The sequence below is a fragment of the Mesonia ostreae genome, assembly GCF_031845265.1.
Taxonomy (GTDB): domain Bacteria; phylum Bacteroidota; class Bacteroidia; order Flavobacteriales; family Flavobacteriaceae; genus Mesonia; species Mesonia ostreae.
Genome location: NZ_JAVRBG010000002.1, coordinates 230,542 through 288,029, shown reverse-complemented (window position 1 = coordinate 288,029; position 57,488 = coordinate 230,542). Strand labels below are relative to the sequence as shown.

General features: G+C 35.7%; 56 protein-coding genes and 3 pseudogenes (1 of these 59 running past the window's edge). 21 read left to right on the top strand and 38 right to left on the bottom strand.

Features of this window, described 5'->3' with window-relative positions; genetic code table 11:
• The first annotated feature begins 69 nt into the window (after positions 1-69).
• Positions 70-2,256 (top strand): S46 family peptidase, encoded by a 2,187-nt coding sequence (locus tag RLT85_RS03335; protein WP_311400671.1) that lies wholly within the window; start codon positions 70-72, stop codon positions 2,254-2,256.
• A gap of 325 nt (positions 2,257-2,581) precedes the next feature.
• Here RLT85_RS03335 and RLT85_RS03330 read toward each other — a convergent pair whose 3' ends face one another.
• Positions 2,582-3,751 carry a dicarboxylate/amino acid:cation symporter gene (locus RLT85_RS03330; RefSeq protein WP_311400626.1) on the bottom strand — a complete coding sequence of 390 codons (1,170 nt, stop codon included), beginning with the start codon at positions 3,749-3,751 and terminating at the stop codon, positions 2,582-2,584.
• Positions 3,752-3,832: 81 nt separating this feature from the next.
• Between RLT85_RS03330 and RLT85_RS03325 the strand changes: the two genes are divergently transcribed.
• The gene (locus tag RLT85_RS03325; RefSeq protein ID WP_311400625.1) at positions 3,833-4,399 is read left to right on the top strand and encodes a GNAT family N-acetyltransferase; all 567 of its coding nucleotides are present in this window, start codon (positions 3,833-3,835) and stop codon (positions 4,397-4,399) included.
• Here the strand turns inward: RLT85_RS03325 and RLT85_RS03320 are convergent.
• The 4 genes and pseudogenes from RLT85_RS03320 to RLT85_RS03305 all read right to left on the bottom strand — a co-directional run bounded on the left by RLT85_RS03320 (position 4,396) and on the right by RLT85_RS03305 (position 7,257).
• Positions 4,396-4,995 carry an acyltransferase gene (locus RLT85_RS03320; protein ID WP_311400624.1) on the bottom strand — a complete coding sequence of 200 codons (600 nt, stop codon included), beginning with the start codon at positions 4,993-4,995 and terminating at the stop codon, positions 4,396-4,398. The two genes, RLT85_RS03325 and RLT85_RS03320, sit on opposite strands and share 4 nt — an antisense overlap.
• 40 nt (positions 4,996-5,035) lie before the next feature.
• Positions 5,036-5,266 (bottom strand): annotated as a pseudogene (locus RLT85_RS03315) (four helix bundle protein); the annotation flags it as partial.
• A 230-nt stretch (positions 5,267-5,496) separates the two neighbouring features.
• Entirely contained in the window at positions 5,497-6,252 is a 756-nt protein-coding gene (locus RLT85_RS03310) for an enoyl-CoA hydratase/isomerase family protein (protein WP_311400623.1), read from the bottom strand.
• Positions 6,253-6,345: 93 nt separating this feature from the next.
• Positions 6,346-7,257: a CPBP family glutamic-type intramembrane protease gene (locus tag RLT85_RS03305; protein ID WP_311400622.1), complete on the bottom strand. Its 912-nt coding sequence runs from the start codon at positions 7,255-7,257 to the stop codon at positions 6,346-6,348.
• Positions 7,258-7,911: 654 nt separating this feature from the next.
• Between RLT85_RS03305 and RLT85_RS03300 the strand changes: the two genes are divergently transcribed.
• A complete protein-coding gene (locus tag RLT85_RS03300; RefSeq protein WP_311400621.1) occupies positions 7,912-10,053 on the top strand; it encodes a S46 family peptidase in 2,142 nt (713 codons plus the stop codon).
• A 113-nt stretch (positions 10,054-10,166) separates the two neighbouring features.
• On the opposite strand, the gene paaZ is transcribed toward RLT85_RS03300, so the two are convergent.
• The 19 genes and pseudogenes from paaZ to RLT85_RS03205 form a co-directional block, all read right to left on the bottom strand.
• Positions 10,167-12,704, bottom strand: a complete 2,538-nt coding sequence (gene paaZ, locus RLT85_RS03295) for a phenylacetic acid degradation bifunctional protein PaaZ (RefSeq protein ID WP_311400620.1) — start codon at positions 12,702-12,704, stop codon at positions 10,167-10,169.
• 46 nt (positions 12,705-12,750) lie between these two features.
• Positions 12,751-13,083, bottom strand: a complete 333-nt coding sequence (locus RLT85_RS03290; protein WP_311400619.1) for a type II toxin-antitoxin system PemK/MazF family toxin — start codon at positions 13,081-13,083, stop codon at positions 12,751-12,753.
• The gene (locus tag RLT85_RS03285; protein ID WP_311400618.1) at positions 13,080-13,325 is read right to left on the bottom strand and encodes a ribbon-helix-helix domain-containing protein; all 246 of its coding nucleotides are present in this window, start codon (positions 13,323-13,325) and stop codon (positions 13,080-13,082) included. Before RLT85_RS03285 ends, RLT85_RS03290 begins: the two co-directional genes overlap by 4 nt.
• Positions 13,326-13,592: 267 nt before the next feature.
• Positions 13,593-14,801 carry a 3-oxoadipyl-CoA thiolase gene (locus tag RLT85_RS03280; RefSeq protein ID WP_311400617.1) on the bottom strand — a complete coding sequence of 403 codons (1,209 nt, stop codon included), beginning with the start codon at positions 14,799-14,801 and terminating at the stop codon, positions 13,593-13,595.
• Between the two features lie 23 nt (positions 14,802-14,824).
• Positions 14,825-15,685 (bottom strand): KPN_02809 family neutral zinc metallopeptidase, encoded by an 861-nt coding sequence (gene ypfJ, locus RLT85_RS03275; protein ID WP_311400616.1) that lies wholly within the window; start codon positions 15,683-15,685, stop codon positions 14,825-14,827.
• A 201-nt stretch (positions 15,686-15,886) separates the two neighbouring features.
• Entirely contained in the window at positions 15,887-16,321 is a 435-nt protein-coding gene (locus RLT85_RS03270) for a PaaI family thioesterase (RefSeq protein ID WP_311400615.1), read from the bottom strand.
• A gap of 31 nt (positions 16,322-16,352) precedes the next feature.
• A complete protein-coding gene (locus RLT85_RS03265) occupies positions 16,353-16,766 on the bottom strand; it encodes a hypothetical protein (RefSeq protein ID WP_311400614.1) in 414 nt (137 codons plus the stop codon).
• A 9-nt stretch (positions 16,767-16,775) separates the two neighbouring features.
• Positions 16,776-17,954, bottom strand: coding sequence for a 3-hydroxyacyl-CoA dehydrogenase NAD-binding domain-containing protein (locus RLT85_RS03260; RefSeq protein WP_311400613.1), 1,179 nt, complete (start codon positions 17,952-17,954; stop codon positions 16,776-16,778).
• 146 nt (positions 17,955-18,100) lie between these two features.
• The gene (locus tag RLT85_RS03255) at positions 18,101-18,415 is read right to left on the bottom strand and encodes a four helix bundle protein (RefSeq protein ID WP_311400612.1); all 315 of its coding nucleotides are present in this window, start codon (positions 18,413-18,415) and stop codon (positions 18,101-18,103) included.
• A 124-nt stretch (positions 18,416-18,539) separates the two neighbouring features.
• Entirely contained in the window at positions 18,540-19,322 is a 783-nt protein-coding gene (locus RLT85_RS03250; RefSeq protein ID WP_311400611.1) for an enoyl-CoA hydratase-related protein, read from the bottom strand.
• Between the two features lie 84 nt (positions 19,323-19,406).
• On the bottom strand, positions 19,407-19,907 hold the full coding sequence (gene paaD / locus RLT85_RS03245) for a 1,2-phenylacetyl-CoA epoxidase subunit PaaD (protein WP_311400610.1): 501 nt from the start codon (positions 19,905-19,907) through the stop codon (positions 19,407-19,409).
• Between the two features lie 100 nt (positions 19,908-20,007).
• Positions 20,008-20,787 carry a 1,2-phenylacetyl-CoA epoxidase subunit PaaC gene (paaC, locus tag RLT85_RS03240; protein ID WP_311400609.1) on the bottom strand — a complete coding sequence of 260 codons (780 nt, stop codon included), beginning with the start codon at positions 20,785-20,787 and terminating at the stop codon, positions 20,008-20,010.
• Positions 20,788-21,037: 250 nt separating this feature from the next.
• Positions 21,038-21,337, bottom strand: a complete 300-nt coding sequence (paaB, locus tag RLT85_RS03235; protein WP_311400608.1) for a 1,2-phenylacetyl-CoA epoxidase subunit PaaB — start codon at positions 21,335-21,337, stop codon at positions 21,038-21,040.
• A 57-nt stretch (positions 21,338-21,394) separates the two neighbouring features.
• Positions 21,395-21,643 (bottom strand): annotated as a pseudogene (locus tag RLT85_RS03230) (four helix bundle protein); the annotation flags it as partial.
• Between the two features lie 149 nt (positions 21,644-21,792).
• The gene (paaA, locus tag RLT85_RS03225) at positions 21,793-22,749 is read right to left on the bottom strand and encodes a 1,2-phenylacetyl-CoA epoxidase subunit PaaA (protein WP_311400607.1); all 957 of its coding nucleotides are present in this window, start codon (positions 22,747-22,749) and stop codon (positions 21,793-21,795) included.
• 72 nt (positions 22,750-22,821) lie between these two features.
• Complete coding sequence (locus tag RLT85_RS03220; RefSeq protein WP_311400606.1) at positions 22,822-23,895, bottom strand: 2Fe-2S iron-sulfur cluster-binding protein; 1,074 nt, start codon at positions 23,893-23,895, stop codon at positions 22,822-22,824.
• A 97-nt stretch (positions 23,896-23,992) separates the two neighbouring features.
• A complete protein-coding gene (locus tag RLT85_RS03215; protein ID WP_311400605.1) occupies positions 23,993-24,946 on the bottom strand; it encodes a Fic family protein in 954 nt (317 codons plus the stop codon).
• A gap of 61 nt (positions 24,947-25,007) precedes the next feature.
• The gene (locus RLT85_RS03210; RefSeq protein ID WP_311400604.1) at positions 25,008-25,577 is read right to left on the bottom strand and encodes a TetR/AcrR family transcriptional regulator; all 570 of its coding nucleotides are present in this window, start codon (positions 25,575-25,577) and stop codon (positions 25,008-25,010) included.
• A 10-nt stretch (positions 25,578-25,587) separates the two neighbouring features.
• Positions 25,588-26,196: a DUF4230 domain-containing protein gene (locus RLT85_RS03205; protein WP_311400603.1), complete on the bottom strand. Its 609-nt coding sequence runs from the start codon at positions 26,194-26,196 to the stop codon at positions 25,588-25,590.
• A gap of 218 nt (positions 26,197-26,414) precedes the next feature.
• Between RLT85_RS03205 and RLT85_RS03200 the strand changes: the two genes are divergently transcribed.
• Positions 26,415-26,552, top strand: coding sequence for a rhodanese-like domain-containing protein (locus RLT85_RS03200; RefSeq protein ID WP_311400670.1), 138 nt, complete (start codon positions 26,415-26,417; stop codon positions 26,550-26,552).
• A gap of 30 nt (positions 26,553-26,582) precedes the next feature.
• Positions 26,583-26,714, top strand: coding sequence for a rhodanese-like domain-containing protein (locus tag RLT85_RS03195; RefSeq protein ID WP_311400602.1), 132 nt, complete (start codon positions 26,583-26,585; stop codon positions 26,712-26,714).
• Between the two features lie 13 nt (positions 26,715-26,727).
• On the opposite strand, the gene RLT85_RS03190 is transcribed toward RLT85_RS03195, so the two are convergent.
• Together RLT85_RS03190 and alaS are read right to left on the bottom strand one after the other, a co-directional pair.
• Positions 26,728-27,678 carry a GSCFA domain-containing protein gene (locus tag RLT85_RS03190; RefSeq protein ID WP_311400601.1) on the bottom strand — a complete coding sequence of 317 codons (951 nt, stop codon included), beginning with the start codon at positions 27,676-27,678 and terminating at the stop codon, positions 26,728-26,730.
• 97 nt (positions 27,679-27,775) lie between these two features.
• Positions 27,776-30,400 carry an alanine--tRNA ligase gene (gene alaS, locus RLT85_RS03185; protein WP_311400600.1) on the bottom strand — a complete coding sequence of 875 codons (2,625 nt, stop codon included), beginning with the start codon at positions 30,398-30,400 and terminating at the stop codon, positions 27,776-27,778.
• 121 nt (positions 30,401-30,521) lie between these two features.
• On the opposite strand from alaS, the gene RLT85_RS03180 reads away from it, so the two are divergent.
• Genes RLT85_RS03180 through RLT85_RS03160 form a run of 5 tightly spaced genes read left to right on the top strand, consistent with a single transcriptional unit; the run spans position 30,522 to position 33,698 of the window.
• Positions 30,522-31,496 (top strand): M23 family metallopeptidase, encoded by a 975-nt coding sequence (locus RLT85_RS03180; RefSeq protein WP_311400599.1) that lies wholly within the window; start codon positions 30,522-30,524, stop codon positions 31,494-31,496.
• Positions 31,496-31,825, top strand: a complete 330-nt coding sequence (locus RLT85_RS03175; RefSeq protein WP_311400598.1) for a MerR family transcriptional regulator — start codon at positions 31,496-31,498, stop codon at positions 31,823-31,825. The genes RLT85_RS03180 and RLT85_RS03175 overlap by 1 nt, the downstream gene beginning before the upstream one ends.
• 12 nt (positions 31,826-31,837) lie before the next feature.
• Complete coding sequence (locus RLT85_RS03170) at positions 31,838-32,428, top strand: LemA family protein (protein ID WP_311400597.1); 591 nt, start codon at positions 31,838-31,840, stop codon at positions 32,426-32,428.
• A gap of 11 nt (positions 32,429-32,439) precedes the next feature.
• On the top strand, positions 32,440-32,871 hold the full coding sequence (locus RLT85_RS03165) for a TPM domain-containing protein (RefSeq protein ID WP_311400596.1): 432 nt from the start codon (positions 32,440-32,442) through the stop codon (positions 32,869-32,871).
• Positions 32,871-33,698, top strand: coding sequence for a TPM domain-containing protein (locus RLT85_RS03160; protein WP_311400595.1), 828 nt, complete (start codon positions 32,871-32,873; stop codon positions 33,696-33,698). The genes RLT85_RS03165 and RLT85_RS03160 overlap by 1 nt, the downstream gene beginning before the upstream one ends.
• A gap of 319 nt (positions 33,699-34,017) precedes the next feature.
• On the opposite strand, the gene RLT85_RS03155 is transcribed toward RLT85_RS03160, so the two are convergent.
• The 4 genes from RLT85_RS03155 to era all read right to left on the bottom strand — a co-directional run bounded on the left by RLT85_RS03155 (position 34,018) and on the right by era (position 39,801).
• Complete coding sequence (locus RLT85_RS03155; protein ID WP_311400594.1) at positions 34,018-36,813, bottom strand: outer membrane beta-barrel protein; 2,796 nt, start codon at positions 36,811-36,813, stop codon at positions 34,018-34,020.
• A 175-nt stretch (positions 36,814-36,988) separates the two neighbouring features.
• Entirely contained in the window at positions 36,989-38,293 is a 1,305-nt protein-coding gene (der, locus tag RLT85_RS03150) for a ribosome biogenesis GTPase Der (protein ID WP_311400593.1), read from the bottom strand.
• A gap of 64 nt (positions 38,294-38,357) precedes the next feature.
• Entirely contained in the window at positions 38,358-38,903 is a 546-nt protein-coding gene (locus tag RLT85_RS03145; RefSeq protein ID WP_311400592.1) for a hypothetical protein, read from the bottom strand.
• Between the two features lie 13 nt (positions 38,904-38,916).
• Positions 38,917-39,801 carry a GTPase Era gene (era, locus tag RLT85_RS03140; RefSeq protein WP_311400591.1) on the bottom strand — a complete coding sequence of 295 codons (885 nt, stop codon included), beginning with the start codon at positions 39,799-39,801 and terminating at the stop codon, positions 38,917-38,919.
• A 121-nt stretch (positions 39,802-39,922) separates the two neighbouring features.
• Between era and RLT85_RS03135 the strand changes: the two genes are divergently transcribed.
• Entirely contained in the window at positions 39,923-40,153 is a 231-nt protein-coding gene (locus RLT85_RS03135; RefSeq protein WP_311400590.1) for a hypothetical protein, read from the top strand.
• A gap of 56 nt (positions 40,154-40,209) precedes the next feature.
• On the opposite strand, the gene RLT85_RS03130 is transcribed toward RLT85_RS03135, so the two are convergent.
• The 4 genes from RLT85_RS03130 to RLT85_RS03115 form a co-directional block, all read right to left on the bottom strand.
• The gene (locus tag RLT85_RS03130) at positions 40,210-42,141 is read right to left on the bottom strand and encodes a M1 family metallopeptidase (RefSeq protein WP_311400589.1); all 1,932 of its coding nucleotides are present in this window, start codon (positions 42,139-42,141) and stop codon (positions 40,210-40,212) included.
• 15 nt (positions 42,142-42,156) lie between these two features.
• On the bottom strand, positions 42,157-42,819 hold the full coding sequence (locus RLT85_RS03125; RefSeq protein ID WP_311400588.1) for an HAD family hydrolase: 663 nt from the start codon (positions 42,817-42,819) through the stop codon (positions 42,157-42,159).
• 58 nt (positions 42,820-42,877) lie between these two features.
• Positions 42,878-43,360: a glutathione peroxidase gene (locus RLT85_RS03120; RefSeq protein WP_311400587.1), complete on the bottom strand. Its 483-nt coding sequence runs from the start codon at positions 43,358-43,360 to the stop codon at positions 42,878-42,880.
• 233 nt (positions 43,361-43,593) lie between these two features.
• Complete coding sequence (locus RLT85_RS03115) at positions 43,594-44,592, bottom strand: NADP-dependent oxidoreductase (protein ID WP_311400586.1); 999 nt, start codon at positions 44,590-44,592, stop codon at positions 43,594-43,596.
• Positions 44,593-44,964: 372 nt separating this feature from the next.
• Between RLT85_RS03115 and RLT85_RS03110 the strand changes: the two genes are divergently transcribed.
• Positions 44,965-45,198: a hypothetical protein gene (locus RLT85_RS03110; protein ID WP_311400585.1), complete on the top strand. Its 234-nt coding sequence runs from the start codon at positions 44,965-44,967 to the stop codon at positions 45,196-45,198.
• 191 nt (positions 45,199-45,389) lie between these two features.
• Complete coding sequence (locus RLT85_RS03105; protein WP_311400584.1) at positions 45,390-45,989, top strand: hypothetical protein; 600 nt, start codon at positions 45,390-45,392, stop codon at positions 45,987-45,989.
• Here the strand turns inward: RLT85_RS03105 and RLT85_RS03100 are convergent.
• Both RLT85_RS03100 and RLT85_RS03095 read right to left on the bottom strand, forming a co-directional pair.
• On the bottom strand, positions 45,983-46,447 hold the full coding sequence (locus RLT85_RS03100; RefSeq protein ID WP_311400583.1) for an RNA methyltransferase: 465 nt from the start codon (positions 46,445-46,447) through the stop codon (positions 45,983-45,985). The genes RLT85_RS03105 and RLT85_RS03100 overlap by 7 nt on opposite strands.
• Before the next feature lie 36 nt (positions 46,448-46,483).
• Positions 46,484-46,978 (bottom strand): GreA/GreB family elongation factor, encoded by a 495-nt coding sequence (locus RLT85_RS03095; protein WP_311400582.1) that lies wholly within the window; start codon positions 46,976-46,978, stop codon positions 46,484-46,486.
• Positions 46,979-47,421: 443 nt separating this feature from the next.
• Between RLT85_RS03095 and RLT85_RS03090 the strand changes: the two genes are divergently transcribed.
• Both RLT85_RS03090 and RLT85_RS03085 read left to right on the top strand, forming a co-directional pair.
• Positions 47,422-47,733, top strand: a complete 312-nt coding sequence (locus tag RLT85_RS03090; RefSeq protein ID WP_311400581.1) for a class I SAM-dependent methyltransferase — start codon at positions 47,422-47,424, stop codon at positions 47,731-47,733.
• A complete protein-coding gene (locus RLT85_RS03085) occupies positions 47,733-48,005 on the top strand; it encodes a class I SAM-dependent methyltransferase (RefSeq protein WP_311400669.1) in 273 nt (90 codons plus the stop codon). The genes RLT85_RS03090 and RLT85_RS03085 overlap by 1 nt, the downstream gene beginning before the upstream one ends.
• Before the next feature lie 42 nt (positions 48,006-48,047).
• On the opposite strand, the pseudogene RLT85_RS03080 reads toward RLT85_RS03085, so the two are convergent.
• Positions 48,048-48,737: pseudogene (locus RLT85_RS03080) on the bottom strand (pirin family protein).
• A gap of 256 nt (positions 48,738-48,993) precedes the next feature.
• Here RLT85_RS03080 and RLT85_RS03075 point away from each other — a divergent pair.
• The 3 genes from RLT85_RS03075 to RLT85_RS03065 all read left to right on the top strand — a co-directional run bounded on the left by RLT85_RS03075 (position 48,994) and on the right by RLT85_RS03065 (position 52,052).
• On the top strand, positions 48,994-49,914 hold the full coding sequence (locus tag RLT85_RS03075) for a DUF481 domain-containing protein (RefSeq protein ID WP_311400580.1): 921 nt from the start codon (positions 48,994-48,996) through the stop codon (positions 49,912-49,914).
• A 120-nt stretch (positions 49,915-50,034) separates the two neighbouring features.
• A complete protein-coding gene (locus RLT85_RS03070; protein ID WP_311400579.1) occupies positions 50,035-50,607 on the top strand; it encodes a pentapeptide repeat-containing protein in 573 nt (190 codons plus the stop codon).
• Positions 50,608-50,777: 170 nt separating this feature from the next.
• Positions 50,778-52,052 (top strand): acetyl-CoA hydrolase/transferase family protein, encoded by a 1,275-nt coding sequence (locus RLT85_RS03065; protein ID WP_311400578.1) that lies wholly within the window; start codon positions 50,778-50,780, stop codon positions 52,050-52,052.
• A 106-nt stretch (positions 52,053-52,158) separates the two neighbouring features.
• On the opposite strand, the gene RLT85_RS03060 is transcribed toward RLT85_RS03065, so the two are convergent.
• Positions 52,159-52,848, bottom strand: coding sequence for a Crp/Fnr family transcriptional regulator (locus RLT85_RS03060; RefSeq protein WP_311400577.1), 690 nt, complete (start codon positions 52,846-52,848; stop codon positions 52,159-52,161).
• A gap of 235 nt (positions 52,849-53,083) precedes the next feature.
• Here RLT85_RS03060 and RLT85_RS03055 point away from each other — a divergent pair, with 235 nt between their 5' ends.
• The 3 genes from RLT85_RS03055 to ccoN form a co-directional block, all read left to right on the top strand.
• Positions 53,084-55,513, top strand: a complete 2,430-nt coding sequence (locus tag RLT85_RS03055) for a heavy metal translocating P-type ATPase (RefSeq protein ID WP_311400576.1) — start codon at positions 53,084-53,086, stop codon at positions 55,511-55,513.
• Between the two features lie 66 nt (positions 55,514-55,579).
• A complete protein-coding gene (gene ccoS / locus RLT85_RS03050; RefSeq protein WP_308864350.1) occupies positions 55,580-55,780 on the top strand; it encodes a cbb3-type cytochrome oxidase assembly protein CcoS in 201 nt (66 codons plus the stop codon).
• A 14-nt stretch (positions 55,781-55,794) separates the two neighbouring features.
• Positions 55,795-57,488: the 5' portion of a cytochrome-c oxidase, cbb3-type subunit I gene (gene ccoN / locus RLT85_RS03045; RefSeq protein ID WP_311400575.1), read on the top strand. It continues 511 nt past the right edge of the window; only the first 1,694 of its 2,205 coding nucleotides appear in the window; it begins with the start codon at positions 55,795-55,797; its stop codon lies beyond the right edge, outside the window.

Sequence of the window (57,488 nt, the reverse complement as noted above, 5' to 3'; positions counted from 1 at the left end):
CTTAAATTTTAGTATTTTGCAGCCTCTAAAGGCATTTGGCCACAATTGAACTTAATATTTAATGTAATGATGAAACTTATTCGATTATTTATCTTCTTACTCGCTTTTCCCATGTTTGCGCAACAAGGCGGAATGTGGATTCCTTCGCTTCTTGAAGGAATGAATGAAACCGAAATGCAAAATTTGGGTATGAAAATGAGCGCTGCAGACATTTATAGCGTTAACCAAAGCAGTTTAAAAGATGCGGTACCTCATTTTAACGGTGGGTGCACTTCTGAAGTGATCTCACCAAAAGGTTTGTTACTTACAAACCACCATTGTGGTTACGGACAAATTCAATCGCATTCTACGGTAGAAAACGATTATTTAGCCGACGGATTTTGGGCCATGAACCTTAACGAAGAATTGGCTAATCCTGGAATGACGGTAACTTTTATCGTAGAAATTACCGATGTGACCGAAAAAGTTTTAGAAGGAACTAAAAATGCTTCTTCTGAGGAAGAGCGTCAGCAAATGATAGATAGAAACAAGCAAAATGTGGTTGAAAAGTCGCCAAAAGAAAAATGGCAAACCAACCGGGTGAGTACTTTTTATGACGGAAACCAATTTATGTTGTTCAAGGTAGAGACCTATAAAGATATTCGTTTAGTAGGTGCTCCGCCTTCTTCTGTGGGGAAATATGGTTCGGATACCGACAATTGGATGTGGCCAAGACATACTGGCGATTTTTCATTATTCAGAATTTATGCCGATAAAAATAACCGTCCAGCGGAATATAGCGAAGAGAACGTGCCTTATACGCCAAAGCATTATTTACCGGTAAGTTTAGACGGAGTTGCCGAAGATGATTTCACCTTAGTTTTTGGTTTCCCAGGCACTACAGATGAATATTTACCAGCCGTTGCCGTAGAGCAATTGGTAGAGACCATTAACCCTGCAAGAATTGGTATACGCGAAGTGGCTTTAAAAGAGCAAGATGTGTTTATGCGTAAAGACCAGCAAATTAAAATTCAGTACGCTTCTAAATATTCTAGAATCGCTAATTACTATAAAAAATGGATTGGGGAAAGCCAAGGTTTAATCAAAACCGATGCGGTAGACATTAAAAAAGCACAAGAAAAAGAATTGATGCAGCGCATTAAAGCCAAAGATTTAGAGAAACAATATGGTAGTATTTTAAGTGATTTTGATACCGCTTACGCCGAATTTAAAGATTATGACCTAGCATACAACCTCTTCTCTGAAGCTTTTATACGTAATGTAGAATTACTAAGAAACGGTTTCCAATTGTATCAACTGGAGCAGGTTTTAGAATCTCGTGGAGAACAATCTTTTACCGATAGAAAAGCAAATTTACTGGAAGATTATAAATCTTCTTACAAGGATTATAGCGCTAAAGTAGATGAAAAGGTTTTTGAAAAAGTAATCGAATTTTATGCCGATAATTTGCCAAAGCAATTCCTAACGGATGGTCTTCAGCAAAAAAATAAAGCACAATTAACTCAGGAAATTTATGGAAAATCTGCTTTAACCGATTATGCTTCTGTTGAAAAACTGATGGATGGAGATGCTGAAGAAGTGATAAAGCGTTTAAACGAGGATCCTGGATACGCATTTGTAAAAAAACAAGCTCAAAAATTCTACAGCGATGCTTTACCTACTTACCGAAGCAAGCGTATGGAAATAGATGCCTTGCAAAAAGAATACATGACAGCTATTGTAGAATTAAGTCCTAAAGACGCACGTATCTTCCCGAATGCTAACGGAACCTTACGTGTTACTTACGGACAAGTAAAAGGTTACAGCCCTAAAGATGCGGTTTATTATGAGCCGGTAACGTACTTAGAGGGAGTGATGGAGAAATATGTAGAAGGTGATTATGAGTTTGATCTTCCACAGAAATTAATCGATTTATACGAACAAAAAGATTATGGTAAGTATGACGAAAACGGTAAAATGCCGGTAAACTTTATAGGAACCAATCACACTACAGGAGGAAACTCGGGTAGCCCCGTAATTGACGCTCACGGAAACTTAATTGGATTAAACTTTGACCGTGTGTGGGAAGGAACGATGAGTGATATTTATTATGACCCTGTTATTTCTAGAAATATTATGGTTGATGCGCGTTACATCTTATTTATTATAGATAAATATGCTGGAGCAAGCCATTTAATTGAGGAGATGAAATTGGTTCACCCGAAGCAAAGTAAAGATGCTATGAAGAAGAAAAGAAGATCTAAGAAGCGTAAGTAAGCTTTGATAAACTTCAACCAAAAAACCGGTGCCACAACAGCATCGGTTTTTTGGTTTTAAACCTTCATATAGGTTTATTGTAAGATCAAACGAATGTCAGTTCGAGCGGAGTCGAGAACCAGAATATTCAAAACATAAGACACTTAGAATCCGTGTCCGTTACATAAAAACGAGGTCTTTGGGCTAACCTTAAATGTGATATTTTCTAAAACCGAAGACTTCTCGATACTCCCGAGACTTCGGGATTTCTTTTCGCTATCGCTATCTGAAAAACACTCGAAGTGACACAGGTTATTCTCTATTAAATATTAAATAACAGTGTACACTAAAAATCACCTTTCTTCACAATCTTATCTACAATTAAGGCTATTGCGCCATCCCCAGTGATATTGGCTGCTGTACCAAAGCTATCCATCGCAATATAAAGAGCAATCATCAAAGCTTGTGCTTCCGCATCAAAACCTAACATCGATTGTAAAATCCCTACAGCCGCCATAATTGCACCTCCAGGAACACCCGGCGCAGCTACCATGGCAATACCTAACATCATGACAAAACCAGCAAACATTCCGAAGTTAAAATCCATTCCTTGCATGAGCATCAACGCGACCGCACAGGCTACAATTTTCATCGTACTTCCTGCCAAATGTATGGTAGCGCCCAACGGAATTACAAAATTAGCCACTTTGGGAGAAACTCCGTTTATCTCTGCTTGCTTCAAAGTAAGAGGAATAGTGGCTGCAGAAGACTGCGTTCCCAAAGCAGTAAAGTAAGCCGGAGCCATATTCAGTAAGGCTTTAATAGGATTCTTCTTGGTAATCGCTCCTGCTATTATATACTGAATGAGCATCAGTAAAATATGCATCACAAAAATAACTCCGATGATTTTTACAAAAACACCCAATACTGATGCGACCTGACCTTTAAACGCTATAGCCGAAAAAATACTTAGAATATATAGCGGTAACAATGGGATAATTACTTTTTCTATGAGCATCATGATAATCTTTTGAAAATCTGAAGTCACATTTTTCAACGTACTTTCTCCTAAGGGCGCCAGTCCCAAGCCAATTAAAAATGCCAACACCAAAGCAGACATCACATCTAAAACCGGAGGAATACTAATAGAAAAATAAGGTGATAATTCGCGCGCACTTTCTTCTACAGTCGTGGCTGCCTGCGGATCTATAAAAGAAGGAAAGATTCCCGAAGCTATAAAATAGGTAGAGAAACCAGAAAATAAAGTAGAGCCATAGGCGATTGCCGCGGTAATGACCAACAATTTCCCCGCACCTTTTCCTAAATCGCCAATGGCCGGCATAATTAATCCGAGGATAATTAAGGGAATCGCAAAGCCTAAGAATTCGCCAAAAAAATGATTGAAGGTATTGAAAACACGGTTTACGGATTCTGGCAAATACAAGCCAAAAACAATTCCGAGAAAGATGGCGACAAATACTTTAAAAAGTAGGTTACTGATAATCTTTTTAAACATAATAAGTGGTTAAGGATATTGGAGATTTCCACAAAGATATTATCTTGCTTCTTCCTACTTCTGGTAAAAGCGCACTAATTTATGCATTTAGAAATTATATCAGCTCAAAAACAGCATGCATTAGCTTTCGCGGAATTGATCCTGCCCGCTATGGAAGATTTAATTTATTTTTACTTGGGGGAAGAGAACAAAACTAAAGCATTAGCATTTTTACAAGATCAGTTTTTGCTAGAAGAGAGTTTGTACAGTTATGCTCACAGCCTAGTTGCTTTTTCAGAGTCTGAATGCGTTGGAGCTCTTATTGCTTATGATTCAGATAAACATGTAAAGCTTCAGCAAAAATTACAAGTCTACTTACAAGAAAATCAAGATTTTAAAGATCAATTAACTCCAGAAACGGAAGCTGGAGAATTTTATTTGGATGCGCTAAGTGTAGATCCACGCTTTCGCGGAAAAAAAATTGGAAGTGAGCTTATAGAGTATGCCGAAAATCTTGCTCGTGAAAGAAAGCATTCTCATCTCGGCTTATTAGTAGATACAGAAAACCCCAAAGCAAAACGTTTGTATGAGCGACTCGATTTTAAAGTCGTTAATAACAAAAATTTAGGTGGACACAAATACGAGCATTTGCAAAAGAAACTTTTTTAATCTTCCTTTTTCATCTCTTGCAAGGTCCGGTAAAAATTTTCTTGTTTGGGTCGGTTTTCAGGAATTTCTCTTAGCGGCGCTACTTCTTCCAGACTTTCATGACAATCGGCCGGTAGGCGTTGGTATAATTTTGTTCCAGCGGTTTTCCAAGCTATCATTTCATCTGAAACTTTTTTTATTACTTTGGCTGGATTGCCTACTACCAGACTGCGTTTTTCTATTTTGGTTTCGGCTTTAACAAAAGCCATTGCACCTACAATGCATTCGTCACCAATCTCGGCATCGTCCATAATGACAGAATTCATCCCAATTAGGCAATTTTCGCCCAAATTGGCGCCGTGAATAATGGCTCCGTGCCCCACGTGCGCTCCTTTTTTTAGCCTGATATTCTTACCCGGAAACATATGCACTGTGCAGTTTTCTTGCACATTTACACCATCTTCCAATACAATTTCGCCCCAGTCGCCACGTATCGCAGCACCCGGACCTATATAACAGTCTTTCCCGATGATCACATTTCCCGTAACCGCCGCTAGCGGATGCACAAAACTGCTTTCATGAATTACGGGAATGTGATTTTTGAATTTGTAAATCATGATAGTTGGTAGTTTTTAGTGAGTAGAGGGTAGTACGTTATTATTTATTTTTTAAATGTTTCATTAAGGCTGCAAGCATTTTATTAATTTCAATCAATAAGCCTCGATTTTTTTCACTTTCTTCATAAGTAATATAATTTCTTAATAAAGCTTTGGTTGTTGCAGCAACACATTCACGTGAACTATCTCTTGCGATTCTTAAATAATTCAAGAAACTTGCATCAGAACTTCCAGAACCTTCAGCAATATTAAATGCTATCGAGTCCGCAGCTCTTGCAAATTGTGCCTACAATCGGTAATCTTCAATTTTTGGAAAAGTGGATATTTGAAAATGAACCATTTCACCAAATTCAATAGCTTTTTGATAAACTTTTAATTCTTCAAATTTAAAATGATAATTACTTTTCATATTGCTACCCTCTACAAACTACCCACTACCCTCTATTATTCAAACCTCTTTAATTTTTTCTCACGTCTCCCCTCTCACCTCTCATCAATATTCTATTCAAACCTCTTTAATTTCTTCTTCGTAAAATCAGAGAGCACTAAGCGGCCGCTTATTTTAGCGCGCTCATTAAGTAGCTGGTCCCAATCTTCGGTGCCTCGCCAAAACATATGTTTCATCTCTTTTACCGCTTCTGGATTGTAACCGCATAAATTTTTTGCTAAATCGGCAACAGCTTCGTCCAATTCTTCTGTAGAATCATAAACGTTGGCGTACAAGCCTTTTTGCTTGGCCCATTCTGGTGAGTAAAAAGAATTGGCATCAATAGCAATTTGCGACATTCCGCTCGCTCCTATTTTTCGTTGAACAGCGGGACCAACAACAAAAGGCCCAATACCTAAATTTAATTCACTCAATTTAATAGACGCAAACTTAGTCGCCATACAATAATCCACTGCAGAAGCGAGTCCTACTCCGCCCCCAACAGTTTTCCCTTGAACCCGACCAATAATAAATTTAGGACACTTTCGCATAGCGTTAATCACGTTAGCAAAACCACTAAAAAATTTCTCGCCCGTTTTTTCATCGGCAATAGAAATCAATTCTTCAAAACTAGCACCCGCACAAAAAGTACGATCACCGCCAGATTTTAATACAATCACTAAGACCTCATCATTTTGTCCCATTTCTGTAATTGTATCGGCTAATTGTGCCAAAATATTTCCTGGTAAAGAATTATGCGCTGGATGAAAAAATTCTACCGTAGCAATATTATCTTCTATATGTTTCTTAACGTATGCTTGTTCGCTCATAGTTTTTTTTTTGTATTCAAAAATAAGAATTTCAAAATTGATTATTTACTATTGCATTAAAAATGGAGAAAAAATTTCATGAATATAATTCATCTACTTTTTAATCAATAATGAATCCTCAATTAAAAAATGGAGAACCTGACCCTTATCGTCTGAATTTCTCCTAAATTGAATATCAAAGTCATATCTTTTATTATTAGTGTAATATAAATTTAAGATTGAATCTGAATTCACGAATCTCATTTTAAGCAAAGTCTCTACTTTTGTTGATTGGAGAGACCAATTACTTTCTTTTGTGAAATTGACATTTTCAGATTGAAAGTTTGGAGATTCATTATATTTTATATGAATATAATTATTTTGATAGTATATCGACTCTATTTCTTTTACTTCACTTAATGGGTTATCAGCAAATAAACCAATCAAGATTAAAGATGTATTCCAAAAAATGTGTAAGAATATAGCATAGATTAATTTATAGTTTACAACTAGCCATAAAGCCAATAGGTGCCCTCCAAATCTAGAAGCTAAAGAAATTGGTGTAAGTGTATTAAAATCAAAAAAATTGATATGAACTGCAGAAAAAAGCATTGCATTTGTCAAAATTATATATGTTTTATATCTATCATCTCCTGATTTTTTATTAAAATATGCAATAACATAAAATAATATTAACAAAAGTAAACTGTAAACACTTCTATTAAAATAAAGTGTAAAACCTAATAAGCCCAGGTAACTAATCCATTTAAAAATCTTATTCTTTAAAAATGCTCCATCAAATATGACCTCTTCATAGATGGGTGCAATCAATGCAGACCAAAAGAGTGATATTATGAACTTTTCTTTTGACCCCAAAAAAGAAAAGTCATTCGTTTCTAAATTAATATATTTTTCAACCGTATCTGAAAAAATAAAGAAAAAAATGATTAATGAAAAAAAAGGAACTAGTTTTAAAACTAGTCCCATATACAATGCCCAATTGTGTTTTTTGTTTTTTAGTCGCATACGGAAAAAAAATGTTAGAATCAATTAAATATTCATAAATATTCATTTTTTTATTTTTTGCAAATAAAAACATTCGCCTAAAGAAACAAGAATTATAAATAGCATCAAAGTATTTTAATTCTGCTGAAAAATGAACGAGTTCGAATGCGACATTATAAGGCTAAAATGGTATTAGTCAATTAGTCTAAATTTAATCTCTTTTTAGACGATTAACACCTCTATACTTAAATTATTTACCTTCTCTTTTCAAAAGAAATTTAGCTTGCTTTACTTTTTATATTCTGAAGAAATATTAACCTGTTTCTTTTTTCTTCGGACTTCTTTCAAATCAAAAAAATCAATATTTCATCTCATTGATTAAACTTTTTCAGCTCCCCGCAGTCTTATACCAAAATAGCAATGTAATATCGTATTAAATCTCGTTCGTTTTTCGTTATATTTTCCCCGCCCGTTCCGGTCGGACGGGTTGCTCATAGTTTCCATAGCTAAGGCTATGCAAACAAATTGCAGCGTCTTATAACAAAAAAGCAACTTCGCTTTACTTACGACATTTCAAAACTAATTTGGTATTACTTAGCGGAAAGAAGTATCTTTATTGCGTAAAAAAACTTCAGAAATTATATTTATTTTAATTAATTAACATCTATTTATTCCATGAAAAAATTATTTTTTTGTTTACTCTTGGCTACATTCATTCTACCTGTAAAGGCTAATGAAGGAATGTGGTTTTTAATGCATATAGAGCGTCTCAACTACGTAGATATGCAAAAAATGGGGCTTCAATTAACGCCCGAAGAAATCTACAGCATCAACAACCACAGCTTAAAAGATGCCATTGTACAATTTGGTGGCGGCTGTACGGCAGAAATTATTTCAGACAAAGGATTGGTGCTTACCAATCACCATTGTGGCTACGGAAATATAGCCGAACTTTCTACAGAAGAAAACGATTACCTCAATAACGGGTTTTGGGCCAAAAATCATAAAGAAGAACTAAAACCAGATAACCTTTCAGTTCGGTTTTTTGTACGTATGGACGATGTTTCCAAACGTATGTTAGCGCAGGTAAACGACCAAATGAGCGAAGATGAACGTGAAGCTGCTCTAAATAAAGAAATGGCTAAAATACAGGAAGAAAACAGCGAAGATGGAAAATATACCGTTTCCGTAAAGTCTTTTTATAGCGGTAACGAGTTTTACTATTTTGTATATCAAGATTATAATGATGTGCGCTTGGTTGGAACGCCTCCTAAAGATATTGGAAAATTTGGTGGTGATACAGATAACTGGGAGTGGCCACGCCATACGGGAGATTTTGCCTTATTTAGAGTATATGCCGATGAGGATGGAAATCCAGCAGAATATTCTGAAGATAATGTGCCTTTAAATCCTAAATACCACTTACCAACGAGCATTAGAGGTTTTGAAGAAAATGATTTTGCTATGATTTTGGGTTACCCTGGAAGAACTAACCGTTGGATGCCTGCTGGCGGAATTGAGCAAAACGTAGAATATGCTTACCCTGCTTGGGTAGAAGCTTCAAAAACATCTATGGATGTGATGAAGAAATATATGGACGAAAAACCACAAGTAAATCTGGATTATGCTTCTAGCTATGCAGGAATTGCCAATTATTGGAAAAATAGACAAGGTATGATTGATGCCTTAAAGCAGCATAAAACGGCTAAAAGTAAACGCAAAGCAGAGAAAAAGTTTAAAAAGTGGGCCAAAAAGCAAAAAACAGACAAGTATCAAGAGGTTATGCCTGTGATTAATAAATATTACGAAAGAACAAACGAAAGTAGTGAACACCGTAATTATTTGAGTCTTTTATTGCGTACTAGAATAGCCACAGTACCTTATCGTTTAGGCAAAACGACCGAATATTACCTTACGCAAAATGAAGCGAAACAAGCAGAGATACTTCCAGAATTGGAAAAAGAAATCAGTAATTTATATGACGGTTTGTACCTTCCTTTAGAAAAAGATGTTTTGGCTTCTCAATTGCATTTATATGCTAAAAAAGCAAATGATATTGCTCCTATGGTAAAAGAAGTTGCCGATAATAATGATAATGACGCAGATGCATGGCAGAAATATGTAGATGATGTATTAGAAAATAGCATTTTTAAATCTGAAGAAACTTTTAGAGCATTTTTAAACAATCCAGACATCGAGGAGCTTAACAATGACCCTATGTATGCCCTTTCTAACGATTTATTGACTCGCTATAGAGCAAAATCTGAAGAAGTGAAAGAATGGGACGACAAGTATCAAAAAGCTTTTAGATTGATGATTGAAGGAATGCGCGAGCAAAATCCAAATGAAAAATATTACCCAGATGCGAACAGCACCTTGCGTTTAACGTACGGTAAAGTGGTAGCTCTTCCTAAAGACCCTAGCAATGATGCTAGGGAAAATTATTACACAACCCTCAAAGGAACTGTAGCAAAATATCAGCCTGGTGATGAAGAATTTGATATGCCTAAAAAATTAATTGATTTATATGAAAGCAGAGATTTTGGTCAGTATGCCGATAAAGACGGTTATTTACCTGTCAACTTTTTAACCGATAATGACATTACTGGGGGTAACTCTGGCTCGCCTGTTCTTAACGGAAAAGGAGAATTGATTGGTTTGGCATTTGACGGAAACATCGAAGCTATGGCGGGAGATGTAATTTTTGATGATGAGTTACAGCGCACCATTAGTGTCGACATTAGATACGTATTATTTTTAATCGACAAATATGCTGGAGCCACCCATCTTATTGATGAATTGACTTTGGTGAAGTAAACTAAGTTTACTAAAATTAATAAAGCCGTTTAATTAAAGAAATTTGTCATCCTGAACTTGTTTCAGGATCTTTTCCTCAATTAGACGGCTTTTTCTATACCTTTACGGAAAGCTTACAGCAATCCAAACTGCTCAAAGTGATGATTAAGGTGTTTGCGTTCTAGTAGTTCCCATTCATATTTAGTTAAATCTCCAAAAACAACATTTTTTAAAGTAGCATCAGGGTTTCTTTTAAAGAATTCAATATATTCTTTACGAGATTCTTTTAGCTTTTCTTTGGCTTCGGCTAGATTTTCGTGTTTCAACTCAGGAAGTTTTCCTTCTTCATATAACGGAAAATTGAAATTCTTAGGCATTGCCTCATAATTCCATAAGGTAGAACGTGTATCTTCTATATATTTCTCTGGCGTTGCAATTTCAAAATCCTGAATTTCCCCAGAAGCGATACGGTAACTCGTCTCTAGATGTTCTAGCATATGCTGAGGTCTCATACTTCCCCAAGCCGGTTTTGTATCTTCATTTAATTTCGCTAAAGCGGAATTGATCACGTCTTCGTTTATTTCCGTAAAGGTATCTTGTTTCTTTTGCACCATGGTTAAAATGGTGGCAATACAAACTAAAGCTTCTTTTTCTTCGGCTTCATCTTCTGGTATCTTTCCGTCGGTTATATTGGTGTCAAAAACTTCTACGTACCACTTTACAATTCCGCTAGGTAATTCTTGTCCTTTTTGTTCCCGATCTACTTTTTCTTTACAGGTTAAACGAACGTGAATCGTGTCATTATGATACAACGGACGTAAGAATCTAATTTCCTCCAAACCATAATTCGCTGCCACGGGTCCTTTATTAGGATAAACAAATAATCCCGCTGCTGCGGAAATAATAAAGTAACCGTGAGCCGTTCTTTGTTCAAAAATACTTCCGTCAAGGGAAGTAATATCAGTATGCGCGTAGAAATGATCCCAAGTTAGATTTCCGAAGTTAACAATATCCGTATCCGTTAAGGTGCGGTTGTGTGTTTTTAAAGACATTCCTGGCTGAATATCTTCCCAATGATATGCAAACGGATGTTTTTCTGCTTCTTTATACTTCGCATTCGCTTGATAAACTCCAGTGATTTCAGTGAGCGTGGTTGGCGAACCTTGTATAGCACATCGCTGCATATAATGTTTAATGCCGCGTTTACCGCCCATTTCTTCTCCGCCTCCAGCTCTTCCAGGACCACCGTGAACCAATAGTGGCAATGGTGAGCCATGACCTGTACTTTGCTTGGCACTCTCTCTATTGAGTACCAAAATACGACCGTGATGCGTCGCAGCTTTTACGGTATAATCGCGAGCAATTTTATCGTCATTGGTAGCGATAGAACTCACTAAAGAGCCTTTCCCCATTTTAGCTAATTCGATAGCTTCACTTAAATTTTTATAAGGCATAATCGTACTCACCGGACCAAAAGCCTCGGTAGAATGTACAGCAATATTTTCAAACGGACGATCTTCTCGCAATACCACAGGCGACATAAATGCTCCTTTGTTGGCATCTGCTCCAATGGTTTTTGGACTATCTAGATCACCATAAACCAAACTTGCGGTCTTAGTCATTTCTTGAATACGTTCGTGCACTTCTTGCACTTGATCCTTACTTACCAAAGCGCCCATACGTACTTCTTTTAAACGTGGATCACCAATGGTTACTTTCGCTAAAGCTTTTCCTAAGGCAATCTGCACATCTTCCACCAGGTTTTCTGGAACAATCACTCGGCGAATGGCTGTACATTTTTGTCCGCATTTTACCGTCATTTCATTGCGCACTTCTTTGATAAACAAATCAAATTCTGGCGTTCCTGGTTTTGCATCTTCTCCTAAAATAGAAGAGTTCAACGAATCGGCTTCCATATTAAAAGGCACCGACTCCTCTAATAAACGTCGATGTGATTTTAGCAATCTTCCTGTATCGGCAGATCCTGTAAAAGTGACCACATCCTGAGATTCTACGGTATCTAAAATAGAACGTGCAGAACCCGAAATAAGTTGAAGCGAACCTTCTGGCAAAATGCCCGATTTGATAATTTCACGCACAACCGCCTCTGTCATAAACGAGGTATTGGTTGCTGGTTTAACTACTGCTGGCATTCCAGCCATCCAATTGACCGCACATTTTTCTAGCATTCCCCAAACAGGAAAATTAAACGCATTGATATGTACAGCCACACCTTCTTTGGGTACTAAAATGTGATGCGCCATAAACCGACCGCCTCGAGATAAATCGATAGGGTCTCCCTCTACGTCAAACGGCTGATTGGGAAAGGTTTTTCTTAGTGAAGCATTGGCAAACAAGTTTCCAAAACCTCCTTCAATATCTATCCAGCTATCTACTTTGGTAGCTCCCGTACGAAAACTTACCTCATAAAATTGCTTTTTTCTTTTCTGAAGGTAAAATGCTAATTTTTTTAGCATTAATCCACGTTCTTGAAAGGTCATATTTCTCAACGCCTCTCCATTTTTCCGACCGTATTTTAGGGCTTGGTCAAAATCTAATCCTTTGGTATCACTTAACGCAATAGTTTCTCCAGTTACGGCATCTACCATAGGTACGCCTTCACCAGAACCACTCACCCATTGCCCGTGAATATAACTTTGTAATTTTTGCATTTTTTTGTTTTTAAAATCAGTAAAGAAAATTAGTTCAAAATTTTCTTTAATATTTAATTATTTTACTCAAGCCTTCAATAATTATTGACATTTCTCTATTATCAAAAACACCTAATTTATTTTTAAAATGTTCTTTAGCTATAGAACGAACGTGAATTGCCATCACTTCAGATTTTGCTTTCAAACCATTTTGTTTGGAAGGACTAACGATTAAGTTACCGTGATAATTTTTTAATTTTGTAGTTAACGGACAGACAATTACTGTTTTCAAATTTGCATTGACCAAATTACCAGAAAGGATAATCGCTGGTCTTCTTCCACCTTGTTCACTACCCTTTATTGGGTCTAGATACACTTCCCAAATTTCGCCTTGCTTCATTCTTTATCTAAATCTTGAAGTTGCTTAAAATAATCTGCCACTCCTTCTTCGGCCATCGCTAACATATCTTCGTCTTTTGCCATTCTTTGATAGGATTTTTTATACGCCGCACGATCTAGCTGTTCTAAATAAATTTCTAGTGCTTTTTCAATAAGCTTATTTTTAGGCATTTTTAATGTTTTAGCCTTTTCTGCTAATTGTTTTAGTAAATGATCTGGAAGTGAAGAGGTAAATGTTGCCATTTTATATTTATTTTAGGTAAATATAATTTATAAATATGAATTATACAGATCAGACTATCAATTAATTAAATATTAATTATTCTTACTAAAACCCAATAACTACTATTTTTACCTAATAATTCTCATCACACACATACTCTTAAGTCTTGCCCTAAAAGATTCCTGCCTGCGCAGGAATTAGGCACGCTCAATCACGGCCGCATAACCTTGTCCAACACCAACACATCCCGAATCTTTAAAACTCTCGGGACTTCACTTCGTTCAGCACTACCCAACATTTTCAATCACAGCAGCATAACCTTGGCCAACTCCTACACACATAGTTATGAGAGCATATTTTTTACCAGAAAGCTGCAATTCTAAAGCTGCGGTATGCGCCAGTCTAGCTCCGGTTACACCAAGCGGATGCCCAATAGCAATCGCTCCTCCATTTGGGTTTAAGCGCGGATCGCTATCCTTTAATCCCCAAGCTCTGGTACACGCTAAGGCTTGTGCGGCAAAAGCTTCATTCAATTCGATGATATCCATATCATCCATCGTTAAACCTGCTTTTCTTAGGGCTTTGTTTGAAGCTTCTACGGGACCAATTCCCATAATTCTGGGTTCTACACCTACTACCGCAGAGCTCAAGATTTTAGCCATCGGTTGTAGACCATATTCTTCTACTGCTTTTTCTGAAGCGATAATAGTTGCAGCAGCTCCGTCATTTAAACCTGAAGAATTTCCTGCAGTCACACTTCCTCCTTCTTTACGGAAAGCAGGTCGTAACTTAGCCAGTATTTCTTTACTGGTTGTAGGTTTAATAAATTCATCTTTGCTAAATTGAATGGGATCTTTTTTACGCTGCGGGATTTCTACAGTAGTAATTTCTTTAGCCAAGCGACCATTTTTCTGCGCTTCAGTAGCTTTCATCTGACTCCAGTATGCAAAAGCATCTTGATCTTCACGAGAAATATTATATTTATCTACTAAGTTTTCTGCCGTTACTCCCATGCCGTCGATGCCGTACATTTCTTTCATCTTAGGATTTACAAAACGCCACCCAAAGCTGGTATCGTACATCTTGGCATCATTTCCATAAGCGCTAGAAGGTTTTGCAATGGCATAAGGTCCGCGCGTCATGTGTTCTACTCCGCCGCTAATAAACAAATCTCCGTCTCCCGCTTTAATCGCGCGATTGGCGTGAATAATAGCGGAGAGACCACTGCTACACAATCTATTTACGGTTTCTCCTGGAACAGAATAAGGTAATCCTGCCAAAAGGGAGCACATTCTAGCTACATTCCTATTGTCTTCTCCCGCTTGATTGGCACATCCTAAAATCACATCATCATAAGCTTCTTGCGGAATATTTGGGTTCCTTTTTACCAATTCTTTTATCACCAAGGCTCCCAAATCATCAATTCTTACAGGAGATAACGTTCCTTTATAATTTCCAATAGGTGTTCGTATTCCGTCAATAATATAGCTGTTCATAGTTGTTATAATTTTTTAATCTATTAAATTTTTAATTCTGAAAAAGTATCATGTTGACTCATATCGCCAGTTCTAAAACCTCGTAAAAACCAGTCTTTACGCTGCTGAGAAGTACCGTGGGTAAACGAATCTGGATTTACAGAACCTTGCACTTTTCTTTGCAAAGCATCATCACCTACCGCATTGGCGGCACTTAGAGCTTCTTCAATGTCGCCTTCTTCTAAGTATTCTTGATTGTGATATGCCCAAAGGCCAGCATAGAAATCGGCTTGTAGCTCTAAAGCAACCGAAAGTTTATTTGCGTCTACTTTACTCATTCCTTGCTGTGCCCGACGCACCTTTTGTGAGGTTCCTATAAGAGTTTGCACATGATGACCTATTTCGTGAGCTGTGACATAAGCCATGGCGAAATCACCCTTTTTTGCGCCGAACCGATTATGAAGTTCATTAAAGAAAATCAAATCCATGTAAAGTTTTTGATCTGCTGGACAGTAAAAAGGTCCACTTGCCGAAGTAGCATTACCACATCCAGTTTGAACAGCATCGGTGAATAGAACCATGGTTGGTTTTTTATAAGCTCCTAAATTGTTTTGTTGAAAAACTTGAGCCCATACATCCTCAGTATCGGCTAAAACAGTGGCCATAAAGTTACCCAATTCTTTTTCTTGAGCAGTAAGCTCTCTTGTTTCTACCTGTTGTGTTTGTCGATTTTTATTAAATTCATTTAACACTGGTGCTACAGTTTGACCAGTTTCTCCACCAAAAATTTGTAAAAGAATTACGATAACTCCAATAACTCCGCCTCCTGCAATAACTTTTCCTTTAGTACTCGAACCACGACGATCGTCTAGGTTGCCACTTTTTCTTCTTCCTCTCCATTTCATAATATGCTTGTTTTAGCTGGCTCTAAAAATAATAATTTTAAGGTAGGGTTTTATTTTATACGCAAATTATTTTTTTTGCGCAAGGGATAGAAGCGGCATCCTTTTTTGCTTTTGGGATAATTTTCTACTGTTCTCAAATTAATTAGCAAAAAAGATATAGCGGATAGCCCGACCCGATAGGGATGCGCCCAAATGATCACGCTAATCTTCCCAAACCGCACTCGTTCGATAAGCAACTCCTTTAAATAAGGCCACCAGCTTTTCCTTAACGTGAATTTCTACGGTATAAAAAGCCAACTTATTCTTCATACTTTTTAACTGAGAAGTCGCTATAAGGACATCGCCTTCCTCTAAAGCTTCGATATGATTGATGGAAGTGTCGATGGAAACCGACTTTCTCCCCATCGTATTGGTGGCAAACCCAAAGGCAGTATCGGCCAAAGAATAGGTGATTCCTCCGTGGCCTTTTTTCATGCTATTGAGCATTTCTTTACGGATTTTCATTCGTACTTTGCAATACCCATCTTGTACTTCTACAATCTCTATACCCAACCACTGACTAAAAGCGTCGTTCTCCAACATGTGATGTGGGATTTCTAGTGCAGAAACGACTTTTTTATCTTCATTATTTTCCATATAAAGTTTAGTTTTTCTAAATACTCTGCTTTTAGAATTTCTTTCTAATTTTATACGCTAACCAAGCAAATGGGATGTAGGCCAAAGCTAAATCTAAAATAACAAACCATGTAGGTGCCGGAATCATAAAGACTGCCGCAATGCCACCAATTAAAAAGAAAAAGCCAATTATCATTGCTAACATTAAACGGCGATTTTTTCCTACAATTACGGTTAACAAAGCTCCTACTAATGTTCCAATAGCATGTGCTAAAAACGGAAAAATAAAATGTATTGGTTCCAATAAGCCTTTTGCAGCCTGTAAACCTTCTGTAGTCGTTAAATCAACTCCTGTAGGTGATGGAATCACATAACTGCCCACCATTATTATCCCCATATTAATTAAGCCACCAAGCATAGCACCAATAATAACCGCTATAATATTTCTTACAATGCCTTTTTTCATATGTAGATATTAAAAATTGAAACTGTTATTCTCTTTGTTCATCTTTCTTAAAAGCGGACTACAACGGTAACGATCTTCGTGGTATTCTCCATATAAAGCATCTATCTGATTAACACACCAATCAATTCCCTTCTCGTTTGCCCAAGCGAGTAATCCTTTTGGGTAATTTACGCCTTTTGTCATGGCAAGATCTATATCTTTTGCAGTTGCAATATTTAAAAATAAAGCATCTGCGGCTTCATTGATGAGCATTACTAGAATGCGGTCTAGGATTTGTTGAGATTTTTCATCCTGATGAGATCTTGAATCAAGTTCAGGATGACAATTTTTGTCTATTTTACCATCCTTATAATTATAAAATCCCTTTCCAGTTTTCCTTCCTAAATAACCAGCTTCGGAAAGACGTTTTTGCGTGAACGAAGGTTTGTAACGCGGGTCGTAATAGAATTCTGCAAAAACAGTTTCTGTTACCGTATAATTTACATCATTTCCAATAAAATCCATCAGCTCAAAAGGACCCATTCTAAAACCTCCTAAGTCTTTCATGGCTTGGTCAATTTCGGCAAAACTGGCTATTCCTTCTTCGTAAATTCGCAGTGCTTCGCCGTAAAAAGGTCGGGCTACTCGGTTTACAATAAAGCCTGGCGTATCTTTTGCCAAGACACCCGCTTTTTTCCAGTCGGCTATAATTTCTACAACTTTATTTTTTACCTCTTCGGAAGTTTGAACGGCCGGAATAATCTCTACTAACGGCATTAAGGGTGCGGGATTGAAAAAGTGAATCCCGATAACGCGCTCTGGATTTTCTAAAGAAGCTGCAATGCTCGCGATAGAAAGTGAAGAGGTATTGGAAGCAATAATTGCCTCTTGAGATTGATACGTTTCTAGCTCTTGAAACACTTTACGCTTAATCTCAAGGTTTTCTACAATCGCCTCGATGGTTAAATCGGCTTTAGCTAAATCTTTTAAAGCATTTACATAAGAGATATTTCCTTGAATTCTGTTTTTCTCAGCTTCATCAATTCTTCCTTTTTCAATTAAACGCGCTAGCACTTTTTCGAGTTTTGTTTGGCTAGTCTCTAAAGCTTTTTGTTGGGTATCGTAAAGCATCACCCTACAGCCTGCGGTTGCTGCAATTTGTGCGATGCCGCTGCCCATGGTTCCTGCTCCTATTATAGCTACTTTCATATCTATTTCAAATTTTTTATTTCAAATCTCAGATTTCAAATTTAGCGTTTAATGGAAAATCATTTTTTCAAAACCAAGATTGAACTATTATCATTAATTATTTACTTCATTTTCTTTTTTGATGTGGAAATACTTTTGGAAAAAATTTAAATAAGCTGGTTAGACTCATCAATTAAGTTATCCATTTTTACAGATTTTTCCGTAAGAACAGCCTCCTTCTGGATTCTCAAATTGGTTTTTGATTCTCTAAGCTCTTTTAAACAAATTTGCATCTTATGAATATAATCTCGAGTAGATTGGGCTCCAATAGCTTCAGAATAATTTAAGGCTACACTTGTAGCAGAGCGAATTAATTGGCTACATAAATGTTGTGAAGCAAATGAAGAGTTTGTGTTTTTTGTAATCTGAATACAAACTACTGCAAAATCAATTAACCTATTTTCAAGTTCTTGAGAAGTCATTGCTATTTCAAATTTTTCATTTATTATTTTAAATCTCAAATTTAGTTTGCCAAAGGCATTTCTAATCTTTATTTAGTATTGTAAATTTGAAATACTAAATTTGCAATTTCAAAATTTGAAATATTTACTTCCCTTCAAACTCCGGTTTTCTTTTTTCCATAAACGCTGTTACGCCTTCTTTATAATCTGCTGATGATGCGGCTTCGATTTGAAATTTGCTTTCTAAGGCTAATTGCTCGTCTAAATTATTGGTAAGCGATTGATTTAAGGCTTCCTTGGTTAAGGCTAAAGCTTTAGTTGGCATTTTGGCCATTTTTAAAGCAAGTTTTTCACATTCTTCTTCAAAGCTTTCCGCAGAAAAATACTTGTAAATCATTCCTAAACGTTCCGCTTCTTGCGCATCTACTTTATCGCCCAACATGGCTAAAGCGGAAGCCTTTTGAAAACCGATTAATCGCGGTAAGAAAAAAGTTCCTGCAGAATCTGGCACCAAACCTATTTTACTAAACGCCTGAATAAAGGCTGCATTTTCTGAAGCAACTACTACATCACAAGCCAAAGCAATATTGGCTCCCGCGCCAGCTGCTACTCCATTTACCGCAGCAATAACGGGTTTTGCGGTTTCCCGAATTAACTGAATAATAGGGTTGTAATGTTCTTCTAGAATTGCCTTAAAACCCGGATTAAGATCTGGATCTGTTACTTCTTTTAAATCTTGGCCAGCACAAAAAGCTTTTCCGTTTCCAGTAAGTAAAATAGCTCGGATATCTTCATTTTTGGCAGCATCTTTTAAAGCATCTTGCAGCTCAAAAGCCATTTCTCTGTTAAAACTATTAAAGACTTCAGGTCGGTTTAAACTTAATTTAGCCACCTGGTTTTTGATTTCTACTTGTATATTTTTACTCATATTTTTTGAAATTGAATTTGAAAATGAATCCGAAATTGAAATCTAGTCTCTTTCGATTTCAACTTCAATTTCGTTTTAAATTTTTTAGATTAAACACTTAAAGTAATCAAAAGGTTCTTGACAATCGTCACATTTAAACAAAGCCTTACAGGCCGTAGAGCCAAACTGACTCACTAGATGTGTATTGGTAGATTTACATTGCGGGCATTTAACCAGTTTTTCTTCGCCCAGCAAAGCTCTTTTATCTGCGGATGCATCCATAGGTGGTGCAATTCCATAATCTTCTAAGGCCTTTCTACCTGTTTCTGTAATCCAGTCGGTGCTCCAGGCTGGCGCGAGAATTAAATCAACTTTTGCTTCAAATCCAGCTTGTTTTAAAGCCGTCACGATATCATCACCTATCACATCCATCGCAGGACAACCGCTATACGTAGGTGTTATTTTTACACTCGCTTTTTTGCCGTCTAACCTCGCTTCGCGCACCACGCCTAAATCTAAAATAGAAAGCACAGGAATCTCTGGATCTGGCACTTGTCTAAGTATCGGTTCCAAAACTTCATCAATATGTACCTCTTCTTTTGTCATTGTTATAAATACTAAATGAAAAATAATTAAGTAAAAAGGTTTTCTCTCGACTCGTTTTACACTTTTACATTTTAAATTTTTCGGTTTTACATTTAGTCTATTACCACTTCATCCCTGGATAGGTGCGCTGCATATACTGCATGTCGCTTAAAATATAGCCCATCTGCTCGCTATGGATTCCTTCTTTCCCCCCTTTTTGAAAATATTTTAAATTTGGAACTTCTAAGGTAGCTTCTTCAAGCACTTCAGATACATTTTTATAATACGTATCTTTTAATTGTTTTACATCTACTCCTATCCCTGCTTTAATCATGGCCTCATCTGCTTTTGTAGTATGAAATAGTTCATCTGTAAATCGCCACAAGTCATTGATTGCAGTTTGCATTTTTTCTTTACTTTCTTGAGTCCCATCACCTAATCGTTTTACCCAATCTGATGAGAAACGCTTGTGATAACTTACCTCTTTAATACTTTTTTTGGCTATAGCGACCAAAGTATCGTCTTTAGATTTTTGCAATTCTGTCATGAGAAGAATATGAAAATGATCAAACAAAAATTGGCGTCCAATTGTATAAGCAAAATTTGTATTGGGTTGTTCTACTAAGAGCACATTTAAATATTCGCGCTCTGTTCTTAAAAATGCCAAATCATCTTCGGTTACTTCTCCGCTTGAAATTTGTGCTGCATACTGAAAATAACTACGCACTTGTCCAAATAAATCTAACGAGATATTAGTTAACGCAATATCGGTTTCTAAAGTAGGCCCGTGCCCGGTTAATTCTCCTAAACGCTGACCTAATATTAAGCTATTATCGGCGATGCCGTAGATGTATTTTATCTTATCTTCGTGCAAACGAGTATCTTTTTGTTTTGAACTCATGGTATTTATTATTTATTCAAAAATCTTTTTATTTTGTTTCTGAAGTCTAATCTCCTCCAATTATGATTTCATATCTATAAAATGAAATTAAAATGATAAGAATTTGAGCAATTTACGCTTCCGCGGAAATACAAGCTGTTTTAAGCTTACTAAATAGATCAGAACTCACGATGACCTAATTAAGTTACTGTCTATGCAGATTGAAAAATTAAAATCATTACGCGATTAGATTCCTGCCTTCGCAGGAATGTTACATATGTTTTACCTCATCGGGCAAATCATAAAATGTAGGGTGGCGATAAACTTTATCTGCTGCCGGCTCAAACATTTCTCCGTTATGGTCTGGATTAGAAGCGGTAATGTTCTTTGATTCTACTACCCAAATACTCACGCCTTCACTTCTTCTTGTATAGACATCGCGGGCATTTTCTAAAGCCATATCTGCATCTGCAGCATGGAGACTACCAAAATGACGATGTTCGAGTCCGTTTTTACTACGGACAAATATTTCCCATAAAGGCCAGTTCTTTGTTTTCTTATCTGTTGACATATTATATATAGTATTTAGTAATTATTAGTGAGTAGTAAGTAATGAGTAGTGAAAAAATTAGTTATTTAATGATTTAATTAACGCATAATTCATTTTCTGGATCTGTATTATATCTTTCAAAATAGGATCAACTTTGTATTTAGGAACTAATTTAAGTTTATAAGATAAAATTAGTTGAGTAAAAAGCTCATAAGATGAAACATTTGCAATACTTAGAAAATTCTTAAACTCTCCATTGGTATTTCTTCCAGCGCCTTCTGCAATATTTGAAGGAACAGAAACTGCGCATCTCCTAATTTGACTTGTTAGGCCATATTTTTATTCTTGCGGAAAGTTGGCAGACAACTCATATATTTGTTCAGTAATTCTCATTGCCTTATTCCAAACCTTCAAATCATTTAAAACGTGCATATCTCCACTAATTACTAATTACCCAATACTCAATACTTTTATTCCTATCCCGCTTTTCTCACTTTTTTATCAGCTTGTTTTTCGGCGTAAGCCATAGCAGCGTCTCGCACCCATTCTCCGCCTTCCCAAGCACCAACACGGGTTTGCAAACGTTCTTTATTACACGGGCCGTGGCCTTTTACCACCTGCCAAAACTCATCCCAATCTATGGCACCAAAATCATAATGACCCGTTTCTTCATTCCATTTTAAATCTTCATCTGGTACCGTAATACCTAAGATATCGGCTTGCGGAACGGTTTGATCTATAAATTGCTGACGTAATTCGTCGTTGGTTTTACGCTTTAATTTCCATTTCATAGACTGCTCTGTGTGCGTAGAAGCATCATCTGTAGGCCCTAACATCATTAGAGAAGGCCACCACCAGCGGTTTAAAGCATCTTGAGCCATTTGTTTTTGCTCTGGCGTTCCATTACACAAGGTTAGCATAATTTCATAACCTTGGCGTTGGTGAAAACTTTCTTCCTTACAAACACGCACCATCGCACGAGCGTAAGGCCCAAAGGAAGTGCTACACAATGGCACTTGATTGATAATAGCTGCTCCATCTACGAGCCAACCAATTGCTCCAATATCTGCCCAAGTAATGGTTGGATAATTAAAAATACTAGAATATTTTGCTTTACCAGAATGCAACTGCTCATACAACTCTTCTCTAGAAATCCCTAAAGTTTCGGTGGCGCTGTAAAGGTAAAGTCCGTGCCCAGCCTCATCTTGCACTTTAGCTAATAAAGCTACTTTACGGCGTAAAGAAGGCGCTCTAGTAATCCAATTCCCTTCTGGCAGCATGCCAACAATTTCTGAATGCGCGTGCTGCGACATTTGCCTAATGTGCGTTTTACGGTACTTCTCTGGCATCCAATCTTTAGGTTCTATTTTTTCATCTCGGGCAATTTTTGCCTCAAAAATTTCTTCTAAATTCTTTACTTCTTTCTCACTCATAATTTTTGTTTTTTGTTGAAAGCTTAAAGCTGAAATGTTTCTCTATCACTTTCAACTTATAACCTTCTTGTTCTACACATCAAAATCTACCTTCACTATATCTGAAATAGGAACAGCTTGGCAACTTAGCACTAAATTTTGTGCTACTTCTTTTTCTTCTAAGGCATAATTCACTTTCATTTCTACGCTACCCTCTAGCACTTCGCATTTACAAGTACTGCATACTCCGCCTTTACAAGCAAAAGGTAAATCTGCTCCTGCGCCTAAGGCTGCATCTAAAAGATTGTCATACTCTTTGGTCATGGTAAAGCTGAATTCCTTTCCGCCATCTACAATAGTTACCTCTGTACCTTCTACATTTTGTTTAGCCAAACGCTTGGTTCTAGCAATATCTTCTTCAGAAAGACCCGTTACGAACAGTTCAAAATGAACCAACTCTTTAGGCAAGCCAGCCTTTACCAAATACGCTCCAATGTAATTTACCATCGCTTCAGGTCCGCATAAAAATACTTCGCTTGTATCTGGAATATCAATAAAATTACGAGTTAGCACTTCCATTTTCTCATCATTGAACCTGCCGTTAAACAACTCGATATCTCTTTTTTCTTCCGTAAGGAAATAATAAATCTCCAACCTCCCAAAGTAGGTATTTCGCAATTGCTCTAACTCTTCCTTAAAGATAATTGATTTTGCGGTTTTATTGACATAAAATAACTTGCAAGTAGAATTTGGTTCGGCCGCCAAATGGGATTTTACCATAGATAGCACGGGAGTAATACCGCTACCTGCGGCAAAAAACAAGTAATTCTTTGCTTTGTTAGCTGCAACTTTTACCCCAAACTTCCCGCTAGGTGCCATTACCTCCAAAGTATCACCCGCTTTTAAAGATTGATTCACATAAGTTGAAAAAATACCTTCTGGGATTTCTTTTACAGCTACTTTCCATTCTTGGTCTAGCGGACTAGAACATAAAGAATAAGATCTTCTTACATCTTCACCGTTGATTTCCTTTTTTAAAGTTAAATGCTGACCGTGATTAAAGTGAAAAGCCTCTCTTAATTCTTCAGGAACAAAAAAGGTAATTACGGTACAATCTTTTGTCTCTTTATAAACGTGCTGTACTTCTAATGGATAAAATTTTGCCATAGTTTAAATTATGCTTCCTTACAAAACTAACGATTGTTAGTTTTATTTGCAAATTTAGCCTGTTAAAACCTTAAACCTAGGGATATCAATAGATTAACTAGCGGTTACGCTCACGTTTTAATCTATAATCTTCTATAGCTTGCTTGGTAGTAAGCCAATTTCTACCCTCTTTATAAGCATCTATTTTACCTTGACGTGCTAATAAACTTATGTATTCTTGACTATAAGGCAAAGATTCTTCTTTTACCAGATTGCTTATTTCTCTATAATTATCATCACTTCCAGGCATCGCATTTAAATAAATATTTAAGGTGCGCTCTAAAGCCTGAGCCATAAGGAGGCTTAATTTAAAGTAATCTCCCTTATTCGCTTGGTTTAAGGCTTCATAATATTTTTTACGGTCATTGGTTAAAATAATGGCTGGAGGAAAACCTTCTTGCATGAGCTCCAAATTCATGGCTAATCTCACCGTACGGCCATTACCATCAAAAAAGGGATGAATCCAAACCAATTTATGATGGAAAATTGTAGCCAACTCTATGCTATTTAGCTGAAGCGGATTTTGACCCACAAACTCTACAAGCTCATCGAGCAAATCAGAAACCTTTTGTGCATTAGGTGGTAGAAAGTTAGCTCCTGCAATTCTTACACCACCATTTCTTAACCTACCTGCATAATCATCTTCTATACTTCTTAAAACATAACTATGTAGCTCTAAAATACTTTTGGCATCTAAAACTTGCTTGTTTTCTACCATTTTATACAATCGCTTTAGCGCTGTCTCATGGTTTTTTGCTTCAAAGTGTTCTCGCAAAGATTTTCCCTTTACGGTAATACCTTCTTGTAATACCATTTGAGTTTCGCGTAGGCTTAAGGTATTCCCTTCAATACTATTGGTATTGTAGGTCCACTCTATACTTAAAGCTTCTTGAATTTTCTGTAAAGCAATTTTTGGCAATGGCCTGCTTTGTTGCAAAATTGCTTTCTTTTCGTACAAGCGATTATAGGTAGCTTGTAGTTTTTCTCGATATACTAAGTTAATATCCCACATATCACAAAGATACACTATTATCGGGTAACTTTAATAAACAACCTATCCGATATTAAGAATTTTACACCACAACACCCTGAAGCAAAGTTTTGGTAAGGTCTTTTTTAAGTATGTTTGGATTAATGTTTTTGTTTTTGGCATACCACAAATAAAACGTACGCAAGGTAGAAAGAATAGAAAAGAGCATAATTTCTATATCACTATTTCTTATTTCGTTAGCTTTAATACCTCCTTGGAGAATTTCTCTAAACTTCTCTTCATAATCGGCTCGCATTTCTATATAGATTTCTTTTTTTTCTTTTCCAAGATGCATCCAGTCATTATTCATACAGGCTAAGAAATCGGTTTTTTTTATTGTTAGATCAATATGCATTTTAATAATTTCTTCTAATTTTTGAATAGCAGAAATAGGCTTGGGAGAAACTTCGTGTATATGCATTGTAAAATCTCGTGCAACCTGCATTATTATAATTTCTAAAATTTCTTGTTTTGATTGGATGTGATTGTACAAGCTCGCCGCCTTTATACCTAATTCTTGCGCTAGATCACGCATGGAAACAGCATTATAACCTTTCTCTTTAAAAAGTTGTGCCGCTTTAAGAATAATTTCTTCTTTTCTATCTAATTTCACACTCTTTAATTTAGAGTAAAATTTCTAATTCTTTTTCTGACTGGATTGGTTGTTTATGGTATTCTAAAGTCCACCCCAAAGTTCGAGTTAAAACAAAAATCTTTTGTATTTCACTAAGTAAACGATTCTCTGCATTATCCATAACGCTAGAGGTTTGTATCTTTTTTCGAATTTGTTTAGTTACTCTCTTTTTTATAGCATTATAATCTTCTGCATTAAATTGATTTAAATAATCTTGCGTGACATCATAAAAGTCAAATTCTGGATAAATATTTAATTCTGGGTTTGGTATGCTTGTAATTCTTAAGGTTTTATTTTCTGGAAAAATTTCATAATTCAGATTACTTAAGTCGTAGCTCACTGTCGCTTTGGTATTTACCGCCACGATAGCTTTTTTACGAGCCGTAATGCCCATAAATATATTCTCGCTATTTTTATAGGTAAATATTTGAGCGTAAGAACTTTCGGTTACTACCAATTTACTTACATTCTTCACCTCTTTTTCTATAAGTTGAGAGGTTTGGTCTAGCTGCGTTTTAGATTGATTTTTATCATTAAAATACCAGTAACCAGCAACTGCTATAATGGTAAGCAGCACCCCAAGAATAAACTTTTTCATCGCTAAATTTTGGTCTAAAATACGAAATTTTGCGTTAGGGATTGCAGCGGTTACCCTACAGGGAGCGAGAGCGAACCGAAGCGTAATAGCGAAAAGCCCGACCACCAATTTTTATTGGTGGGAACGCCCAAAAAAAATTCTGATTATGGTAACCTAAGTTACTTTTTGTTTCTAATTTATGCCGTTTCTTTGTTTTCTAAACAAATAATTATGGGTTACTGAATTTCTTATTTGGAAATAAAACTAAAAGAATAAACGATTTTAAAGCTCGAGGAGCCGTAATTATAGATGTGCGAAGTAAAGGAGAATATGCCAGCGGAGCCATTCCTGGTTCCAGAAATATACCATTACCGTAAATTAATCCGAAGGTAAATGAGATAAAAAAAATGAACAAACCCGTAATTACTTGCTGTGCCAGCGGAATGCGTTCTAGCAGCGCCGCAGCAATTTTAAAGAGTAAAAATATTGAATGCATTAATGGCGGAGGATGGTTCAACCTGTCACAAAAATTGAATTAATACCTGCTAAAAATCAAGGGAACTGAATATGTGCGTATTGTGCTTTCAATTCCGCTTTTTGTTTCTCTAGCTTAGCTAGAAACTTTTGATGCGCCTCACTGTTAGGATGAAAGGCTTTATGCTTCAAATTTTTTTGCAAAGTCTCTATCTTTTTCATCACTGGCAAAGCAGAAGCATCTACCCAAGTATCTACAAAATGTTGCCAAATATAATCGATGGCCAACGCATTGGGATGAAGCATATCACGCTTATAAAAACGATAATCTCGCAACTCATCCATCATCAATTCATAAGAAGGAAAATAAGTGCTTTGCTTTACGGAAGAAATACTTTGATGCACTGCCGTAATTAAAGCAGCTTTACTTTGCTGATTTTCTACAAAACCATCTTTAAGATGTCTAACGGGCGAAATTGTTATAATTACTTTAAGTTTTGGATCTATTTGCTGAAGAAGTTGCAACGTATTTTGAATACTTCCCTGAATCTGCTCTGCTGAAATTAATTTTTTATTAAAATCTCTTTGCGGAATTTTATGACAATTAGCTACATACTTTCCAGTACTTTTATGCTGATACATCCAAGAAGTCCCAAACGTAAAAACCACGTGCGATGCTTCCTTTAACCAACTAATCGTTTGCTTTAATGCATCATTTAAGTACTGAAGAAGCTCGTTTTTATTAGATGAGCTTAATTTGGAATGCGCATCAAGGCAATGCCATTGCTCGTTATGGAAAATTAAATCTTCTTCTGAGTAAACATATTTTTGTACCGCTTTCTCTATTAGATTTTCTATAGCGAAGGGATGAAAAAGAATTCCAAACGGATTTTGAAGCTGTTGAAATTTATAATACGCCAACTTCTCGCCGATATTTTCTGAAAAACAAGACCCCATTAAAACTAACTTTGAAGCGTAATCTATTTTTGATTGCTCATCTGGTATAGGAACTTGGGTTTGTAGTTTCATTTTTTCTCTAAGATTGAAGTTGAAGCTTAAATTAAATTCGAAGTTGAAATCGAAGTTGAAATCGAAGTCGATATTACCGCATTTTCAAATTGACACATTAAATGATAAACGTTTTACTTTCTTCTAAAGCTTTTTCGATTCCGTTGGGATCTTTACCTCCTGCGGTTGCAAAAAAAGCTTGGCCGCCACCGCCACCTTGAATAAATTTACCTAACTCCCGAACCATTTGCCCGGCGTTTAAAGATTTTTCTTCGGCTAATTTTTTATCGATGTAAATTGAAAGTAAAGCTTTACCATTTTGCTTAGAACCTAAAACCATAAACAAATTTTCTACTTCACCTCCCAACTGAAAGGATAGATCTTTCATTGCTCCAGCATCCAAATCTACCTCTTTAGCCAAAAACTGTACACCGTTTACTTCCGTTAAGGCAGCCTTTAAATCTCCTTTTATATTGCCTGCTTTCTCTTTCTTAAGCTGTTCTATTTCTTTCTTTAACTGCGCATTTTCATCTTGCAAATCCCCAACCACTTTAAGCGGATTCTTAGTGTTCTTTACCAAGGTTTTTAGCTCATTAAAATGCTCACTTTGCTGCGTTAAAAAGTCTTTAGCCGCATCGCCTGTAATGGCTTCCATACGTCTTACTCCAGCAGCTACAGCACCTTCAGAAAGGATTTTAAAATGCCAAATATCGCTGGTGTTACTTACGTGCGTACCGCCACAAAGCTCCATAGATTCTCCATAATTGACAATTCGTACCGTATCGCCATATTTCTCACCAAATAAACCAATAGCGCCTTGTTCCAAAGCCTTATCATACGCAACATTACGCTGTTCCTTTAAGGGTAATTGCTCCCGAATACGTGCATTAACAAAATTTTCTATTTGCTTTATTTCTTCTGAAGAAACTTTACTGAAATGAGAAAAGTCAAAACGTAAATAACCACTATGTACCATAGAACCTTTTTGCTCTACGTGTTCTCCCAAAACATTGCGTAAAGCTTGATGTAATAAATGCGTCCCCGTGTGATTGGCAGCAGCACGTTTACGTTGTTTTTCATCTACCGCAGCTTTAAAATTACCCTTTATATCTTCTGGTAGCGTTTTGGTAATGTGTATAATTAAATTGTTTTCTTTTTTGGTATCTATAATATAAGTCACGTTACCATTGGCTGATTCTAAGTAACCTTTATCACCTACTTGGCCTCCGCCTTCTGGGTAGAAAGGCGTTAAATTGAATACCAATTGATACAATTCGCCTTCTTTTGTGCTCTCTACTTTTCTGTATTTCGCAATTTTCACATTGGCCTCTAAATGGTCATAACCAATAAATTCCTCTACATCATCTTCGAATAAGATTTGCCAATCCTCTGCTTTAGTTTGTGCAGCAGAACGCGAACGCTCTTTTTGTTTTTGCAATTCGGTTTCAAAAGTTGCTTGGTCTAGAGTATAGCCTTTTTCTTCTAAAATTAAAGCTGTTAAATCTATAGGGAAACCAAACGTATCATAAAGCTCAAACGCTTTTTTACCAGATACTTCTTTTCCTTTGGTAGAGTCGATAATGCTATCTAGCAACACCAAACCTTGATCTAAAGTTCTTAGGAAAGAATTTTCTTCTTCTCTAATTACATTTTCACAAAGGTTCTTTTGCTTTTTAAGCTCTGGAAATTGTTTCCCCATTTGCTTGCTTAGCGTCTCTACTAATTTATAAATAAAAGGTTCTTTGGTATTCAAGAACGTAAATCCGTAACGAATGGCGCGACGCAAAATACGTCGAATCACATATCCAGCTCCGTTATTGCTTGGTAATTGCCCATCGGCGATCGCAAAAGAAACCGCTCTTACGTGATCTGCAATTACGCGAATGGCAATATCTGTTTCTTCTCCAGAAACTTCAGGATTTCCGTAGGTAGAATTTGTGATCGCTTGTATTTCTCTAATTAATGGTGTAAAAACATCGGTATCATAATTAGACTTCACATCTTGCATGACCATCGCCAAACGCTCAAAGCCCATTCCTGTATCGATATGCTTATTGGGAAGCTCCACTAATTTTCCAGTGGCCATTCTATTGTATTGTATAAAAACCAAATTCCAAATCTCTACCACGTGAGGATGATCTTTATTTACCAAGTCTTTACCTGGGATTTTTGCCTTTTCTTCTTCAGAGCGAATATCGATATGGATTTCAGAAGCAGGTCCGCAAGGGCCTTGATCTCCCATCTCCCAAAAGTTATCTTTTTTATCACCTAAAAGAATACGATCTTCGGGAATAATAGCTTTCCATAAATCGAACGCCTCTTGATCTAAACCTAAGCCATCTTCTTTATCTCCCTCAAAAACGGTGACATATAAATTTTCTGGTGTAATCTGAAACTCTTCCGTTAGCAATTCCCAAGACCATTCTATGGCTTCCTTTTTAAAGTAATCTCCAAAGCTCCAATTTCCCAACATCTCAAACATGGTATGGTGATAGGTATCTTTTCCTACCTCTTCCAAATCATTGTGCTTTCCGCTTACGCGCAAACATTTTTGAGTATCTGTGGCACGAGAATTTTTGGGAGTTGCATTTCCTAAAAAATATTCTTTAAACTGATTCATTCCCGCATTGGTAAACATAAGACTAGGGTCATCTTTAATAACCATAGGCGCTGAAGGAACTATTTCGTGCTTTTTAGATTCAAAAAATGCTAAAAACTTAGAACGGATTTCTTGTGATTTCATATACTTAGCTTAATGGGATCAACGTTATAATTATGTTAACTGTGAAACAATTTCTATCTTTGTTCGTCTTTCTAAGCATAACACTTAGTTACAAGTCGCAAAAATAGTATAATTTAAAAGAATGTCGAAAGTTAAATATTATTACGATAGCGAAAGTCTTTCCTATAGAAAAATAGAAAGAAAAAAAGGACGTCGTTTAGGCTTCGTAGCACTTGCTATTGCAGGATCTTTTCTTGCAGGATTTTTATTATTATTGGTATATCTTAATTTGCCGCAAATAGAAACTCCTAAAGAAAAGACAATGAAAAGAGAGCTGAATCATATGGCACTTCAATACCAAGTACTGAATAAAAAAATGAAGCAAGCTCAAAAAGTTTTGGCCGAAGTTGAAAATAGAGACAATAATATTTATCGGGTTTATTTTGAAGCAAATCCCATTCCTGAAGAGCAACGCAAGGCAGGTTTTGGCGGAATTAACCGCTATCAGGATTTAGAAGGTTATGACAATTCTTCGCTAATTATTGAAACCAATAAAAAATTAGATATTCTTCAGAAGCAAATTGTGGTGCAATCAAAATCATTAGATGAAATTGCACTATTGGCAGAAAAGAAAGAAAAATTATTAACTGCAATTCCTGCAATTCAGCCTATAAAAAATGAAAACTTAACCCGAATGGCTTCTGGTTACGGAATGCGAATGCATCCCATATTAAAATATCGAAAAATGCATAACGGAATGGACTTTACAGCCAGAACAGGCACTGAAGTCTTTGCTACTGGAGATGCCGTGGTTAAAAAAGCTTCAAGAACAACTGGTTTTGGAAACCTAATCGTCTTAGATCATGGCTTTGGCTACGAAACTTATTATGCTCATCTTAGCGAATTTAAGGTAAGAAGAGGACAAAAAATTAATCGCGGGGAAGTAATTGGAGAAGTGGGTAGTACAGGACTCTCTACCGCACCGCACTTGCATTATGAAGTGCATAAAAATGGAAAAGTAATTAATCCTATAAATTTCTATCACGGAGATTTAACTGCTGATGAATATGACATCATGCTTAACCAATCCAATTTGGAAAATCAATCCTTAGATTAATGCAAGTCAATTTACCCGAAAAATTGTATTATAGCATTGGTGAAGTGGCCAAAGCTTTTAACGTGAATGCTTCGCTTATACGTTTCTGGGAAAAAGAATTTGACGTAATTCAACCTAAAAAAAACGCTAAGGGAAACCGCAAATTTACTCCGCAAGATATTAAAAACTTAGAGTTTATTTATCATCTAGTAAAAGAACGAGGTTTTACGCTGGAAGGAGCAAAAATACACCTCAAAGAAGAAGGAAAAAAAACACTTCATAACTACGAGATTATTCGTAAATTAGAATCTATTAAACTAGAATTAACCAAAATCAAAAATCACATTTAACACACCTTACTTATGAAAAAATGGCTTATTCCATTAATTATTATTGTAGTCCTTGGCTTTATTGCTGTTAGCGTTTTTGGCGGAATAAATAACTCTGCTGTAGAATACGAAGAAAAGGCTAAAACTGCTTGGGCAAATGTAGAAGGAGCCTACCAACGGCGTTCAGATTTAATTCCTAATTTGGTAAGTACCGTAAAAGGTGCAGCAGATTTTGAACAAGAAACACTTACGGCCGTTATTGAGGCTAGAGCAAAAGCAACATCTGTGAATGTAAATGCCGATAATCTAGACGCAGCATCTATTGAAAAGTTTAAAGAAGCTCAAGGCGGATTAAGCTCTGCCCTATCTCGCTTATTGGTAAGCGTAGAGCGCTATCCAGAACTTAAAGCGACGCAAAACTTTCAACAACTGCAATCTCAATTAGAGGGCACAGAAAACCGAATTAATGTAGAAAGAAACCGCTACAATGAAGCAGTTAGAGATTATAATACTTACATTAGAAAATTCCCTAACAATATGGTGGTGGGAATCTTTGGTTTTGAAAGAATGACTCCTTTTACAGCTGATGAAGGTTCTGAAAATGCACCTAAAGTAGAATTTTAAACTCTTAATTTATGTCCATTCATCTAATTAGTGTAAACGATGAAAAAGAAATCGTTGATGCGATAAAGGAAGCAGAAAATAATACTTCTGGAGAGATAAGAGTGCATATAGAAAAAGAATGTAAAGAAGACGTTTTTAGCCGAGCTAAAGACGTCTTTGAATATTTAAAGATGCACGAAACCGAACTTAAAAATGGTGTGCTTTTTTATGTTTCTACCAGTAATAGGCAATTTTATATTCTTGGTGACAAAGGAATTGATGAGGTAGTAGAAGCAAATTTTTGGGAAAGTACGAAAGAGATTGTAATTGCTCATTTCAAGAAAGAACAATTTAAACAAGGTTTGGTTGAAGGTATTTTGAAGGCAGGAGAACAGCTAAAAAAGTTTTTTCCTTACCAAAAAGATGATATCAACGAATTATCTGATGAAATTTCAAGAGGTTAATGATACAATTCAAAAAGCAAACATCACTAGTCTATTTCACGCTCCTATTTATAGGGTTCTTTTTTTGTTACGCTTCCGCGGAAGCGCAATTAAATATCCCTGCAAAACCAAAGGAGCAAACCAGTGTTTATGACGGAGCAAATGTGCTGAATACCGCAGAAAAATCGCAGCTAGAGCAGAAGTTAATTCGCTATGCCGATACTACTTCTACACAGATTGTAGTAGCTACTATTAAAAGTCTTAACGGAGAATACATAGGGACCTATGCAGCCGAATGGGCTCAAAAATGGGGCATTGGACAAAGCGACAAAGACAATGGACTGCTTATTTTACTTTCTGAAGGAGATCGAAAATTATGGATCACCACAGGTTACGGACTAGAATCCTACCTCACCGATTTTAAAAGCAAAGAGATTATAGACCGCATCATAACGCCAGAGTTTAAACGAGGTGATTACTACGCAGGTTTAGATAAAGGGTCTACTGCAATTTTCCAAGTGCTAGATGGCACTTATAAAGGTGCTCCCAAGCGAAGATCTTCTAATGATGGCGGCTCTTTTCCGTTCTTTTATATAGGATTTATCATTTTTGTGATCATCATCTCTTTAATTAAAAATAAAAAAGGTGGCGGTAAAAACGGTGGAAGGCGCAGTGGCGGCAGTAGCTTGCTAGATGTTCTTATTCTAGGCAGTATGGGGCGTGGCTTTGGTGGCGGCTCTTCTGGTGGCGGCTTTGGCGGCGGCGGAAGCTTTGGCGGTGGAGGCGGCTTTGGTGGAGGTTTCGGCGGCGGCGGTTTTGGCGGTGGCGGTGCAGGCGGAAGCTGGTAAATATGAGAGGTGAGAATGTTAGAGGTGAGAGGTGAGATTTGAGACGATAGAGCCTAGATTAGAAATTATTGTTGTTTGATAAAGAACCAAGATTAGATTGTAACTAAACGATAAACAGCAACTATCTCGATTATAATTATCCTCTCATTCTGGATAAAATCAGTAAAAAAAGCGGTGCCTCTGTTTAAAAATCTTTTTAGACTTCATAGATTTATAGGACTCATCCTCTTTACAATATTTTTAACTGAACACTAATAAATATAAAAAAGCCCCAATTCTTTATTAGAATTGGGGCTTTTTTTATATTTATTGAAGAGAATTAAAATCTCATTCCTCGTTTCTTATTAGGATCTTTTCCACCAAACTTACTTATCTTGTAGGTAAAGCTAAACATTACATATTGCTCTAACACCAACTCTTGCGTATCTTGTACAAAATCATCTCCTGTATTTCTACGTGTAGATACATTTTGATCTAACACATCAAACACTTTTACTTTAAAAATACCATCATCTCCCAATATTTTGTAGCCTAAACTCATATTCCAAAGCACAAAATCATTTTTAAAACCGGGAGCTATATTGCCTAAATGACGATAAGAAATGTCATTTCCAAACATAAAGTTTTTTGGCCAATACGAAGTAAGTTCTAAACCAACATCGTGATTAATGTAGTTTTGATCTCGGGTATTATTTAAACTGTATTTTGCATTGATAAAACTCACATCATAAGATGGCTCTACCGTTAAAATATCTATGATATCATATTGAACTCCAATACGCGGACTTACGCTATAGCGATCAGAATCAAATTTAACACCGTTAGAGAAGCCTAAGTTTCTACTTAGATTTCCGTTAATTCCAGCATCAATTTTTATGGTATTTTTACTTTCTAAGGTAATGGTTTTATCTAAACTAGCGCCTGCAAAAAAGCTATAAGCCCCATCTACGTTAGTATATGTTGTAGTTCTTACCAAATCCTCATTGGTTGTAGTAATAGAAACCACTTGATCATTAGTAAGGTTCCCTCCTAAATAAGCATAAAATCCAGATCTGCTTTTGAAGTCATAATTATTAAAATTCATATACACTCTATGCTCCAGTGAAGGATCTAAATTAGGATTACCTGTAACTACGTTTAAAGGGTTGGTAGTATTGGTTACGGGCTGTAATTGCGTGATAGAAGGTGCGTTTCTAGAGTTTCTATAATTAAAATAGATCGATTTGGTTTTATTGATTTTATATCTAAAATAAGCATTAGAATACAGGTTGTTGTAAGTATTATCAAAAGAAGTTTCAGAAAATAAATCTTCATTTTTTAGCCTTACATTCTCTAAACCTCCAGAAATACTTGCACGTAATTTATCATCACGATACACCAAACCAATGTTTGGCCGATGGTTAAAAGTTTCTGAATTAAAATCATTACTCAGCGTATCTATGAGCACCTCATATTCACCCGACACAGCATCTTTCTCATAAACTAATCGCTCGCTTTTACCTTTAGATTTTGTATAACTATAAGAAATATCTAAAGATAATTTCTCACTTAGCGGAAGTCTTGTATTTGCTCTAATGCTATATTCATCTTCTTTTGTATTTTGATTGATGAATTGATCTTGCACCTCTGTATCTTCAAGATTCCCTAAGTCATCATAAATTTCTCTAGATGAAAAATAAACATTGTCTTCTTTAGAAATGTTATTGGTATTATTAAACCCAAGACTTACAAAACCACCTTTAGAACCAAATTTTCTGGTGACATCTAACCGGTTAGAGAAATTATTACTGTAAAGTTCAGAAAACTGTTCGGTTTCAGCATTGTTTATAGGGTTTCCATTTTCTCCAAAAGAATTTGTATTGGAGTTACTCTTAGAATAGCCATTATTAACCGTCATATTAGGACGAAAAGAAATCCGCGTAAGCGTATCGGGTTCAAACTCAAAACCAAATCTGGCTCTATGGTTATCATTTTTCCTTTCTGAAGAAGAAATAGAAGTGTTAAAATACGTTCTATCTGGAAGAATATTTTCTCTTTCAATTTGCGTTCTAGTTTTGGTATCTCCTCTATTGAAGAAATAATTAGTAGAAAGCTCTGTCTTATCGTCCCACTCATTTACTAAACTCACTCCTCCATTATCAGATTTTGTGATTCCACCGCCACCTCCAAACGAGTTTCCGTCTATACTAAAACTTCCATTGCTGTTTCTAGCGATAGAATACGCACTTCTTCCCATCGCATCAAACACCTCATCAAAAGTAAACCCAGAAGAGTTAATGTTGTTAGAACTTGCCAAAATGCTTACTCTCAAATCGTCTTTAAAGTAATTTCCAATTCCGCTAAGTTCGTAGCGTTCATCGGTTCCTCCTCCCGCGGTTAAGCGAGCAAAATAACCTTTGTTTTTATCTTCATCTATAGTGATGTTAATCGTTTTATTTTCTGAATCACCTTCTTTTCCCGTAAACTCTTCCGACTTGGTTTTGGTATCTACCACCTGTATTTTATTAATAATTTCTTTAGGTAGGTTCTTGGTCGCAATTTTGGGATCGTCGCCAAAAAATTCTTTTCCGTTCACTAAGATTCTAGATACTTTTTTTCCGTTTACGGTAATCGCACCATCTTTATCGACGGCAACGCCAGGTAATTTTTTTAACACCTCTTCTAAATTGGCATCTGCTTTGGTTTTAAAAGAAGCTGCATTAAACTCTAAGGTATCTGTTTTTATAGATACCGGAGCTTTAGTTCCTTGCACCACTACTTCTCCTAGTGTATTGTCGTCTAGTTTTAAGGTAATACTTCCCGTATTAATAGTGCTGTTTTCTGAAAGCTGATATTTCTTCTTATAGGTTTGAAAACCTGTAAAAGAAATGTATAAGTTGACAGCATTGACATCTGTAGTGCCTTCAATGACAAAATTTCCTTCCACATCAGATATGGTGTAATCTACCAAAGAACTATCTTTTACAGCCTCCACATAAATGGTTGCCGATTCTAAAGCCACGTTCTCACTATCAATAACTTTACCTTGAATTTTGTAATCTTGCGCTTCCGCGGAAGCGTAAATCATTAAAAAACCCAGTAGAAAAAACTGGGTTAGCATGTTTTTAAATGCCATAGATGGTGTTTTAATCGTTAGTTTGCTATTGATAAGACTTAAAAAAAGCTTAAAAGTTTCATTGAAAAGGTAAAATTTTTTAAAATTCCTTTTAAATCTAATACGTTCCTCAAAAAAAACGAGCTAAAGTAATAGAACAACTTCTCTCCTTTACTAGTATATGTAAACTGTAAATTTATTTTTTACGCATATAAACGGAAATAGGTACTCCGTTAAAATCAAATTCATCTCTTAATTTGTTTTCTAAAAATCGCTTGTAGGGATCTCTCACATATTGTGGCAAATTACAGAAAAACGCAAACTGTGGTTGCGGTGTTGGCAACTGCGTGATGAACTTAATTTTTACGTATTTTCCTTTGTAGGCTGGCGGCGGATAGTTTTCTATCATAGGAAGCAAAGTTTCGTTAAGCACACTGGTCTTAATTTTCTTGCTTCGGTTTTTGTACACCTCAACTGCGGTTTCCATCGCTTTAAAAATTCGCTGCTTGTTTAGAACCGAAATAAATACAATAGGCACATCTGTAAAAGGCTCTATTTCTCTACGAATATGAGCTTCAAACTCTTTCATGGTATTGGTTTCTTTCTCTACCAAATCCCATTTATTTACCAAGATTACAATTCCTTTACGATTACGCTGAGCCAGCCAGAAGATGTTTTGCACCTGTCCGTCAAATCCACGAGTGGCATCTACCACTAATAAGCAAACATCGGCATGTTCTATAGCTCTAACGCTTCGCATCACCGAGTAAAATTCTATATCTTCCTTAACTTTCGTTTTTCTTCTGATTCCTGCTGTATCTACCAAATTGAATTCAAATCCGAAGCGGTTGTATTTGGTATCAATAGAATCTCTTGTGGTTCCAGCAATATCAGTTACAATATAACGGTCTTCGCCAATCAGCGCGTTTATAAAAGAAGATTTTCCTGCATTAGGTCTTCCTACCACTGCAAAACGTGGCAATTCATCTTCTTCTACATCTTCTACTTCTGGCAAAGCTTTTACAACGGCATCTAACAAATCTCCCGTTCCACTACCATTAATTCCTGCAATGGTATAATATTCACCCAAACCAAGAGAGTAAAACTCCATCGCTTGTTCTTCACGAGCGCTGTTATCTACTTTATTCACAGCTAAGAAAACAGGCTTTTGTACTTTTCTAAGCAACTGAGCAACATCTTCATCCATAGGACTAATCCCACCTTCCACATCAACCATAAAGATAATTACATCGGCTTCATCAATAGCTAAAACAACTTGTTTATCTATTTCTGCTTCAAATACATCATCACTTCCAATAGCGTAACCACCTGTATCAATCACGGAGAATTCTCTTCCATTCCAATCAGATTTTCCGTAGTGACGATCTCTGGTAACTCCGCTCACAGCATCAACGATGGCTTCTCTTCTTTGAATTAATCGGTTAAAAAAAGTAGATTTTCCTACATTTGGTCTTCCTACAATGGCTACGATATTTCCCATAATCTTTCTTTTAGGCTGCAAAAGTACATGTTAAATAGAATAAAATATACGTTTGAGTATGATTTTAAAAAGAAGTTTTATTGCCCATCGCTTTTAAACTTTGCTTAGTTGCTCTGGCCAGCTTAAATTTAAGGTAGTATAAGGAACTCATGAAGGCTCCTTTTAAATTCAATTTTCTTTCTTCAATTGTAAGTTTTTTAAAATCTATGTCGGCTTCCTTTGGGGCATGTAACGTTAAATTATCTTTAAAATTGACTAATTTTGCTTCGAGTTGGGTCAAAATTTCCTCCATCTCTGTTTCAGATTCTAGCGCACTAATCTTTTCTATGGAGAGGTCTAGTTGGGTATTGATTTCTTTTAATTGCGTATAAAGAATGTTGCTAGGCTCGCTCCACTTTCCTTTTTGTTGTTGCAGATGCTTATAAATTGAATCTACTATATCATTTTCTTGAATAGATTTTTCATTAAACTTTCTACTCATATCTACAAACGCATGTTCTACTTGATGGTCTAAATGCGTAGGATCTAAAGTTTCTTTGTAAGGATTTTTTTCTTCTTTACAAGAGAAAAGAAAAAAGCCAACACATAATAGAATTAAAAATTTATTCATTCTAAAAAAACTTTTATTTATTGTTGTATCCAAAACGCTTTAATTGTCGCTCATCGCTTCTCCAGTTTTTATTCACTTTCACATAAAGCTCCAAATGTACTTGCTTTCCAAAGAATTTTTCTAAGTCTTTTCTAGCTTCTACTCCTACTCGTTTAAGCGCACTTCCTTTATGACCAATGATAATTCCTTTTTGAGTTTCACGTTCTACCATAATCACGCTTCGCATACGAATGATGTTTTCTTCTTCAAAAAACTCTTCGGTATCTATTTCTACGCTGTACGGAATTTCTTTTTTATAATGAATAAGAATTTTTTCTCTTACAATTTCATTTACAAAAAATCGCTCGGGCTTATCGGTTAAAGCTTCTTTATCGTAAAACGGTGGCGATTCTGGTAGTAATTCTAAAATACGATTAAAAACCTGAGGCACTCCAAAATTCTCTAAGGCCGAAATGGCAAAAACCTCTGCATTAGGCACTTTTGTTTTCCATAAATCTACTTGCTCTTCTACCATTTCTTGGTTTCCTTTATCTACTTTATTCAGCAGTAATAAAACCGGTATTTTTGCTTTCGTAATCTTTTCAAAAAAGTTCTCATCCTTCAGTTCTTTCTCTCCTAATTCTACCAAATAGATAAGTACATCTGCATCTTCAAAAGCCGATTTTACAAAATCCATCATGGAAGCTTGAAGCTCATAAGCGGGTTTAATGATTCCAGGAGTGTCACTTAACACCACCTGAAAATCTTCTCCGTTTACAATTCCCAAAATTCTATGTCTCGTGGTTTGCGCTTTGCTGGTAATAATCGATAGACGTTCTCCAACAAAGGCATTCATTAAAGTGGACTTTCCTACATTAGGATTTCCTACAATATTTACAAAACCTGCTTTATGTGCCATACTTTTTTATTGCAAAGATAGAATTTCTTCAGTTAACTTACTGACTCTGTCAATATTTAGAAAATTTTACCATTTTTTAAACATAATATATTGTCATTATAATGTAATTTAAAATTAAAAAATGAACAATTTAGGACTTCCGCTTTTAGCGATAACCACATTTATACTTTTAACGGTTACTATTTTTGCCGCGATGGACTTTTCTTTTTCTTGGGTATTTTACCTTACCGTTCTTGGGCAAATTTTCTTAGTTATTACCGTATATAGAGTTTTAAAAGACCATTACACCACAAAAAAAACCTTTGCAGATGGTTATGAAGATGTACCTTATAGGGATGAATATAAATTATAAAAAAAGCTTAGTCTTTTACAACTAAGCTTTTTTGTAAGGTTTAAAGAAATATTTTGTTATTTCTCCCATCTATCGTTAGATCCATCAACATCAGAAACTTTTTTCTGCGGATCAAATTCAACCGATTTAATTTCTCCATTGGTTGCCATAAAGTGCTCCCAAGTATCTCCTCTTTGCCAAATCTCTACTGGTAAATCAATTAATTTTGAAGAGCCATCTTTCATCTTAACCAATAATTTTACTGGCATGGGAATTTCGGCTACTTTTTCAACTTTGATTAGGTAACCGTTTTCTTTCTTTTCTACATCTTTTACAGCAATGTCTATATTATCTGTTCCGTAGAACCAACCTTTCCAAAACCAAGCTAAATCTTCTCCTGTAGCATTTTCCATATGATTGAAAAAGTCTGAAGGTTGTGGGTGCTTATACGCCCAAGTTTTTATGTAAGATTTAAATGCATAATCAAAACGTTCTTCTCCTAAAATATACTCTCTTAACATAATTAAACCAGCAGCTGGCTTATAATATGCTGTATAACCTAAGTTTCTTAAATTGGTAACATCTGGATAATTATCTATACCCTCTCTCTTCTCATTAGTTAAATAACTCTTTAAAATTCTTACACTCCCTACGCGAGAAGGATATTCCCCATCATTAAACGCTAATGTACTGTAGTGGTTAATAAAGGTGTTAAAACCTTCATCCATCCATGCATATCTTCTTTCGTTGCTTCCTACAATCATAGGAAACCAGTTATGACCAAATTCGTGATCTGTTACTCCCCAAAGCGAAGAACCTTTACTTTTCCAGCTACAAAAGCTAACGCCTGGATATTCCATTCCGCCTACTTCAGCAGCTACATTAATTGCATTCACATAAGGATATTCAAAATAGTTTTTTGAGTAAAACTCTACAGATGCTTTTGTATACTCTGTAGATCTAGACCAGGCTTCTTGCCCATCGCTTTCTTTTGGATAAACAGATTGCGCCAATCCCGTTTTATCTTTAGATAAGTTCATCCTAGCAGCATCCCAAATAAAAGCAGGTGATGATGCAAAAGCAACATCTCTAGTGTTATCCATTTTAAAGTGCCACGTAAGCGATCCGTTATTTTTTACAAAAGAAGATTTTTTTCCAACCTCATCTGGTTCAATAATATAAACCGTTTCATCACTTTTTTGTGCTTTTTCCCATCTCTTAAGCTGTTTTTTTGTCAACACCTCTTTAGGATTTTGAAGCACTCCAGAACCTACTACCGTATGATTGTAAGGCGCTGTAATTTTATAATCGTAGTTACCGTAATCTACATAAAACTCTCCTGCTCCCAAATAAGGATCTGTATTCCAACCTACCACATCATCAAAGACCGCTACTTTAGGAAACCATTGCGCTAGCGCATAAATAGTACCTTGCTCTACGTCTAATCTTCCCATACGATCCATTCCTTCTACCGGAATTTTATAAGAGAAATCCATTTTTACCGTTGCTTTTCCTCCATTCGCTTTTACAGGCTTATCCAAAAATACCTGCATTCTTGTGTCGTTAATAAGATATTTGTTAGAGGTTGTTCCATTCGCTTTCGCGGAAAAATTAGATACCGTGTATCCTCCTTCCAAATCACCATTATAACGATTTCCTTGCATAGGCGTGGTTAAAATTCCTCGAGAATCTTCTGTAAATCTATTTTGTTCTAGGTATAACCAGATAAAGTCTAAACTCTCTGGACTATTATTGGTGTATTCAATTTCAATATTCCCAGTTATCATGTGGGTTTTATCGTCTAAACTTACCTCAATAGTATAGTTTGCACTATTTTGCCAATATTCTGACCCCGGTTTACCAGAAGCCGTTCTATACGCAGAACCTTGGCGATACATAATATCTTTAAAGTTATGTTGGTTGTTCTCTTTTGCTTCTGGTACTTGCGCCCAAGTTACAAAAGAGCATAACATCGTTAAAATGAAAAAGAAGGATTTAAAATTTCTCATACTTTTATACTCTATTTAATTAATAAAAAATTGATTGATTTTTGGGTAATGTATTTCTTCAAAGTTACTGATAACCTTATCTGCTTTTGAATAATCTTGATTTTTAGAATGCGGACTTTTAAACGCCACACAATAAATATGCGCTGCTTTTGCGGCTTGTATGCCGCTGGTAGAATCTTCTATAACCATACAGTTCTCTATAGGAAATCCCGAAGATTGCGCCGCTTTTTGGAAAATTTCTGGATGCGGTTTTGAAGCTTCTAAATCGGCTCCACTTAATTTGTCTACGAAATACTGATCTAAATTAAAACGTTCAAAAACGCTATTGATAGTCCCCATAGAAGCTGAAGATGCCAAAACTAAGGTCAATCCTGCTTCGTGGTAATTTTGAATCAACTCGCGAACGCCCACAATTAAATCTAAATCTGGGTCGCTTTTAAAAAGCTTTTTAAAAATAGATCTTTTCTTATCTACCAAGTCTTTCGGCGGATTAGGAAGTTCAAAAAACGCACACAACTGCTTACAAACATTTATAGTAGATTGTCCCGTAAAGCTTTGGTATTGTTCTTCTGAAACTTCTATTTGATAATGATCAAACATCCCAAAATAGGCTTTATGGTGAAGAGGTTCTGTATCTACAATCACCCCATCCATATCAAACAAAACAGCTTTTAGCACGATAATTTAATTTTACGCCGAATATACAAGCAATGTCTTAGTTTTAAAAATAAAAAATTTACATTTTTAAAAGCCTTTCAATATCTTTTTGCATTTTTTTGGGAGATGTTGCGGAAGTGAACCTTTTAAAAGGTTTACCATTCTTATCTACTAAAAATTTGGTAAAATTCCATTTGATTTTACTGGTTAAGAATCCGTCAAGGTGACTTTTTAGATAGTTAAAGATAGGATGAGTGTTTTTTCCATTAACATTTATTTTCTCTGTTAACGAAAAAGTAACTCCGAAATTAAGCTCACAAGCAGATTGCATTTCTTCGTTAATCACCGGTTCTTGTCCCATAAATTGATTGCAAGGAAAACCGATTACTACTAAGCCTTGATCTTTATATTTTTGGTGAAGACTTTCCAATTCTTTAAACTGGGATGCTAATCCGCATTTAGTCGCGGTATTTACTATAAGCACTACTTTATTCTTAAAATCCTTAAAATTGATTTTTTCACCACTAGAACTAGCTATTTGATAGGTATGAAACTTGCTCATGTTTTTTTTTCAAAGGTCTTTTTTTAATCCTAAAATACTGGTCAACAATTGTTAATTAAAATGCTATGAATAGCTGTAAACAGAAATAGGAAAACTAAAACATTAATTTTCTAATTTTTAAAACAAACTCATTATTTACAAAAGACCCCATAGGCTCTTGAAACCTACGGGGTCTTTAATTACTATATTTTTCTAATCTTATCAATAGGCAAAGATTCAAAATGCTTAAGTGATTACTTCATTCTAACCACCATTTTCCCTTTATTCTTTCCATCAAAAAGATCTATAAATGCTTGTGGTGTATTTTCAAAACCGTCTACAAAAGTCTCTTCAAATTTTAATTTGCCTTCTTTTAACCAACTTGCCAATTGCTTAATTCCTTCGTCAAATTGATTTTCATAATTACTCACAATAAAACCTTGCATTTTTGCACTGTTTTTTATCAATAACGGCTCTACTCTAGGTCCTGTAGGGGTTTCAGTATCGTTGTATAAAGAAATAGCTCCGCAATTAATGACCCGCGCAAATTGATTGATGTTCGCTAAAACTCCGTCAGAGACTTCACCTCCCACATTATCATAATAAACGTCGACCCCATTTGGAGCAGCTTCTTTAATCGCCTTATTCATATCTGTGGTCGTTTTGTAGTTGATGCCCACGTCATACCCAAATTGACTTTTTATCATTTCAATTTTTTCCTCGCTACCCGCAATTCCAATGGTTTTTAAACCTTTAATTTTAGCAATTTGTCCTACCGTACTTCCAACGGCACCAGCTGCGCCAGACACCACAATGGTTTCTCCTTTTTTAGGCTCGCCAATATGTATAAGTCCGAAATAAGCGGTTAAACCTGTCATTCCTAAAATCCCTAAGTAAGCCGAAAGAGGAACTTCCCCTTCTTCTACTTTTCTTAATTCTGTAGCATCACTAACTTGTCTTTTTTTCCAAGGAAGCATTCCCGTTAAATAGTCGCCTTCTTTTAAAGAATCATTTTTTGACTCTAATACTTTTACCACTAGAGCAGAACTTAAGGGTTCATTCAGTTTAAATTGTTCTACATAAGATTTTTGATCTCTCATTCTCCCTCTCAAATAAGGGTCTACGGAAATGTATTGCGTTTCTAACAAAACTTCCCCATTCTTTAATTGAGGCTCATCAATTTCATTGATTTCAAAATCTGAATTGGCAGGTTTTCCTTTAGGTCTACTTTTTAAAATGATTTCTTGATTCATAGTTTTTATTTTAAAGTTAGGCAGATTACATCTTAATGGCTGTTAAGTTCTCTTTAAACTTAAATTATTAAATGTTAAGAATTCCTCAGAAAAAATTTAACTTTTATAAATCGCTAATTTTCAATATCTTGTATAGCAAACCCCATAACTCAAAAGCCATGAAGACAAAGCTCTATTTTCCCTTATTGCGATCCTAATTTTTTTAGTAAGCTTTAGCATTTCGGCACAAGAGAAATATACTTCTTACAAAGGACTTGTGATAAACGAACAGACGCAAGAACCCATAGTTTCTGCAAAAATTGAAGTTGAAAATCAGGATTTTCTACAATCACCAATAAAGAAGGAGAATTTATTCTAAAAATTCCAGCAGATTTGACAAATGCTATCATCACCACTTCTTATTTGGGTTACGAAAGTAAATCTCTTCATTTAAGAAATTTTGATCTAGGAAGAACTTTGATTTACTTGACAGAGTCTTCAGAAAAACTTTCTCAAATTAATTTATATCAAGTAAAAGACGCTAAATCTCTAGTGAAAGAATGCTTTTCTCAACGAGAAGAAAATTACATTAATCATTCCGTAGTCATGAGCGGCTTTTATAGATAAACTATTCAGAAAGGTAGAAGAAATGTTTCCTTATCTGAAGCAGTGGTAAAAATTCATAAAGAGTCTTACTCTTCCAATAAAAGAGATAAAATTTCAATTTTAAAAGCGAGAAAAAGCACCGATTATTCTCGGCTAGACACCTTAGTTTAAAATTAAGAGGTGGCCCGTATAGTTCTCTATACTTGGATGTAATGGAATATCCTGAATTTATCTTTGAAGATGAACAGTTTTTGGATTATACCTTTTCGTTAGAAAACCCAACCAGCATCAACAATAGGTATGTGCATAGAATTGGTTTTGAGGAGAATACCAAAGGAAATGCTTGGTATAACGGCACTTTGTACATCGATGCAGCTACCTTAACTTTATTAAAAGCCGATTATAATTTGAACATTGAAAACCGAAAATTAGCTTCCAGAATGTTTGTAGTTAAAAAACCTGGAAGCGTAAAAGTATATCCAGAAAAAATTGAATACCACGTAGATTATTTTGAGAAAGATGGAAAATGGTATTATGGTCACAGCAATGCCAAGTTAGAATTTGTAGTGAATTGGAAAAAGAAATTATTTAATTCTAGATTTACGCTCACCAACGAAATGATGGTAACCAAAAGGGAAGAATTGGAAAATAAAGATTTAAAAAAAGCCAATTACATCAAACCTTCTATCGTTATGGCAGATGATGTTTCGGGCTTTAAAGATGAAAATTTCTGGGGCGCTAGCAATATCATTGAACCCGAAAAATCGATTCAAAATGCAATTGAAAAAATAAAAGCAAATCTAGATCAATAAATTACCGTTCCTTTTGTATTGCGATCATACATCACAATACTTCCGGCAACGGAGACATTTAAGCTTAACGCGGAAGAAAACTTAACTAGTTTATGAGACTTTTCAATGGCTTGTTTGGATAAGCCATGGTCTTCTGCTCCCAATAAATAAACACCTCTTCTGGGATGATCAAATTTTTCTAAAGCTTCAGCTTCATCGGTTAATTCTACTCCAATTAATAGAGCTCCCTTGGGAAGATGCTTGTAAAAATCATCAAATGTATCGTAATGAAAATAAGGCATGGCGCCAACAGCTTTGTGCGTATCTGAAGCTTGTTTGGAATAACGGTTTCCTATAGTGTAGATAAAACTCGCGCCCAAATTTTGAGCTGTTCGCCATAAAACGCCTAGATTTTCTGGCGTTTTTCCGTTTTGTATTCCTATACCAAAAAAACCTTGTTCTAAATTATCTACTTTCATTAAATTTTATACTTAACACAAAAATGCCAAAAAGTTTTAATATGCAATCGCCAAAACCTTAATCCTTTTAGAATCTGCTCCTAATTTAAAATCTACTTTTTCGTTTACTTTGGCTCCCATTAGTGCTTTTGCGATGGGCGCGGTAAAACTAATTTTTTTATTCTTTACATCGGCTTCATCTACGCCAACAATTTGAAATTTTTGTTTCGCCTTATTCAAAATAAATTCAACTTTCGCACCAAAACGCACTTCATCTTGAGGCTGTTTTTCTAAGGAGATGACTCTAGCAGAGGCAATACGCTCTTGTAAGAGCTGAAGTTTTCCATCTACCACCGCCTGCTCTCTACGCTTTGCTTGCTCATCTTTAAGATCTATTTTTGATCGTGTTTCTTCCAAGTTTTTTCGTTCTTGCAACAAAGCATCTTTACCATTTTGGGTTACATAATTGGTGACACCCATGGGCAATGCAGCTCTTGGCGGAATTAAAGGAGCTTCTTCTTGATCTTCTTCTTTCACAAAACCTCTACTCATAATCTGAAATTTTTAGGAAATTAATGAATTTTTAAAAACTTTTATCACAACAAATTGTTATAGAGCAAAAAAAGCCCTTTTTCTAAAAAGAAAAAGGACTCTACTGTGTACAAAACGGTTATTGGGGGTAGATAATAACAGTCTAATTAAATACACAACTTAATTATAAAACTAGTGCTTTAAAAGTTTTACGACTTTTAAAAGCATCCAATATAGAATATTTTAGGCAAATTTCATACCAAAAAATTTCATTTTTCTCAAAATTCAATCTATCTAGAAATAAAGTTAGAAACTCAATTCGTTCTTAACATTTATTTTTGCAGAGATTATCCAAGCCATAACTTATCTATAATGTCATAAAAAAGTTCAAGAAGATTTTTGGCGGGTTTGTTTTACCCAATAAAATTTACATACTTTACAATTAAAATTTAGTATAAAAAATTATGCATAATTCTTCATCTAATTATTGGGAAAATCGGTATCAAAAGAAGCAAACAGGCTGGGATTTAGGCGAGATTTCTTACCCTTTAAAAGCTTATATCGATCAATTAGAAGACAAATCTATAAGGATATTAATTCCCGGTGCAGGAAATTCTTACGAAGCAGAATATCTTTTCCTTAATGGATTTAAAAACGTATATGTAGCCGATTTTGCTTCCTCTCCCTTACAGAACATTAAAAACAGAGTTCCAAACTTTCCTAAGAATCAACTTTTACACATCGATTTCTTTAAGATGGAAGGTAATTTGACCTAATTCTAGAGCAAACTTTCTTTTGCGCGCTTCCTAAATCTTTTCGTAGCGCTTATGCGGAAAAAATGCAGCAATTGCACCAACCCAACGGAAAACTTGTAGGACTCTTATTTGAAGATGAACTTCCTGGCGAGAATCCGCCCTTTGGAGGAACTAAAAAAGAATACCTCAGCTATTTTGAACCTCTATTTCATATCCTCACTTTTGAAACTGCCTACAATTCAATTCCGAAAAGGAAAAACCGTGAACTATTTCTACAACTTCAACCCAAATAAATCCCACAATTAGATTTTTTGCTACATAGGAACTTCCATAAATTAGATTTGACTGTCTTCCTGCGCTGTAAAATAAAACTCTTTGGTTTCCCAAATTCCTATAGCATCTCTAGCATTTATTTTTTCACTTGCAACTTGCAAGTTTCCTTTTAAAACAAATATATAAACTCCATTATTTTTGTCTTTCAGCTTGTAAGTCAGAGAAGCTTCCCCGAGAAAAATCTCCCATAAAAAACCAAGCATCTTGATAAATCCAAACTCCAGAATCTTCTTTGTTAGGAGATAGAATTTGATACAATTCATTCTCCTTTTTTAAATCTAAGGTTGAGATTTGATGGTAGCCCGGGACTCACATTTTCTACATTAGGAATCACCCAAATTTGAAGAAACTTAACCTTTTTGTCTGAGTTTTTATTATACTCGCTATGCAATACTCCCGTACCCGCACTCATCACTTGTATATCTCCCTGTTGAATTAAGGTCGTGTTTCCCATATCATCTTGATGTTCTAAATCTCCTGAAAGCGGAATGGAAATAATCTCCATATTTTGATGCGGATGTTTTCCAAAACCTCTTCCAGCACTTACCTCATCATCATTGAGCACACGTAATTTGCCAAAGTTCATTCGCTCTGGATTAAAATAGTTTGCAAAACTAAAACTGTGGTAACTTTTTAACCAACCGTGGTTGGCTTCCCCCTCGCGTGTGAGAAAGGTGTATTATTTTTTTCATATTGCATTTTTAATAAAGCTGTTTACAATTTATGAATTTTAAAGAGAATCATTTTTTAACTTTGCAAAAAGTAAATGTAGCCTACAATAAGATATAAAAAATTATCTTGTATTTCGTCTCATTCTAACTAATACTTTTTCTTGTGAATCTATTTTCTAGTTATTTCTCATATACCATCATCTTACTATTTTTCTGCTTTTCTAACTCAGCGTTTGCCCAGCAGGATTCATTGTTGCTCAAAAACGAAAATCAAATTGTGGGAGAAGTTAAGGGAATGAAACAAGCTGTGATGCGCATGAAAACCAGCTACAGCGATTCAGATTTTAAAATTGAATGGGATAAAATTACTTCTATTCATACCCAAACTGAGTTTTTAATCACCCTTAACTCTGGCTTGCGTTACAATGCATCTTTAAAAAGTAAAAACAAAAAAAAAGTGTTTCTTTTAAGCAAAATCGATACCCTGGCAACGGTAAATCTAAACGATATCGTTTTTCTTAATGAAGTAAAATCCAATTTTTTAAGCAATCTAGATGCTGCGGTAAGCGTTGGTTTTAACTACACCAAAGCAAAAGACCTAGCTCAATTAAGCGTGAGAAGCAATTTAGGATATCGTGCCAGATACTGGGAGCTAAGCGCAAATTACAACGATGTAAGATCTAGCCAAAACAATACAGAGCCTGTAAAGAGAGTAGATGCTTCTGTAGGCTATAAATATTACTTAAAACGCAAGTGGTTTCTACTGGCAGAAACTTCTTGGCTTTCTAACACAGAGCAAAATCTTAATTTACGTACTTTAGGAAAATTGGGAGCAGGACGCTATCTTATTCAAACCAATCGTACGTATTGGCGATTGCAACTTGGGGTTTCTTACAATAACGAAAATTTTGAAGTAGAAGGTGTAGAAAAATCAAATAATAGTGCCGAAGCTTTTCTAGGCACCGAATTAAATCTTTACAATATTGGCGACCTAAGCTTGCTTACCCGAGCTGCGGCTTATCCTAGTTTAACTGAGTCTGGACGTTGGCGTTTAGATTATAATCTAGATGTTAAATACGACCTACCGCTCAATCTATTTGTTAATTTTGGACTTACTCTAAATTATGACAACCAACCCGCAGAAAACGCCAGCGAGACAGATTACATTTTTCAAACTATGGTGGGTTGGGATTTTTAAGACAAAATATGTTATCTCGTTGCCACGGATAATAAAAACTTAAAATTTCACTCTTCTTATATCAAAACTTTAGAGTGAACGCTGGTAAACCAAACTTTTCATTAGCTATTAAAAAATATCATGGACAAATTGTACGAAGAAGAAAATTTCAGCAATCAAAATTATAGTCAGGATGGCTTCCAGGTAGCAGAATACGAGCATTGCACGTTTAACAGCTGTGATTTCTCTAATGTGATCTTAAGTGGTGCAACATTTTTATCTTGCGAATTTATTCATTGTAATTTTAGCGGTGTAATAATACAAAAAACTTCTTTTCAAGAAACGTTTTTTGACGGTTGCAAAATGCTAGGCTTAGAATTTGACACCTGCGAGTCTTTTGGATTTTCGGTGAAATTTAGGTTATGCAATTTAAGTCATAGCACATTTTACAGAGTCAACTTGAAAAAAACACGATTTGATGACTGCCAATTGCATCAAGTAGACTTTACGGAAGCAGATTTACAAGCTGCTGTTTTTAAAGAATCAGATTTAAACGGAAGCAAATTTCTAAACTCTAAACTTCAAAAATGCAATTTTAAAACAGCCAGAAATTATAGTCTAGATCCTGAAGAAAATATGCTTAACGGAGCTAAATTTTCTCCTCCTGAAGTTTTAGCATTATTAGAAAAATATAACCTAAACATAGAGAATTAGCTTTTGTCATCTATTTTATCTAAGCATTTAAAGCAGTAATACTTCTTGTGAAAACTTCCGCGAAAGCGTAATTTTTATATCAAATTTAAGGAGGAAAATTTTGAAAATGAAAAACTAAATTGTACTATATGGCATAAGTTTACTAACGATTATCAAACCAACATCATACTATGAAATTAACCTATTCTTCTATAGACCAAGTTGTAGGAAAAATAAAATCTGGAGATCGTATTTTTTTCCAAGGTGCGGCAATGACTCCTATTCATTTAATTGATGCACTATGCAAGCGCTACCAAGAATTAAGAGATGTGGAGATTGTTCAAATCCACACCGAAGGCGAAGCGCTTTATACGCAAGCGCCTTATAATAAAGCTTTTAAAGTGAATAGCTGTTTTGCAGGAAGCAATGTGAGAGCAGCCATTAATAGCGGTAGCGGAGATTATATTCCTATTTTTTTAAGTGAAATTCACAACTTGTTTAGAGATGATATTCTTCCTTTAGATGTGGCAGTAATTCACGTTTCTCCACCAGATGCCCATGGTTTTTGTTCTTTAGGAACTTCTGTAGACGTAACGCTACCGGCTATTGAAAAAGCTAAGGTTGTAATTGCACAAGTAAATCCTAATGTTCCAAGAACGCATGGGGATGGCATTATACATATTTCAAAAATTGATTGTGCCGTAGAAGTAGATACTCCTATGAGAACGGCGCATCAACAAGCTCTTTCTGAAATTGAAACACAAATTGGAAAAAATGTAGCTGAATTAATTGAAGATGGCGCTACTTTACAAATGGGTATAGGGAACATTCCAAACGCCGTACTTTCTAACCTTCATAATCATAAAGGCCTAGGAATACATACCGAAATGTTTTCTGACGGAATTTTGCCATTAGTAAATAGTGGTGTGATTACTGGAGAGCATAAAGCAGTAAAAAACAGCAAAATTGTCACCTGCTTTGCGGTAGGAAGTCAAGAACTTTACGATTTTGTAGATGATAATCCTTTGGTTCATTTTAAAGAAGCTGCTTATACAAATGATACCGCGATTATACGACGAAACCCAAAAGTTACCGCCATAAATAGTGCCATAGAAATTGATCTTACAGGTCAGATTTGTGCCGATACCATTGGCGGAAGACAATATAGCGGAGTGGGAGGCCAAATGGATTTTATACGAGGAGCTTCTCTTTCTAAAGGAGGTAAACCCATCTTTGCTATGCCCTCAACCACCAATAAAGGAATCTCTAAAATCACTCCGTTTTTGAATCAAGGAGCTGGCGTTACAACTACAAGGGCTCACGTTCATTACGTGGTTACAGAATATGGAGTAGCCAATTTATACGGAAAAAATTTAAAGCAACGTGCAGCGGCTTTGATTCATATTGCGCATCCTAAATTTAGAGAAGAACTAACCCAAGAAGCTTTTCAGCGGTTTGGAGGATAAAAACAAGAATCGGATTTTGAATAATATTCTTTAAGAGTTATTCCTTTAAAAATAGATAATGTTGCGTTTAAAAGTTGAAAGGTGACATTATCTATTGAACCGGAAATTAAATGCCCTGAATAATATTGTATAAAGCCTTTTTATCTTCAATTTTTATTCGTTTTCCTTGTGTGGAAATAATATTATCTTTTCTAAGACTTGTTAGTGTTCTTATACAGGCTTCTTTAGCTGTTCCTACTAAATTAGCGATATCTTCACGGGTTAATATAACACCAATAAAACCATCTAGATCTCTTTCAAAATTAGTATCAAGATAAGATAAGGTTTCGGCCACCCGTTGTTTAACTGTCTTTTGAGCCATATTTACGATAAGAGTGTCGGCGTGTTTTAGATCGTTGGCCATATGTTTTAGTAAAGTTTTGGTAAACTCTACATTACTGCTAAGATTTTTCATTATGTGTTCTTTAGGAATAAAACACACTTCCATATCATCTAGCGCAACTGCACTTAAATTAGTTTGCTCTTCAGAAATAATAGAACGTTGCCCTATCATTTCTCCTTTACTAGCAATTTTTACAATTTGGCCCTTCCCGTTTTCACTAATCTTAGAAAGTTTAGTAACTCCAGAACGCACACAAAAAATCCCATTAAGTTTTTCTCCTTCGGAAAAAAGGGACTCCCCTTTCTTAAATTTTCTGGTTATTTTATGATCTGAAATCGCTTTAAGTTCTTCTTTTCCAAGCACTTTTAAAGAGTTCAATTGCCTTACAATACAGTTTTCGCACCTATTTCCCATACCTATTACACTAGTTTATAAAGGTATAAAAACAAGATCATTACGACAAATATTCTCACTCGTATAAGACTCTAGTTTACAGTCGCTTACACTAAAACTGATTTGTAAAAAGACTATTTATTGCTTTATAGTGTCAAATAAACTCCGTTTTGAGACAAAACCTGATAAAAGTCATCTTTTACTATATTTTATCGCAGGAAATTTGCAAAAGGTATAATGAGCAAATTTAATAGATATGGAAAATTGTTTCCATTGTGGAGATGAGTGCCCTAGCACCCCTATTTCCTATGAAGAAAAGGCGTTTTGCTGCCATGGCTGCAAAACGGTTTACCAAATTCTTCATGACAATGATCTCTCCTATTACTATGACCTAGAAAAATCTCCGGGCACAAGTCCGCTACTTTCTTCTAGCAAGTATGATTTTCTCAAAAATGAAAAAATTGAAGCTCAACTATTAGAGTTTAATGAGCAAGAAACACAAGTAGTATCTCTACTCATTCCTAGCATTCATTGTAGCTCGTGTATTTGGGTGTTAGAAAATCTTAATAAGCTTCATCCTGCCATTAAAACGGCACAGGTTAATTTTCCCAAAAAAACCGTTCGTATCACTTACAGTAGTCAAGAATATTCTCTCTACGATTTAGTGATTTTACTTGCTAAAATAGGCTACGAACCCTACATTTCATTGGACGATGCTACTAAAAAGAACTCCTCTATAGATCGCAGTTTAATTTACAAACTGGGAGTTGCAGGTTTTGCTTTTGGAAATATTATGTTTTTATCTTTTCCTGAGTATTTTGAAGTCAATGATTTTTGGTTAGAAAGATTTAAGCACCTTTTCCGTTGGTTGATGTTTGCATTTGCCGTTCCAGTGGCTTTTTATTCTGGGCGGGATTATTTTATATCGGCTTTTAAAGGTTTAAGGTCGGGAATTTTAAATATCGACGTTCCTATTGCCATTGGTATTTTAGTTCTATTTGTGCGATCTACCATAGAAATCGCGATGGATTGGGGAACGGGTTTTTTTGATAGCATGGCAGGATTGGTATTTTTCTTACTCTTAGGAAAATTCTTTCAACAGAAAACCTATGCCTTTTTATCTTTTGAAAGAGACTACAAATCCTATTTTCCTATTGCAGTAACTCGTTTGGTGAAAAATTCCGCGAAAGCGAACTTTACGGAAGAGCAAACCCAAGTATATGAACTAAAGAAAGGTGACAGAATCTTACTTAGACACGAAGAATTATTGCCGGTAGATGCAATTCTCATCAAAGGAAATGCGCTTATTGATTATAGTTTTGTGACAGGAGAAGCCGAACCAGTAAGTAAAGTAAGCGGAGATCAACTTTTTGCCGGAGGAAGGCAGCAAGGAAACTCTATAGAAGTAGAGGTGTTACATGCTGTAGAACAAAGTTACTTAACCCAATTATGGTCCAATGAGATCTTTAGCAAAACCAAACAAAGTAGGTTTGAATCCTTAACGGATAGCATCAGCAAAAGATTTACATTGAGTTTGCTAAGCATTGCTGTAGTAGGAACTATTGTTTGGCTTTTTATAGATCCTAGTAAAGCTTTAAATGTATTTACTGCGGTTCTTATTGTGGCTTGCCCGTGTGCGATTGCCTTAGCGGCGCCTTTTACATTAGGTAATTTGCTTCGTATTTTTGGGAAGAACCAACTTTACTTAAAAAATAGCGGGGTAATTGAGCAAATGGCGAGAATTGATACCATTGTATTTGATAAAACTGGAACTTTAACTACCAGTGCTAAGCAAGTTATTTCTTATGAGGGTATGGAATTGACCTCTCAGGAAGAATCCCTACTAACCAGCACCTTACGCTCTTCTAATCATCCTTTAAGCCGATCTTTATATGAAATGCTTCGCAATGAAGACATCATGACTTTAGATGATTTTGATGAAGAAGTAGGAAAAGGAATTATAGGAGTGCAGAACAATCAACGTATTAAAATAGGTTCGTATACTTTTGTTAATGAAGGAGAGTCGCCATCTAATCCTACCCACAACCAAACGGCGGTTCACGTAAGCAGCAATGAAACGTATAAAGGGTATTTTGTTTTTAAGAACGAATATAGACAAGGGATTCAGGAAGTTTTTAAGAATTTAAAAGAGGGAAGAAAAATGGTTATTCTCTCTGGCGATAACGAAGGAGAAAAAGCTCATTTAGAAGAGTTGCTTCCTAAAGAAACACAGTTATTGTTCAATCAAAAACCAGAAGATAAATTAAATTTTATTCGGCAGCTTCAGGATGAGCATAGAACGGTAATGATGGTTGGGGATGGGTTAAATGATGCGGGAGCTTTGCAGCAAAGTGATGTGGGAATTTCGCTTTCAGAAAATGTAAATATCTTTTCCCCTGCGTGCGACGGAATATTTGACGCATCCCGCTTTCAAGAATTACCAGAATTTATAGATCTTTCAAAAAAAGGAATACGCACCATAAATCAAGCATTTGTGTTTTCACTCTGCTATAATCTCATTGGATTAGGTTTCGCCTTAACCGGGCATTTGGCTCCGGTAGTTGCGGCAATTTTAATGCCTTTAAGCTCTATAAGTATTGTAGTTTTTACCACAATTAGCACGCATTTTTTAGGAAAAAAATTAGAAAAATCAATTCCCGGAAAAAGTAGAAGGAAAATGTCTTAAAAACTGATAAATGTCATCTTTTATAAAGACTTCTCCTTGTAATTTTACACCATAATTCAGGTAGGTATGAGTATTATTTATATGCTGTTAGGCATTAGTGTTGTTGTAGCGCTTATTTTCTTTGTCGCATTTATAGTGTCGGTAAGAAAAGGGCAATATGACGATACCTATACGCCTTCAGTACGCATGCTTTTTGACGACGAACTTGTTAAAAATCCAGATGCTTCTTCCCTTGATGAACAACAGAAAACCAATCACATTAATTGAACATTTAAGAAACTATGGAATTAGAAAAGTTCTATTACGATAACCAAGTCGTACGTAAATTCATCATTGCCACCATGTTTTGGGGTGTTGTAGGGATGAGTATTGGGCTATTATTAGCATTAATGTTTTTATTCCCCAATCTTACCGACGGCATTTCTTGGTTAAGTTTTGGTCGTTTACGACCTCTACATACCAACGCGGTAATTTTTGCCTTTGTAGGTAATGCCATTTTTGCTGGGGTTTATTATTCTTCACAACGACTTCTAAAGGCAAGAATGTGGAAAGATTGGTTAAGTAATCTTAACTTTTGGGGTTGGCAAGCAATTATTGTAGCAGCAGCTATTACCCTTCCTTTAGGTTATACAACTTCTAAAGAATATGCAGAGTTAGAATGGCCTATTGATATTGCCATTGCGGTAATTTGGGTGGCTTTTGGAGCTAACCTTATTGGTACTATTCTTAAACGTAGACAACGTCACTTATATGTAGCACTCTGGTTTTACCTAGGTACTTTTGTAACTGTTGCTGTATTGCATATTGTAAACAGTATGGAGATTCCAGTAAGTGCTTTAAAAAGTTATTCTGCTTATGCAGGAGTTCAAGATGCTTTGGTACAATGGTGGTACGGTCACAATGCGGTTGCCTTTTTCTTAACTACCCCATTCTTAGGATTGATGTATTATTTTGTTCCTAAAGCTGCAAATAGACCTGTATATTCATACCGTCTATCAATTGTACACTTTTGGTCCTTAATCTTTATTTACATTTGGGCTGGACCTCACCACTTATTATATTCTTCTTTACCAGAATGGGCGCAAAACTTAGGGGTAGCTTTTTCTATTATGCTTTTGGCACCATCTTGGGGAGGGATGATTAACGGTTTACTTACCCTTCGTGGAGCTTGGGATAAAGTACGTACAGATCCTGTTTTAAAATTTATGGTGGTCGCCATTACAGGTTACGGGATGGCTACTTTTGAAGGTCCTATGCTTTCGCTTAAAAATGTAAATGCCATTGCGCATTTTAGTGACTGGGTAATTGCACACGTTCACGTTGGTGCCTTAGCTTGGAATGGTTTCTTAGCTTTTGGTATGATCTATTGGTTGGTACCACGTATGTTTAAAACGAAATTATGGTCTACTGGTTTGGCCAACGCTCACTTTTGGATAGGTACTTTAGGGATTATTTTGTATGCCTTACCTTTATACGTAGCTGGTTTTGTGCAAGCTTCTATGTGGAAACAATTTAATCCTGACGGATCACTTACCTACGGAAATTTTCTAGAGACGGTTACAGAGATTATGCCTATGTATTGGATGCGTGCCATTGGAGGTAGTTTATATATATTAGGAGCTATTTTAGGAGTGTATAACTTAATAAGAACTGCCCGCGCTGGTAGCAAAGTGAGTGATGAGCTGGCCGAAGCTGCACCACTACAAAAAGTAACTAAGAAACGTACTTCAAAGGAGGCTTATCATACTTGGTTAGAAAGACGTCCTGTAAAACTTACTATTTTTGCCACAATTGCTATTTTAATTGGAGGGATGGTTCAAATTATACCTTCGTTAATGGTAGACGATTATGTACCCGTAATTTCTAGTGTAAAACCTTACACTCCATTAGAGTTAGAGGGTAGAGATATTTACATCCGCGAAGGTTGTGTATCTTGTCACTCCCAAATGGTTCGTCCTTTTAGAAGTGAGGTAGA

Excerpts from the sequence above, each read along its gene's own strand:
- RLT85_RS03335 (WP_311400671.1), top strand. The coding sequence starts at position 70 with ATGAAACTTATTCGATTATTTATCTTCTTACTCGCTTTTCCCATGTTT.
- RLT85_RS03330 (WP_311400626.1), bottom strand. The coding sequence starts at position 3,751 with ATGTTTAAAAAGATTATCAGTAACCTACTTTTTAAAGTATTTGTCGCC.
- RLT85_RS03325 (WP_311400625.1), top strand. The coding sequence starts at position 3,833 with ATGCATTTAGAAATTATATCAGCTCAAAAACAGCATGCATTAGCTTTC.
- RLT85_RS03320 (WP_311400624.1), bottom strand. The coding sequence starts at position 4,995 with ATGATTTACAAATTCAAAAATCACATTCCCGTAATTCATGAAAGCAGT.
- RLT85_RS03310 (WP_311400623.1), bottom strand. The coding sequence starts at position 6,252 with ATGAGCGAACAAGCATACGTTAAGAAACATATAGAAGATAATATTGCT.
- RLT85_RS03305 (WP_311400622.1), bottom strand. The coding sequence starts at position 7,257 with ATGCGACTAAAAAACAAAAAACACAATTGGGCATTGTATATGGGACTA.
- RLT85_RS03300 (WP_311400621.1), top strand. The coding sequence starts at position 7,912 with ATGAAAAAATTATTTTTTTGTTTACTCTTGGCTACATTCATTCTACCT.
- paaZ (WP_311400620.1), bottom strand. The coding sequence starts at position 12,704 with ATGCAAAAATTACAAAGTTATATTCACGGGCAATGGGTGAGTGGTTCT.
- RLT85_RS03290 (WP_311400619.1), bottom strand. The coding sequence starts at position 13,083 with ATGAAGCAAGGCGAAATTTGGGAAGTGTATCTAGACCCAATAAAGGGT.
- RLT85_RS03285 (WP_311400618.1), bottom strand. The coding sequence starts at position 13,325 with ATGGCAACATTTACCTCTTCACTTCCAGATCATTTACTAAAACAATTA.
- RLT85_RS03280 (WP_311400617.1), bottom strand. The coding sequence starts at position 14,801 with ATGAACAGCTATATTATTGACGGAATACGAACACCTATTGGAAATTAT.
- ypfJ (WP_311400616.1), bottom strand. The coding sequence starts at position 15,685 with ATGAAATGGAGAGGAAGAAGAAAAAGTGGCAACCTAGACGATCGTCGT.
- RLT85_RS03270 (WP_311400615.1), bottom strand. The coding sequence starts at position 16,321 with ATGGAAAATAATGAAGATAAAAAAGTCGTTTCTGCACTAGAAATCCCA.
- RLT85_RS03265 (WP_311400614.1), bottom strand. The coding sequence starts at position 16,766 with ATGAAAAAAGGCATTGTAAGAAATATTATAGCGGTTATTATTGGTGCT.
- RLT85_RS03260 (WP_311400613.1), bottom strand. The coding sequence starts at position 17,954 with ATGAAAGTAGCTATAATAGGAGCAGGAACCATGGGCAGCGGCATCGCA.
- RLT85_RS03255 (WP_311400612.1), bottom strand. The coding sequence starts at position 18,415 with ATGACTTCTCAAGAACTTGAAAATAGGTTAATTGATTTTGCAGTAGTT.
- RLT85_RS03250 (WP_311400611.1), bottom strand. The coding sequence starts at position 19,322 with ATGAGTAAAAATATACAAGTAGAAATCAAAAACCAGGTGGCTAAATTA.
- paaD (WP_311400610.1), bottom strand. The coding sequence starts at position 19,907 with ATGACAAAAGAAGAGGTACATATTGATGAAGTTTTGGAACCGATACTT.
- paaC (WP_311400609.1), bottom strand. The coding sequence starts at position 20,787 with ATGAGTTCAAAACAAAAAGATACTCGTTTGCACGAAGATAAGATAAAA.
- paaB (WP_311400608.1), bottom strand. The coding sequence starts at position 21,337 with ATGTCAACAGATAAGAAAACAAAGAACTGGCCTTTATGGGAAATATTT.
- paaA (WP_311400607.1), bottom strand. The coding sequence starts at position 22,749 with ATGAGTGAGAAAGAAGTAAAGAATTTAGAAGAAATTTTTGAGGCAAAA.
- RLT85_RS03220 (WP_311400606.1), bottom strand. The coding sequence starts at position 23,895 with ATGGCAAAATTTTATCCATTAGAAGTACAGCACGTTTATAAAGAGACA.
- RLT85_RS03215 (WP_311400605.1), bottom strand. The coding sequence starts at position 24,946 with ATGTGGGATATTAACTTAGTATATCGAGAAAAACTACAAGCTACCTAT.
- RLT85_RS03205 (WP_311400603.1), bottom strand. The coding sequence starts at position 26,196 with ATGAAAAAGTTTATTCTTGGGGTGCTGCTTACCATTATAGCAGTTGCT.
- RLT85_RS03195 (WP_311400602.1), top strand. The coding sequence starts at position 26,583 with ATGAACAAACCCGTAATTACTTGCTGTGCCAGCGGAATGCGTTCTAGC.
- RLT85_RS03190 (WP_311400601.1), bottom strand. The coding sequence starts at position 27,678 with ATGAAACTACAAACCCAAGTTCCTATACCAGATGAGCAATCAAAAATA.
- alaS (WP_311400600.1), bottom strand. The coding sequence starts at position 30,400 with ATGAAATCACAAGAAATCCGTTCTAAGTTTTTAGCATTTTTTGAATCT.
- RLT85_RS03180 (WP_311400599.1), top strand. The coding sequence starts at position 30,522 with ATGTCGAAAGTTAAATATTATTACGATAGCGAAAGTCTTTCCTATAGA.
- RLT85_RS03175 (WP_311400598.1), top strand. The coding sequence starts at position 31,496 with ATGCAAGTCAATTTACCCGAAAAATTGTATTATAGCATTGGTGAAGTG.
- RLT85_RS03170 (WP_311400597.1), top strand. The coding sequence starts at position 31,838 with ATGAAAAAATGGCTTATTCCATTAATTATTATTGTAGTCCTTGGCTTT.
- RLT85_RS03165 (WP_311400596.1), top strand. The coding sequence starts at position 32,440 with ATGTCCATTCATCTAATTAGTGTAAACGATGAAAAAGAAATCGTTGAT.
- RLT85_RS03160 (WP_311400595.1), top strand. The coding sequence starts at position 32,871 with ATGATACAATTCAAAAAGCAAACATCACTAGTCTATTTCACGCTCCTA.
- RLT85_RS03155 (WP_311400594.1), bottom strand. The coding sequence starts at position 36,813 with ATGGCATTTAAAAACATGCTAACCCAGTTTTTTCTACTGGGTTTTTTA.
- der (WP_311400593.1), bottom strand. The coding sequence starts at position 38,293 with ATGGGAAATATCGTAGCCATTGTAGGAAGACCAAATGTAGGAAAATCT.
- RLT85_RS03145 (WP_311400592.1), bottom strand. The coding sequence starts at position 38,903 with ATGAATAAATTTTTAATTCTATTATGTGTTGGCTTTTTTCTTTTCTCT.
- era (WP_311400591.1), bottom strand. The coding sequence starts at position 39,801 with ATGGCACATAAAGCAGGTTTTGTAAATATTGTAGGAAATCCTAATGTA.
- RLT85_RS03135 (WP_311400590.1), top strand. The coding sequence starts at position 39,923 with ATGAACAATTTAGGACTTCCGCTTTTAGCGATAACCACATTTATACTT.
- RLT85_RS03130 (WP_311400589.1), bottom strand. The coding sequence starts at position 42,141 with ATGAGAAATTTTAAATCCTTCTTTTTCATTTTAACGATGTTATGCTCT.
- RLT85_RS03120 (WP_311400587.1), bottom strand. The coding sequence starts at position 43,360 with ATGAGCAAGTTTCATACCTATCAAATAGCTAGTTCTAGTGGTGAAAAA.
- RLT85_RS03115 (WP_311400586.1), bottom strand. The coding sequence starts at position 44,592 with ATGAATCAAGAAATCATTTTAAAAAGTAGACCTAAAGGAAAACCTGCC.
- RLT85_RS03105 (WP_311400584.1), top strand. The coding sequence starts at position 45,390 with ATGGAATATCCTGAATTTATCTTTGAAGATGAACAGTTTTTGGATTAT.
- RLT85_RS03100 (WP_311400583.1), bottom strand. The coding sequence starts at position 46,447 with ATGAAAGTAGATAATTTAGAACAAGGTTTTTTTGGTATAGGAATACAA.
- RLT85_RS03095 (WP_311400582.1), bottom strand. The coding sequence starts at position 46,978 with ATGAGTAGAGGTTTTGTGAAAGAAGAAGATCAAGAAGAAGCTCCTTTA.
- RLT85_RS03090 (WP_311400581.1), top strand. The coding sequence starts at position 47,422 with ATGCATAATTCTTCATCTAATTATTGGGAAAATCGGTATCAAAAGAAG.
- RLT85_RS03070 (WP_311400579.1), top strand. The coding sequence starts at position 50,035 with ATGGACAAATTGTACGAAGAAGAAAATTTCAGCAATCAAAATTATAGT.
- RLT85_RS03065 (WP_311400578.1), top strand. The coding sequence starts at position 50,778 with ATGAAATTAACCTATTCTTCTATAGACCAAGTTGTAGGAAAAATAAAA.
- RLT85_RS03060 (WP_311400577.1), bottom strand. The coding sequence starts at position 52,848 with ATGGGAAATAGGTGCGAAAACTGTATTGTAAGGCAATTGAACTCTTTA.
- RLT85_RS03055 (WP_311400576.1), top strand. The coding sequence starts at position 53,084 with ATGGAAAATTGTTTCCATTGTGGAGATGAGTGCCCTAGCACCCCTATT.
- ccoS (WP_308864350.1), top strand. The coding sequence starts at position 55,580 with ATGAGTATTATTTATATGCTGTTAGGCATTAGTGTTGTTGTAGCGCTT.